Genomic DNA, 44,736 nt, shown 5'->3' on the forward strand with positions numbered 1-44,736 from the left:
CTGATGTGCGCGGCGATGTCCTTGTACGACCAGAGCTTTCTGTCCGTCATGCGTGGCACCTCTCCTGCGTGCTGCCCGGCGGCCGCGACGGCGGGGGGAGGCCGTCGCGGGGAAGGCCGCCGGGAGTCACCGGTGATCACGGGCGATCACCGAGCCTGTGCCCGGGGAACGGATCCTCACCTCGGGAGGACCGCGGCTGTCGGCTGTTTGTGACAGAAACACCGAGAAAGGGAGACATGTGTGACGAAGGCGGTACGGAGGCCGCCCGCGTGGCGAGGCGGGCCGGGGACCGGGGGCGGTCGAGGGCGGCGCGCGGGCGCGGACCCCGCGCGCTCCAGGGGTGGTCCGGCTCCCGGGATCAGACTCCGCAGGAGCGGAGGAAGCGGCGGGTGCGTTCGGCGATCGGGTACGGCCGGTCCGGCTCGCACGGGTACATGTCCTGTTCCACGATGGCGAACAGGTCGACGTCCAGGGCCCCGGCCGCGGCCAGCACCGGTTCGAGCGCCGGCACCCCGGCCGGCGGCTCGCACATCACGCCCCGCGCCACCGCCGGTCCGAACGGCAGCTCCTCGGCGACCACCTGGGCCAGCACCCCGGGGTCGACCTGCTTGAGGTGGAGGTAGCCGATCCGCTCGCCGTACGTCTCGATCAGCTTGACGCTGTCGCCGCCGCAGTACACGTAGTGCCCGGTGTCCAGGCACAGGGACACGTCACGGGAGTCGGTCGCGTCGAGGAAACGGGTCACGTTCTCCTCGGTGTCGAGATGGGTGTCGGCGTGCGGATGGACGACGATCCGCAGGCCGTAACTCTCCCGGACCTCGCGGCCGAGCCGCTCGGTCAGCCGGGTCAGCTGCCGCCACTGCTCGGCCGTGAGGGTGCGGTCCTCCAGGACCGCGCCGGTCCGGTCGTCGCGCCAGAACGACGGGATGACGACCAGGTGTTCGGCGCCCATCGCCTGGGCGAGCGCGGCGTTCTCGGCGACGTGCAGCCAGGTGCGGTCCCAGACGTCCGGGCCGTGGTGCAGCCCGGTGAACACGGTCGCCGCCGAGACCCGCAGCCCCCGGTGGGCGGTCTCCTCGGCGAGGACGGCGGGGTCGGTGGGCAGATAGCCGTACGGCCCGAGCTCGATCCACCGGTAGCCGGCGCCCGCCACCTCGTCGAGGAACCGCTGCCACGGCACCTGCCGCGGATCGTCCGGGAACCAGACACCCCAGGAGTCCGGGGCGGAGCCGACCCGGATGCGGGACGACGGCGTCTGGTTCGTCGGGTTCGTCATGAACGCCACCCTGGCGCCGCCCGCGACGGAGCGTCAAGCACCCCGGGGAAGCCGGGCGGTGCGGCACGCGGCCACAAGGGCGGGGAAGACGTTGACACGGCCCGGGGGCGTGGATAGATCTGGGGGCCTGGGCCCACAGGGGCGGACGGGGCCGTGGCGAGAGGTGGCGGACATGGCGTCGGAGCCGAACGAGCGGTCATATGCCCCGCTGGAGGGCAGGCCGTACGGGGCATATGACCGTCCTGAGGGGCAGCCAAGTGAGGCATATGCCCAGTCGCGCAACGGCCCGCACCACGGCCCGCGCGAGAGCCCGCGCGAGAGCCCGCGCGAGAGCCCGCACGGGACCGGCGCGTACGAGGGCCCGTACGAAGACCCGCACGAGGACCGGCAGGCGATCCCGCAGGCGATCCCGTACGGCGGCCCCTACGACCTGATCACCATGGGCCGGCTCGGCGTGGACCTCTATCCGCTGCGCGCCGGAGTGGGTCTGGACCGGGTCGAGACCTTCGGCCGGTTCCTCGGCGGATCCCCGGCGAACGTCGCCGTCGCGGCGGCACGGCTCGGGCGGAACACCGCGCTCGTGAGCCGGACCGGGGCCGACCCGTTCGGCACGTACCTCCGCCGCGAACTGCACGAGTCCGGGGTGGACGCGCGCTGGGTGACCGAGGTCGCGGACCAGCCCACGCCGATCACCTTCTGCGAGATCTTCCCGCCCGACCACTTCCCGATCCACTTCTACCGCCGCCCGAAGGCCCCGGATCTGGAGATCCACGCGCGCGAACTCGACCTGCCCGCCCTCCGGGCCGCCCGCGCCTTCTGGATGACCGGCACCGGACTGAGCGCCGAGCCCAGCCGGACGGCCACCCTGACCGCGCTCCGCGCCCGGGCCGAAGGGGCCGAAGGGGGTGGGGGAACCGTTCAGGACGACCAGGAGACGTTCACCGTCTTCGACCTGGACTGGCGCCCCGCCCTCTGGGACGACGGCGACACCCCCGCCGACCAGGCCCGGCCGCTCTACCGGGAGGCCCTGCGCCACGCCACGGTCGCCGTCGGCAACGCCGACGAGTGCGCCGTCGCGACCGGCGAGCACGAGCCGTACGCCGCCGCCCGCGCCCTGCTCGCCACGGGGGTGCGTCTCGCCGTCGTGAAGCTGGGCCCCAAGGGGGTCCTCGCGCTCGCCGCCGACGGCACCCGCGCCGAGGTCCCGCCGCTCCCGGTGGACGTGGTCAACGGCCTCGGCGCGGGCGACGCGTTCGGCGGCGCGCTCGTCCACGGTCTGCTGGCCGGCTGGGACCTGGAGCGGACACTGCGGTACGCGAACGCGGCCGGCGCGATCGTCGCGGGACGTCTCGCCTGCTCGGCCGCGATGCCGTCCGGGGACGAGATCGCCCGCGCCCTGGCCGCCGGCACCGGCTCGATCCCGGCCCCCGCAGGTCAGGGGCCCGTGGAACCGCCCCCGGCCTCCACCCGTCGGGCGCCCCTCGAACCGATCCCCGACCCCGCCCCCCCGGGAAGACCACCAGGAAGATCCCCGGGAAGCCCCTGACGCGCCCCGGGGCCCCGCCCCCGAGATCACCCGGAACCCGGCCCGCCGCCGGTGAGGGCGCCGGGACAACGGGTAGGCACACCACCATGAACGCCACGACCCGCCCGTCACACCTCCACCTCCCCGCCGGGAGCGCCGCCCGAGGCCCGTACGCCGTCGACATCGACCCCGCGCGGGCCGGCTGGACGTACAGCTCGCTGCGCGTGCTCGACCTGCCGCCGGGCGGAACGCACGAGTTCGAGACAGGTGTCCGTGAATGGGTGGTGCTTCCCCTGTCCGGGAGCGGTACGGTGCGCGCAGACGGGGAGGAATTTGAACTCGCGGGCCGTTTGGGCGTGTTCGACGGTGTCTCGGACTTCGCCTATGTGCCCGTGGACTCCCGCGTCCAGATCGCCTCCGGCGCGGGAGGCCGCTTCGCTTTGGCAGGAGCGAGGTGCGGGCGCAGACTCCCCGCCCGCTACGGCCCCGCGCCGGAGGTCCCCGTCGAGACGCGCGGCACCGGCGGCCAGGCCCGCGAGGTGCGCAACTTCGCGGCGGCGGGCGTCTTCCCCTGTGACCGGCTGATCGCCGTCGAGGTGATCACCCCGGGCGGCAATTGGTCCTCGTATCCGCCGCACAAGCACGACGAGCACCTTCCCGGCGAGGAGTCCGTCCTGGAGGAGATCTACTACTACGAGGTGGCCGGCCCGCCGCACGGCTACGCCTACCAGCGCGTCACCCCCTCCCGCCCGGGCGGCGCCGAGCTCCTCGCCGAGGTCCGCACCGGCGACGCCGTCCTCGTCCCCGACGGCTGGCACGGCCCGTCGGTCGCCCAGCCCGGACACGATCTCTACTACCTGAACGTCATGGCCGGCCCCGGCCCCGGGCGGGAGTGGCGGATCCGCTTTCACCCCGACCACACGGAGGGATACCAGTGACGCGCTCGCGCTCCACCGTCGCCCAGGCCCTGGTGCGTTTCCTCGCCGCGCAGTACACCGAACGCGACGGCGTCCGGCGCCGGCTGATCACCGCCACCTGGGGCATCTTCGGGCACGGCAACGTCGCCGGGATCGGCCAGGCGCTCGTCGAGTACCCCGGCCTCATGCCGTACCACCAGGGTCGCAACGAGCAGGCCATGGTGCACGCGGCCGTCGGCTACGCCCGCCAGTCGAACCGCCTCCAGACCCACGCCGTCACCACCTCCATCGGCCCCGGCGCCACCAATCTCGTCACCGGGGCGGCCCTCGCCACCGTCAACCGGCTGCCCGTCCTGCTGCTCCCCGGCGACACCTTCGCCACCCGCCCCGCCGACCCCGTCCTCCAGCAGCTCGAAGTCCCCTACGCGGGCGAGGTGTCCGTCAACGACTGTCTGCGCCCCGTCTCGAAGTACTTCGACCGTGTCACCCGCCCCGAGGCGCTGATCCCGGCCGCGCTCGCCGCGATGCGGGTCCTCACCGACCCGGCCGAGACCGGCGCCGTCACCCTCGCGCTGCCGCAGGACGTGCAGGCGGAGGCGCACGACTGGCCGGAGGAGTTCTTCGCCGAACGCACCTGGACCGTCCGCCGCCCGAGGCCCGACACCGCCGAACTCGACGCCGCCGTAAGGGCGGTGAGGTCGGCCCGGCGCCCGATGATCATCGCGGGCGGGGGAGTGAAGCACAGCGCTGCCGAGGACGCCCTGCGCACCCTCGCCGAGCGGGTCTGCCTGCCCGTCGCCACCACCCAGGCGGGCAAGGGCGTCCTGCCGTGGGACCACCGCTGCGACGCCGGCGGCATCGGTCACACCGGCACCGGAACCGCCAACGCGCTCGCCCGCACCAGCGACCTCGTCATCGGCGTCGGCACCCGCTACACCGACTTCACCACCGCCTCCGGCACCCTCTTCCGCCCCGGCACCCGTTTCCTCAACCTCAACATCACCGGCGTCGACGCCCACAAGCAGGCCGCGACGCTGCCGCTCGTCGCCGACGCCCGCGAGGGACTGACCGCGCTGACCGAGGCCCTTGGCGACCATCAGCAGCATGCCGTGCAGTGGATCTTCTCCAAGCAGGACTGGCAGGAGCGCACCGACGCCGTCTACGCCGCACCCGACCCGCGCGCCCGCCCCACCCAGATCCAGGTGCTCGGCGTTCTCGACAGCCTGGTCACCGCCGACGACATCCTGATCAACGCGGCGGGTTCGCTCCCCGGCGACCTGCACCGGCTGTGGCGCGCCCGGTCGTCCGACCAGTACCACGTCGAATACGGCTACTCCTGCATGGGCTACGAGATCCCCGCGGCCATCGGCGTCGCCCTCGCCGCACCCGGCCGGCCCGTCTGGGCGCTCGTCGGCGACGGCACGTACTTGATGAACCCCACCGAACTCGTCACCGCCGTCCAGGAGGAACTGCCGATCAAGGTCGTGATCCTGCAGAACCACGGCTACGCCTCCATCGGCGGCCTGTCCGAGGCGGTCGGCGCCGAGCGCTACGGCACCGACTACCGCCGGCGCGACGGCGGCGGCGGCTTCACCGGCCCGCCGCTCCCCGTCGACCTGGCCGCCAACGCCGCCTCCCTCGGGATGCGCGTCCTGCGCGCCCACACCGTGCGTGACCTGCGGGAAGCTCTCGCCGACGCCCGGGAGGCGACGGTTCCCACATGTGTCTACGCGGAGACCGAAACGGCAGACAGTGTGTCGGGCGCGCCCTCCGGCGGGGCATGGTGGGATGTGCCCGTGGCCGCGACGTCGACCCGCCCGTCGGCGGTCGGGGCCCGCGAGGAGTACGAACGGCACGTCACCGCCCGGCGCCGCCATCTCTGAAGGAGTAACTCGTCATGACGAAGACCGTCCACCACTGGATCGGTGGCAAGACCGTCGAGGGCACGTCGGGCAACTGGGGCCCGGTCACCGACCCGGCCACGGGCGCCGTCACCACGCAGGTGGCGCTGGCGTCCGCCGAGGAAGTCGACACCGCCGTCGCCGCGGCGAAGGCCGCCTTCGAGACCTGGGGCACCTCCTCGCTCGCCCAGCGCACCACGATCCTCTTCAAGTTCCGCGCGCTGCTCGACGCCAACCGCGACGCCATCGCCGAGCTGATCGTCGCCGAGCACGGCAAGGTCCACTCCGACGCGCTCGGCGAGGTCGCCCGCGGCCTGGAGATCGTCGAGCTGGCCTGCGGCATCACCACCCAGCTCAAGGGCGAGCTGTCCACCCAGGTGTCCAGCCGCGTCGACGTCGCCTCGATCCGCCAGCCGGTGGGCGTGGTGGCGGGCATCACGCCGTTCAACTTCCCGGCCATGGTGCCGATGTGGATGTTCCCGATCGCCATCGCGTGCGGCAACACCTTCGTGCTGAAGCCGAGCGAGAAGGACCCGTCGCCGGCCATGAAGATCGCCGAGCTGCTGGCCGAGGCCGGCCTGCCGGACGGTGTCTTCAACGTCGTCCACGGTGACAAGGTCGCCGTCGACCGCCTCCTGGAGCACCCGGACGTCACCGCGATCTCCTTCGTCGGCTCGACCCCGATCGCCCGCTACATCCACACCACCGCCTCGGCCAACGGCAAGCGCGTCCAGGCGCTCGGCGGCGCGAAGAACCACATGCTGGTCCTGCCCGACGCCGACCTCGACGCGGCGGCCGACGCCGCCGTCTCCGCCGCCTACGGCTCCGCCGGCGAGCGCTGCATGGCGATCTCCACGGTCGTCGCCGTCGGCTCGGTCGGCGACGAGCTGGTCCAGAAGATCCGCGAGCGCGCCGAGAAGATCAAGATCGGCCCCGGCAACGACCCGACCTCCGAGATGGGCCCGCTCATCACGGCCGTCCACCGCGACAAGGTCGCCTCCTACGTGCACGGCGCGGCGGCCGAGGGCTGCGAGGTCGTCCTCGACGGCACCGGGTACACCGTCGACGGCTACGAGAACGGCCACTGGATCGGCCTCTCCCTGCTCGACCACGTCCCGACCACGGCCAAGGCGTACCAGGACGAGATCTTCGGCCCGGTGCTGTGCGTCCTGCGCGCCGAGACGTACGAGGAGGGCCTGGCCCTCATCAACGCCTCCCCGTTCGGCAACGGCACCGCCATCTTCACCCGCGACGGCGGCGCCGCCCGCCGCTTCCAGCTGGAGGTCGAGGCGGGCATGGTCGGCGTCAACGTGCCGATCCCGGTCCCGGTGGGCTACCACTCCTTCGGCGGCTGGAAGGACTCGCTCTTCGGCGACCACCACATCTACGGCAACGACGGCGTCCACTTCTACACCCGCGGCAAGGTCGTCACCACCCGCTGGCCGGACCCGGCGGACGCCTCGACGGGCGTGGACCTCGGCTTCCCTCGCAACCACTGACACCCTCGGCGTCACCTTCGCGGACCCCTGCGGCCTCTGGCCGGCGGGGGTCCGCGCATTTCCGTTCGGGGGGCGGGAGTTGCTGCCCGGAGCCGGGGCGCCTTGACCGTGATCGCGAACGGACGGGAGCATCGTCCGGAACATGGACGACGCTGCCGACCATGACGAATCCGAGGGGAATCCATGACCGCTGATCCGCTGCGCACGCCCGGCCTGGTGGCCGGTGAGGACTTCGGGAAGCTCTTCGAACGCTTCGAGCGGACCGCGTTCCGCCTCGAAACTCTCGACACCTATGACGTCGAGGAAGAGCGGGACGAGATGGCCCGTTTCTTCGCGGGCGAGGACATGGGCCCGGAGTGGGACGACAATCCGTGGGTCCGCTCCATGACGGACCAGGGAAAGCGGGTGTCCCGCGTGCACGTCCTCTCGTCGCCGCTCACCGACTACCTGCGCTATGAACTCGCGGCCTATCCGGGCAATATCAAGGCCGGGGAGTCCATCGGCATCATCGACCGTGCCGAGCGGACCGTGGAGGGGCTGTCCGACCACGACTTCTGGCTGTTCGACGAGCGCGACGTCTATCGGATGCACTACACGGACTCCGGCGCGTTCGTCGGCGGTGAACTGCTCCCCGCCGATCGCCTGCCCGAATACCTCGCCTACCGGGACGCGGCCCTGTCGGCCGCCACACCGTTCGCGTCGTATTGGGAGCGCCGACGCTGAACGCGGCTGCTGGACGGGCCGCCACCGACGGGAATCGCGCACATGGCGAGTTCCGGCGCAGGCGCGTTTATGCGAACACGCGCATAGTCCCGTTCCGGCGTGGACGGCCGTCCGGACTCCCCATACGGTCGTGGTCATCCGGTCCGACCCGGACCTGTCACGGAGGGGGAAACCCATGGCGCGTGGGGAATTGACCCGGCTCACCGGAAGCGGTGAAGACGAGTGCGGGCAGGGCGACTGCCCGAACGTGTACCGGACGTCGTCGGGTTCGTTCGTCGTGCAGGGGGATGTGTCCGACGCCTTCACCCCGCCCGCGGGGGAGGGGCTCGTGGAGATTCCCGAGAACGTTCTGAAGGAGGCCGTTCGTGCTCTTGGATGGTGAGGACTGGGCCGCCACATTCCGGACGTTCGAGCGCGAGGCTTGGCGCCTGGAGGTCCTGCCCCAGTATCTCGTGCCGCAGGAGGCGGAGGAATTCGCCGCGTTCAAGGCCGGTGCCCGTTTTCCGGGGCCTTACGAGGACGCCTGGATGGACATGGTGCGCACCCGGCGAGTGGGCCGCGTACACCTGGTGACCCGTCCGCTCTCCGACTACCTGCGGTTCGAGTTCGAGCGCTACTACCGGCATCAGGCTCCGGCAGGGGAGGATATCCGCATCCTCGACATCACGGACCGGCGCAACCCCCTGCCCGATGTACGGGACTTCTGGATGTTCGACCAGTCCACGGTGGTGCTCATGCACTACCACCCCGACGGTCGGCAGATCAGCCGTGAACTGTACGAGGGCGACCCCGCACCGTTCATCGAATACCAGCGCATCGCGGTGGAAGCCTCCGTGCCGTTCCAGGAGTACATCCGTACGTGAGTCTTGAGCCCGAGGACCTGGGCCGTCCGGCAGAGGAGCTGGCGGCCCTGCTCAAAGATGTGCGCAAGCGATCCGGGCTCACCGGAGCCCGGATTGCCGCCCGTTGTGCCATGTCCCAGTCCAAGGTCAGCCGCATCGAGAACGGCCGGGTGCGTCCCTCTCTGGTGGACGTCGACCAGTTTCTGCGGGCCTGTGAAGCGCCTCCGACGCTGGCCGCCCAGGTCATGGCCCTGGCCAGGCTGGCGAACACGGAGTGGCAGGGCGCCCGGGGCATGCGCCGGAAGGGCTTGGACAAGAAGCAGATCGAGCTTGCGGGGCTGGAGGCCTCGTCCGGCGAGTTCCGATTCTTCCTGCTGTCGATGATCACAGGGCTGCTGTCGACACCCGAGTACATCCGGGCCAGCCTTGCCCACATCCCGGGCGACCACGAGAAGACGATCGCCAGGAAGCTGGATCGGCAGAAGGTCCTCCGCGACCCGTCCAAGCGGTTCACTTTTCTTCTCACCGAACTGGCCGTCCGCTGGCCTCTCGTCGGCCCCGATGCCCTCGCGGAGCAGATCGACCATCTGGCGTCGCTTACCCACCTGCCGAACGTCAGGATCGGCATCCTTCCGATGAGCGTTCCGGCCGGCCCCGCGCCGCTCAACACGTTCACCGTCTACGACGACCGGATCGCCACCGTCGAACTGTCCTGCGGAGTCATGGTGTTCCGCGACCCGCGTGACGTGGCGGGACACATCGACGAGTTCGCGCGGCTGGAGGAACGGGCCGTGTTCGGGCAGCAGGCACGGGATCTCCTCGGGGAGTGTGCGACCACCCTCAGATGATCTTTAGTCCAGAACATGCATAAATGGGCTGAAGGTCGTGGAAGTGGTGAAAGATGAGGTTCGAGCGCCCCAGCCGGCTCCGGAGGACCACACCCGGGCCCGGCCACCGGCGCAACGCACCCGCCCCCGCAGGGCGGGGCTCGCACGTGCCGATCACCCTCATGGAAGGAACTTCCGATGACGGTCGCACCCGAAAGGCCGGTCGCTCTGCGGCAGGGCCGGGACCTCGTGTCCACCGAACTGTTCGACAAGCTCACGGCGTTCTGCGCCGACGAGTACCGCCTCGACGCCGGCATGGCCGCACGGATCATGGACGAGGCGCTGGCGTTCCTCTACGTGGCCGGCACCACGGAGCGGGAGCACGTCATGGCGCCCAGCAAGGCCGTGGACCCCGCCTGGCACACCTTCATGCTCCACACCCAGGAGTACGCCGCCTGGTGCGAGGAGCACTTCGGCCGCTATCTGCACCACGCCCCGAACTCCAAGACCCGCACGCGGGGCCTGATGTACGACGTCACCGGCGCGATCACCGCCGCCGGGTTCGCGGTCGACCGGTCGCTGTGGGGCATCGCCGCGAACTGCAACGAGCCCGCCTGCTGCTCCGACGGCCCGTGCTGCTGACCTGACCCACTCGAACGAGGCGTGGCCCGGACGTGGAGAAGACGTCCGGGCCACACCCCTATCGGAGTCGACGATATGCACCACATCAGCGGCGCGGAAGGCCGCACCCGCACCTGCGTCTTCCTCATGTCCGGAATCGTCTTCGGCTACGCCACACACCACTGGGACGAACGGAATCTCGGCGAGGTCGGCGTCGTCGGCCCCCTGACGCCGGGCGTCGACTGGTCCCGGCTGTGGCAACTGGCGGCCGACATGAACAAGGAGACCGCCACCGAGACGGACAAGGGGAAATGGATCATGCTGCAGGCCCATCGGGCCTTCATCTGCGGGGCTCTTCTCGCCCGTTGGGACGAAGCGGGCTGGAAACTGGAGCCCGGCGGCCGGCGCGTGGACTTCGGTGGCGCCTACTTCAACCGGTACGAACTGTGGACCGGAAACCTGACCGTCGAAGGCACCACACCTGCCATGGTGGCGCCCAGGCCCACGGTCTGATGGGACGACATCCGCATCCTCGATGTGACCGACCGCCCCAACCCGCTCCAAGGCATCCCGGATTTCTGGATGTTCGACCGTAGGGAAGTCGTTCTTATGCATGACGAGGAGGACGGGACGCAGATCAGTCGGGAGGTCTTCGAAGGGGACGTGTCTCCCTTCATCGAGTACCAGCGGATCGCGGTGGCCGAGTCGGTGCCGTTCGCCGAGTACGTGAAGGACGTCCTTCGAGTCTGAGGCCCGTTCCCGATCGGCTTGAGTGGCCACGGGGGGAGGCCCCGGCCGTCCATCAGGAGGAAGGAGACGGAAGGCCGGGGCCGCTTGGGGTGATGGGGTCTTGGGGTGCGGGGTGCTCAGGAGAGTGGGGGAGTGCCGCTCGCCGGTTCACCGATCACGTGGGCCCAGACGAGTTTGCCCGGCCCCTGGCGGTCCGAGACGCCCCAGAGATCGGAGAGCGTGTCGACGAGGGGGAGTCCCCAGCCGCCGACGGCTCCGGTCTCGGGCAAGTCCATCAACGGCCGTTGCTCCGAGGAGTCGTGGACCTCGATCCGGAGCCCCTCGCGCATCGGGAGAAAGCGTGTCTCGATCTCCCGCCCAGGCACGTGCGCGTGCCGGACGGCGTTGGTCAGGAGTTCGGAGAGTACGAGGGAGGCGGCGTCCTCGATGCCGAGGAGCCCCCAGTCGGCCAGGGTCTTGCGCAGTTCGCGCCGGGCCAGGGGGACACTCTTCGATCCCTGCGTCCACCTCAGGACGATCGGGTCTCCGGCGCAGGGAGTGGGGGACGGTGACGTCACCAGGCCACCCCCATGCTGCTGATCAGGCAGGTCTCGACCTCGGCACCGCGTTCCTCATGGGCGAGGAGATAGGGGCGGACGAGTCGGCTGTCCTCACCTCGCAGCGGGGAGAAGCGGGGGCGGGCGGGCTGGCTGGTGGACTGACAGCGGATGGGGCGGGGCCCGAGGGGTGCCGTCGGCAGCAGGCCGTCGGCACCCCGGCGAGGCAACAGCCACCGCATGAGTAGTCCGATGAGGTGGGCGATAGAGTCGCTCATGTTGACGCTCCTTGAAAGCGTTGGCCACGCCCCCGGACCGGTGCAACGGTCGCGGGGGTCTTTGTTGGTGCGTGGCAGAGCGCACGCAGCCGAGGCTGAATGCGAGCCATATTCAGAGTGGCCACCTGCCACTGAGTTGGCAAGCAGAATCACTGAGTTGGCATATTTGCCAACCCGATCGAGTTCATGGCTGGACCAGCTGTGCGAGCATGGGTGCTCGCATCGAGACCCATGCATGTGAAGTGGTCGGCGGGCCAGAGGGGGAACGCGAATATGGCACCACCCACCGTGCGACGCCGCAGACTTGGGATGGAGCTGCGCCGACTCCGGGAACAGGCCAAGCTCACCCTTGAGGAAGTGGAAGCGCGCACCGGCCTCAGCGCTTCGAAGCTCTCCCGGCTGGAGAGCGCCACGCGAGGGGCGAGACCGGCCGATGTAGGGCTGCTCTTGGAGCTGTTCGAGGCGGAAGAAGCTCACTCGGAGTTCCTGCTGGCGCTCGCTAAGGATGGCGGAAAGCGAGGGTGGTGGCAGACCTACGACATCGCTCCGGCCTATGCCGACCTCATCAGTCTGGAAAGCGACGCTGTTTCGGTCAGCAACTACGAGACGCTCCTGATTCCTGGCCTGCTACAGACGGCGGCCTATGCCCGCGCCGCCATCGGAGCCGTGGGGATGACCCGGACGGCGGAGGAGGTGTCCCACCTCGTCGAAGTCCGCATGGCCCGTCAGTCCGTCCTGACGCGCCCCAATCCGTTGAAGCTGCGCGCGATCATCCACGAGGCCGCCCTCAGTGCCCGTGCGTCTGGACCTGGCGTCATGCGAGATCAGTTGCAGCGGCTTCTCGACGTGGCCGAGTATCCGAACGTGACGATTCAGGTGCTCCCCGCCGAGGCCGAGTTGCACCCCGGCGTCACCGGAGGCTTCGCTATTCTGGGCTTCGGACTGTCAGGTATTGACGTCGTACTGCTGGAACATCTGAACAGCACCCTCTACATCGAGGAACCCGTCGACGTGGGTGACTACGCGGAGGCGTTCGAGCGGTTGACCGCCTCGGCGCTCTCGTTCGGCCGGTCGCTGACCCTCATCGCAGACAAGAAGAAAGAGGTGGACCGTGAGCGTGATCACCCCGGACGCGTCGACTCTCTCCGTGGCATGGCGTAAGTCGAGCCGCAGCGGGGCCCACAGCAACTGCGTCGAAGCTGGTCGTCTTGAGGATGCGGCCGTCGTGCGCGACAGCAAGCGGCCCTCCGGGCCGGCTCTGCATTTCACCGCCGACGTCTGGGCACGCTTCACGGGCGGGCTCTGTGCCCGAAGCGGTTCTTGAACAACTCCGTCGGAGAGGCTGGTGTGGGGCGTGCGGCAGATTCCCGCCGCGCCGATGTGGCGCAGCAGCAGTTACAGCAGCGGAAACGGCCAGTGCGTCGAGGTCGCCGACCACCTGCCGGGCGTCGTGCCGGTGCGAGACAGCAAGCTGGACGCTGGACCTCAGCTGGCCTTCGGGGCGAGCGCTTGGGCGCTGTTCGTCGGAGGGCTGAAGGACCGGAGTCCGCGCTGACCGGGATCGCGCGGTGCGCTGATCGCCGGTAGGCGAAAACGACTGGCCCCGGGAGCGCGTCCCGACGCACCCTGGGGCCATGCACGTCTCTCCGCCGCCGTCCGCTCCCCAGGCTCCCACCGAGTCCGAGTCCGAGCCCGCACCCGAGTATTCGACCCCAGCCCCCATCCCCAAGCACCAGATCCGGGCCGTCCACACCGACACCACGGTGACCGTCTATCAGGCATACACGCCCGCGATCGGGCTGCCGGCGGCTCGGGACGGACGGTTTCCGGCGATGTGGAAGCGGGACCGGATGACGTGGATCAAGCCGTCGTTCCTGTGGATGGCCTACCGCTGCGGCTGGGGCCTGAAGGAGGGACAGGAGACCGTGCTCGCCGTCGAGATCACCCGCGACGGATTCGACTGGGCGCTGCGCAACGCCTGCCTGTCCCACTACGTACAGGGTCTGCACCAGGCACGGGCGACCTGGCAGCGGGAACTGAAGCGGGCGCCCGCGCGGGTGCAGTGGGACCCCGAGCGGGATCTGCACCTGCGGCCGCTGCCCCACCGTTCGCTCCAACTGGGGCTGGCCGGGGAGGCCTCGCGCCGGTACGCGGACGAGTGGACGGTCGCGATCCGCGACGTCACCCCTCTCGTCCACCGGATCCACGGCCTCGTCCGCGACGGCCGCACCGACGAGGCCGCGCGGCTACTGCCCGAGGAGCGCCCCTACCCGGCCGAAGACGGGCTGCTCGACCGGATCGTCGGCCCCGCCGCCGGGTAGCCGGAGGGATCGGAGCGATCGGAGAGGTCAGGCCGACCGGCCGCGCCCCTCAGACCCACCCCCACCCGGCCCGGCACCGCCAGACCCACCCCCACCCGGCTCGCCCCCCTCAGACCCACCCCCGCCGGGCCGCCTCCGCGCCCGCCCGGAAGCGGCTCGTGGTGCCGAGGGCGGCCATCAGTTCGCCGACCCGGCGGCTGTACGTGCGCGGCGACATGCCCAGGCGCGCCGCGGCGGTCTCGTCGGTCAGGCCGGCGAGGAGGGCTTCGAGGACCGGGCGCAGTTGGGGGGAGAGGTTGCGGGCGGGCGGGGCGAGTCCCACCAGTTCCTGGCCCGTGTCCCAGGAGGTGTGGTGGGCGCGGACCAGCGCCTGGACCACGATGGGGTCGCGGATGAGCAGCAGACCGTTGTAGAGGATCTCCAGATCCAGGGGGACGGCCGCGATCACGCGGTCGACGACGATCATCTTGAACGGGATGGTGTCGATGACCCGCGCCCGCCCCGGGATCCGCGCCGCGCCCGCCACATGGGGAACGGCGTGCCGGGGAACGATCCTGCGGACCTCCGCGGCCCGGTCCACCGCCGCGCGCATGCACGCTCCCGCCAGCTCCAGGAACGGCTCGGGGATCGCGCGGCTCATGGAGGCGACCGGGTCGTCGAAGGTCAGCAGCTCCTGCCGGACCGAGGCGGCGAGGCCCGCCAGCGCGGCGCTGACCCGGCGGGTGCCGCGGACCGGGCGCCCCGGCGGGCGCTGGGGTTCAGGGCCGCCGCGCCCCATCGCCGAACGGGCGAGAGTCACGGATCCCGCGGTATCTGTCACCGTCGACCACCCCCACCCTCCTGACTGTGCCACTCCATGTACGCACGCGACTTCACACGGTGACAACCCCTGCTGAAAAGGATGGCGAGTCCCTGCCACACCGGCGTGCCCTCGCCGCCAATGCCGCATTGACCCCTCCGAGTCCCATATATGCCCGCTTTCCTGGCCGCTTCCCCATGGGCCCCGCGGTCCGTTGCTCCGACCGCCGATTCGCCGGCCTCTCCGTCCGTCTGTCCGGCCACCATCCGCCGTCTCTCGGACTCCTGTTCGGGTCAACACCCGCCCCTGCCCCCGCCGACTCCGGCCGACCGCAGCCCACTTGCCGCCCGCCGCCCCGACCGGCCCCGACCGGTCCCGACCGCCCCCGACCCCGGTCGCGCCCCCGCTCTCCCCTGCCCCGCCGGCCCCTTGATCGGCATCATGGGGCCATGGCCGCCCTGTTGCTCTTCCTCGCCGTCGTGTCCACCGGTCTGTACGCCGGGATCCTGCTGATCTTCCGGACCGGGATCATGCCCGCGCTCGCCCGGCTCACGGACGAGGAGTTCGTCACCGTCATGCGGCGGATCAACGAGTACGTGCCCAGGCCGGTCTTCTTTCTGGTGTTCCTCGGGGTCGCGGTGTTCCCGGCGGCGGCCCTGCTCGTGCCCGTCGACGGCCGGAGCGACACCCAGAAGTGGCTCGTCGTCGCCGGACTCGTGACCGCCCTGGCCAACCACCTCGTCACCGTCACCGGCAACATCCCGCTCAACTCCGCCCTCGCCGCCTCCGAGTCGGCGGGAACACCTGCCGCCGCCGTGCGCGCCGCGTTCGAGGCCCGCTGGAACCGCTTCCACCTCCTGCGCACCCTGTCGATCCTCGCCTCCTTCACCCTGCTGACCGCCTCGGCCGTCCTCGCCGCCCCGGCGCCCGCGTGACCCCTGCGGCCTCCACGGCCTCCGCGACCACCACGCACGCCCCGCCTCCGCGATCACAGCGACACCCACCACCCCTTCCCGATTTTCTGTACGGGGCTGACGCCCGACGCGTCGGTTTTCCCGTCGCGCGGCGTGACAAGGGCGGGCGCCCGGACGTCCTCCGGGGGTGCGGACCTGACGTTCTGAAAGGCCGTCACGAGATCATCGGCCGTGGTCAGAGCGGTGTGTCGGGCGGGCGTCATGATCACGGGTTCACGGCGCACGTGGACTCGGGTATCTTCCAGCTGCCGGAAAACAGGTACCTGGCGGTCCGTTTCGAGGGCCCGGGGGACGCCGGCCCGCGCGAGGAGAGGGACGGGACTCCCCATGGCGAAGCAGGACCGGGCGATTCGTACCCGCAAGGCGATCCTGGAGGCGGCCGCCACCGTCTTCGATGAGCGCGGCTACGAGGCGGCCACGCTCTCCGAGATCCTCGCGCTCGCCCAAGTGACCAAAGGCGCCCTGTACTTCCACTTCGACTCCAAGGAAGACCTCGCGCACGCCGTGCTCGACGCCCAGACGGTGACCGTGCCCCCGGCGCCCCAACAGGCGTCCAAGGTCCAGGAGTTCGTGGACTCCGGCATGGTGTTCGCGCACCGGCTCACCCGTGACCGGGTGTTGAGCGGCAGTGTGCGGCTGACCCTCGAACAGAGCGGGCTCGAACTCGACCGCAGCGGCCCCTACCGCGAGTGGACCGACATCAACCGGCGCCTTCTCCGCGCGGCCAAGGAATCCGGCGAACTCCTGCCGCACACCGACCCGGAGGAGCTGGCCGGGCTGGTCGTCGGAGCCTTCGCCGGACTCAACTTGATGACCCGTGCGCTGGGGGGCGGCCAGTCCGCCATGGAGCGCTGGGCCTCCGTGCTCTACCAGCACGTACTGCCGAGCGTCGTGGTCCCCGCCGTGCTGGCCGTCCTCGACATGGACCCCACCCGCGGCGCCCGCGTCCTGGGCGTGGTCGGCGAACCGGAGCGCACCGTTCCCGAAAGCACCGTTCCCGGGAGCGCCATCCCCGAGAGCGCCGCCCCCGACGGCGCCATGCGGGACAAGGGCGCGTCGGAGTCCTGGGCGGGCCCCGGGGTGCCGGGCTCCGGAGCCGGTCTCCGCTGAATCGGTGCCGGACGGCCCCGCCGACGGTCCCTCTCCTTCGCCCTCCGCCTCCCGGTCTTCCGATACCGACCGTGAGACGGTCTGCGAAACCGACCGCGAAACGGACCGGGAAACCGAACATCCGTCATGGTCCCGACAGGTCCATGAGCGCGCGTTCCCCTGTCCGGAAGGCGCATGGATGGCGGCAAATCCCCCAAAGGGGGCAACGGCATCCCGGCGGGGAGGTGTCGTTTCCGTACCCCCGGGTTTCATTGACATGCCGGACGGTCTCTTTTCTAATCGACCAGGACATCCCATTGCGCAGACGCATGAGCTGAGGGGGGCAGGGTGGACGTCCGGATTCTGGGAGGACTCTCGGTACGGGAGAACGGGGTGTCGGTCACCCCGGCCGCCGCCGTGCCCCGGCAGATCCTCGCCCTGCTGGCCACCTTCGCGGGCCGGCTCGTCCCGGCGTCCGTCCTCACCGAGGAACTCTGGCCGGGCGGCGCCCCGCGCCGGGCCCGGTACGAACTCCAGGCCCACATCGCCGGGTTGCGCTCCCTGATCGCCGCCGCGCTGCCGCAGGAACGGGGCGCCGCCGACGGGCGCAGTGCCGAGACCGTGCTCGCCGCCGAGCCCGGCGGCTACCGGCTCGAAACCGGCAGCGGCTCCCACGACGTGGGGCAGTTCGCACGGGCGGCCGGCGCCGGATACCGCGCCATGGAGGCCGGTGATCTGCCGCGCGCCGCACTCCGGCTCGGCGAGGCCCTCGCGCTCTGGCGCGGCGAACCGTACGCGGGAGTCGCCGCCGGACCCCGGCTGCGCGCCGAGGCCGAACGCCTCGAAGCCTCCCGGCTCAGCGTCCTCGACCAATGGGCCGAGGCCCACCTGGGACTCGGCCGACACGCCGAACTGCTGCCCGAACTCGCCCCGCACACCGCCCGGTATCCGCTGAACGAGCCGCTCAACGCCCAGTTCATCGTCGCCCTGCTGCGCTCCGGCCGGGTCGAGGACGCCCTGGAGGTCCACCGGCGGCTGTGTGCGCTGCTCCAGCGCGACGGCGGCCGGGAACCCTCGGCCCGACTGCGCCGGCTGCACGATCTGCTCCTCGCCGCCCGCCACACGCCCCTGCGCAAGATCCCCGCGCAGCCGCGCGCCCTCCGTCCCGCACGCCGGCCGGCGGCGCAACTGCCCGCCCCGGTGGCCCCGGCGTTCTCGGCGTCCGCAGTGTCCGCAGTGTCCGCAGTGTCGGCGGCGTCGGGGGCCTTGGTCCCCCTCGCCCGGACGGCGGAACCGGCCCAAGTCCCCTTCAGGGAAACGATGTCGACATCGGTGTCGACATCGATGTCGCCGTCCGTCCCGGAGTCCGTCACGGCAGCAGTGCCGAACGCGCCCGCCGTCCCCGGTGCGAGAGCCAGGACCGGACGCCCGCCCCGGACGTCCGGCCGCCGGAACGCCCATCAGGGGTGGCGGCACCAGGCGGAAACGGCACAGCGTGGGGTGGCGGGCGAGCGGTAGGTCCGGGAATGAAGTGATCCGCACCGCCGTTGACCGTCATCCACGGCGGATACGGAATTCGGCCAGCGGTACGGGTCTGCCTCGCGGCAACCGGCCGCGCGGAGGCGGGAGTCGAGACATGAGCCACCACGGCACGGAGGGGCACGCGGACGCCGATCGCCGCGGTGACGCCACCGGCGGGGGCGCCGGCGCGCTCGCCGTACTGGAGCTTCTCTCCCGTCAGGCTCCCCCCGAGCGCTTCGCTGAACTGGTCGACCAGGCCCGTGAGTCCGGCATGCCGGAGGACGAACTCGCCGATCTGGACAGGGCCGTTCATCTCGCCATCGGGGTCGTGCACACCCTCGCCCGCCATGAGCGCCGCGAGGCGGGCCTCGACGCCCTCACCGACACCGCGCGCGACCTGACCCTGTCGTACGGCCTCGAAGACCTGCTGCGGTCCGTGGTCCGCCGGGCCCGGCGGCTGCTCGATCTCGATCTGGTCTGCCTCTCCCTGTCCGGCCCGGCCGCCCAGGGCGTCCGGGTGGTGCACGCCTCCGAGGGGGCGATCAGCCCACTCGACCCGGCGGGCCTCGCCGCCGCCCTCGACGAGGACGGACTGGGCGGCCTCGTCCACACCCACGGCGAACCCGTCTGGACCGAGGACTACCTCCAGGACCGGCGGTTCGCCCACACGGCGGCTCTCGACGCGTTCGTCCGCAACGAGGGCCTGCGGGCCGTCCTCGCCGTGCCACTGCGCCTGGGCGGCGCGGTCGTCGGGGTGCTGTACGGGGTCGACCGCTGCGCCCGCCGCTCCACCTCGGGCGAGATCGGTCTGCTCACCGCGCTCGCGGACCTGGCGGCCGTCGCCGCCGGGCGGGCCGGGCTGCTCGACCGGACCCGGGCCGAGGTCACCGAGCTCGAACGGGACAGCTCACGCGCGCGTACGGCGCTGACCCGCATGCGGTACATCGGCGAGGCCCACGGCCGGATCATGGACCTGATCCTGGCCGGCGGCGATCTGGGTCATGTGGCGAAGGCCGCCGGCGACGCCCTCGACGCGGGCGTCGAGATCCGCGACCCCGGGGGCCGGGTGCTCGCCGCCGCGGGGGAGATCGACGGGCTCGACGGATTCGACGAGGGCGCGGTGGCCAAGGCCGCACTCGACGCCCACGCGAGCCGCCGCCCCGCCCGCGCGCACACCCCCGGCGCGCCGGGGGACCCCTGCTTCCCCGGTTTCCCCAGCACCCCCGAGGGTTCCGAAGTCCCCGAAGCTCCTGACGCTCCCGGGAGTGAAGGCGAAGGAGCCGGGGAGGACTCCGGCGGGCATCGCACCTGGGTCGCCCCCGTCATCGCCGGTTCCGAGGACCTGGGCGTCCTCGTCGTACGCGCCGCGACCCCGCTCACCGGCGAGGACGTACGGCTCCTCGAACTCGCCGCGCAGTCCGTCGCGTTGCTCCTGCTGATGCAGCGCTCCACCGCCGTGGCCGAAGGCCCGGTGCGCGACGAACTCCTCGACGACCTCCTCGCCGAGCCGCGCCACGCCCCGGGGCAGATCGACCAGCGGGCCCGCCGGCTCGGCCTCGATCTGCGCCGGCCGCATGTCGTCGTGGTCGCCCGCCCCGAGGGCGGCGAGCCGGGCCGTGCCGTGGTGTGGGCGTCCTCGTACGCGTACCGCATGTCCGGCCTGAAGACCGTCCAGGGCGGCAGCGTCGTCCTGCTGCTGCCCGGCACGGACGCCTCGGCCGCCGCCCGGGCCGTCTCCGGCGAACTGGGGCCGCTGCTCGGCCATCCGGTGTCGGTGGGCGCGGCCGGTCCCGGTTGGAGCGTGGACAGCGTGCCCCGGCTCCACCAGGAGGCCCTGCGCTGTTTGGACGCGATGAGTGCGTTGGGCGGGACGGGGACGGCGGCCTCGGCGGACGACCTGGGCTTCCTGGGGCTGTTGCTCTCCGACGACCACGACGTGGACGGGTTCATCGAGTCGGCGATCGGTCCCGTACTGGAGTACGACGCCGAGCGGTTCACCGATCTCATCCGCACTCTGGAGGCGTACTTTGCCTCCGGCGGCAGCCCGACCAACGCGGCCGAGGAACTGCACGTCCACCCGAACACCGTCTCGCGCCGCCTCGAACGCATCGGCGAACTCCTGGGCGTGGAATGGCAGAAGCCCGGGCAGGTACTGGAAGTCCAGCTCGCGCTACGGCTCCAGCGCACCCGTGACATCCTCGCCCGCCGCCGTGCCACCACCGCCGACCCCCGCTCCCCGGCGCCTGTGGCCGGCGGCGCGGGCCCGCTCCCCGGCGTCTGAGCGACCCCTGAGCGGCACCCGATCTGCCCCCACCGCCCGCCCCGGGAGCCGGTGAGCACTCCCGGGCGGATGGACGGATGGGCGAGTGGGTGGACGGCGGGGTCAGCTTGCCGAGCGTGTCTGGAACTCGCCGTACGGAGCGATGTGTTCGGCCCCGAGCGCGGTCACCGCGTGCGCCGCCGAGGCCAGCGTGATGTGCCGGTGCCAGCCTCGGAACGACCGTCCCACGAAGTCCCGCAGTCCGGCTCCCTCGCCGATCTGCCGCAGGTCCCGTTCCACCCGCCGCGACAGCTTGGTGAGGCGCAGGAGCGGTCCGATCGCCGAGCCCGTCAGATCCGTGATCCACAGCCGGACCGGCGCGCGCCTCGGGTCGTCCCACTCGCCGAGGAGCAGGAGCGGCCGCTGCCGTTCGCCCGGCGGTACGGGCAGCGTGACCCGCACGGCGGTGGCCAGCGAGGTCCGCGAGGTGCGCGTCCCGGCCGCCGCGTCGATCCAACTCACTGGTCGGCGCAGGCCCTTGAGTGAGTCCAGGATCTGGAGCGCGGTGAGCGGTCCGGCACCGAAGCCGGGCAGCGAACGGTCCGCGACGGTCAGCCGGCAGGCCGGGTTGATCCGCGCGACCACGGGCACCCCCGCGAGCGTCAGCCGCTGGAGCGCGGCCCGCCCCGCGCCGCCCCGGATGTCGAGCAGCAACGGCTTGCGCGCCACCTCGGGCCAGAACGCCATGTCGAGCGCCGCGTTGACCGCGCACTCCTCCAGCGTCTCCTCGGCCGCGCCCTCCGGCACCTCGGCCCGGTCCGCGCGGGTCCGGTCCTTCACCCAGGGGTCGGGCAGGAAGAGCCGCCAGTGGACGGGAATGCTGGTCTCCTCCGAGGCGAACCACACCCCGAACGCCTGCTGCCCCCGGAAGACCTGCCCCTGCTCCGGGTCGAACCGCCGGTCCACGCCCACCGAGTGCTGACCGGCCTTCGGTATCGGCATCGGCCGGACCACCCACGCCTGCGGCGTGCCCCGCCGCTGCAGAAAACGGGCCAGCTCGGCCCGCATCGGCCGCCAGTCCCAGGTGGAACTGGAGATGAAGTGGTGCAGGCTCTGTTCGGCGGCCGGGCCGCCGAACTGCGCGGCGATGTTGCGGATCGACTTGCGCCCCTGCGCGGTCAGCAGACCGTGCAGATACTGCTCGGCCTTCAGCCGCTGATCGCGGCGCGGGAAGGCGGAGAAGAGGACGGCGCAGAGTTCGCCGTACAGGTCCTCTCCGATATCGCCCGCGTCGCCGATCTCGCCGAGCGGGTCCCGGTACGGGGTGGTGCTTCTGAATCTGGTGACGGATGTACTCACGGCACTCCTGACCTACGGATTTCGCAGCTCCCTCCAGCTGCGTCTCCACCCTCCCGTCTCCCGGCGGCGGGCACGAGGTGGACTCGGCACCCGTCTGGGCGCTCCGATGGTGGCCGGACCACCACATACCCCCGGGGGGAATGCGGAAGAGGTGCCGAACGGCCTTTCACCGACCCCCGTCCGCCCCTCGTCCGTCCCTCGCGCGCGCCGCGCGAGCCCCTGACGAGCGCCCCGGACGTCCCCCGGAGGACCGCCGGAAAGCAGCCCTGAGAACCACCCGGTCTCCGGCCCCGAAAACCACCCGGAAACCGGCCCGGATCTCCGTTCGGGAAGCCCCTCTCGGGGAGGTGACAGACTCATCGCACCGGCTTTGACCGCCGCGAGGCCCCGGCCGGACCATCGGGGCGAGGTCGCACGGGTCGTACTCCGGTTAATGCCCCAGGCCGGGGTCGGCCTGTGCGCCTTGCTTGCGGGGCGCACGCGACCGCGCGTTCCCGTTCGTCCGCGCCGCCAGTGGTGTCGTGCGGCCACGACATCCGTACGACCGCCGGTGAATCCGCCGCCGAATCCGTACGTCCAGCCCCAGCCCCTCGGCCGACCCGTCACCGCGCCTCCGCGCACCACACCCCGCCTCCCGCTTCGCGGCTCCCTCGCCCGTCGCGGTTCCGGCACCCGTCCGCCCGGCCCGCCCCGCCCTCCCCGTCCCCCCCGTCCTCCTCCGTTCGTACGGGTGTCCGGCGCGCGGCTAACCTGGCCTCATGGGATTCCGCGCGCAGCTGCCGGTCGTCGGGGTGGTCGCCGCGGGCGGCGCCCTCGGCGCCACCGCCCGCTACGCCGCGACGCTCGCCTGGCCCACCCCGGCCGGCGCCTTCCCCTGGACGATCTTCACCGTCAACGCGGCCGGCTGCGCCGCCCTCGGCGTGATCATGGTGCTGGCCACCGAGACCCTCACCCCGCCGCACCCGCTGCTGCGCCCCTTCCTGGGGACGGGCATCTGCGGCGGCTTCACCACCTTCTCGACCTACGCGCTCGATCTCCAGCGGCTGCTCGCCCGCGGCGATCTCGCGCGCGGGCTGCTCTACCTGGCCGGGACCACCGCGACCGCGCTCGCCGCCGTGGCCGCGGCCGTCGCGGCGACCCGGGCCGCCGTGCGGGCCGTACCGGCAAGGAGGCAGGGATGAACCCGTTCCCCCCGGACTTCCCCGAGCGGTCGACAGGCCGGCGGGCGCTGCGGCTGACGGTCCTCGTCAGCGAGAACGCCACCTGGCACCACCGGCCGCTCTACACCGAGATCGTCCACCGCGCGCACGCCGCCGGACTGGCCGGCGCCTCCGTCTTCCGAGGCATCGAGGGCTTCGGCGCCTCCTCGCATGTCCACACCACCCGGCTGCTCTCGCTCGGCCAGGACCTGCCGGTGGCCGTCCTCGTCGTGGACGCGGAGGAACGGATCCGCGCCTTCCTGTCCGAGCTCGACGAGCTGATGACGGACGGCCTGGTGCTGCTCGACCCCTGCGAGGCCATCCGGTACGGGGGCGGGGGCGGCCGGCCGGCGGGCGGGGATTCCGGTACGGGCAGGGGCTCCGGGCCCGGCCTCGGCCCCGGCCCCGTGGTGGAGCCGCCCGCGTGAACTGGCTCCTCGTCGTCGCCGGTGCCGCCGTCGGCGCGCCCCTGCGCTACCTCACCGACCGCGCCGTGCAGTCCCGCCACGATTCCGTCTTCCCGTGGGGCACCTTCCTCGTCAACGTCTCCGGCTCCTTCCTCCTCGGCCTGCTCACCGGCGTGGCCTCGACCGCCGTCGGGACGTTCCTCGGCGCGGGCCTGTGCGGCGCCCTGACCACGTACTCCACGTTCTCCTACGAGACGCTGAAGCTGTACGAGGGCGGGGCGCGCGCCTACGCCGCCGCGAACGTCGCCGGCAGCACCGCCGCCGGTCTCGGCGCCGTCTGGCTGGGCGTGGAACTCACCCACCTGTTCTGACGGCCGGCCCGGGCTTTCGCCGCTAAGGCGCCGGGGCGGGGGAGAGGGCGAAGCCGTTACGGGCGGCCAGCGAACGGATGTGATCCTCCGACAGGGACCCGGCCCGTTCCAGCGTCAGTACGGGCAGATCGGCCCGGCCGTGTCCCGCAGCGTGATGGAACGCGATCACGCTCACCGGCACCGGCGCGGGCGCGTGGAACGGATGCCGCAGCCGGGCCGCCTCGTCGTCCGCGTGCGCCAGGACCCGTACGTCGGGCTCGCCGCCGAAGCCCGCGCGGGCCATCTCGCCGTAGCCGTACGACGGTTCGCCGGGCCGGTGCGCGGAGGTGACGAAGAGGAAATCGGCCCCGGTCCGGGTCAGGGCCGCCGAGAGGAAGGTGTTCGAAGGACAGTGCCGGCCGGGCGCGACCACCCGGACCGTGCGCGGTACGCCGTCCGCCTCGGCCGTCAGATGCCCGGGGACCCGGTCCGCGGCCGGCCCTCGGAAACCGAACGGCCCCAGCTCGTACAGCTCTTCCATCAGCGACCAGAGCTGCCGTCGCGGCAGCGCGGCGGGCAGCCGGGACCAGTCGAACAGGCCGCGGATGGCGGACGGCACGGTGGTCACGGCACCGGTCCGGCCGGAGGGGCGGCCGGTGAGCCGGCCCGCCCGGGCGATCAGTTCGTGGTCGGGGCGGGTGGTCAGCGCGTAGCCGTGGGCGAAGCCGTGCACCACCGCGCAGCCGGCGGCCAGATCGGCCGCGGCCAGCCGTACGGCCGCCGGGTCGCCGAGGGTCGGCGGGTCGTTCGGGGCCGGCGGGCGGCGTACGGCCGTACTTCCGGAACCGGCTCCGCCGTAACCGGTTCCACTCGGACCGGCTCCACTCGGACCGGTTCCGCCGGGACCGGCCAGGCCAGGGACCCCGGCCGCCGCCGGGCTGCTCGCCGCCGCGCCGCTCACCATCGGGCCACTCGCCCCCGGGCCGGCCGCCTCGGGACCCGCCGCCTCGGGACCCGCCACCTCGGGGCCCGCCTCCGGCGGCCCCGCCGGCACCGGGCCCCCGGGGTCGATGCTCCCCGGAGCCGCTTCGGCCCCGGTCACCGTCGTCGCCACCGTCTGGGCCGGCACCGCCTGTTCGTCGCGCACTGTCGTGCCTCCGCTCTCCCCCGCTCTCCACCGGATCGGTTACGGCGTGCAACGAGCTTGGGGCGATCCGGTCACAACGGGTTGACCGTAGCGCCGGGGGCGACGGAGGCCCAGAGGCCCGCGCGTCACTGCTCGCGCATGCCCCACGGGGAGCCGTACGCGGTCAGCAGGTCGAGGAACGGGGTCGGGTCGAATGCCTCCGCGCCGCGCACGCCGGAACCGGTCCAGACGCCGGTGGCCAGCAGTTCGAGGGCGACGACCGGGTTGATGGCGGTCTGCCAGACGACGGCCTGCGAGCCGTACTCGCGCATCGACCACTGGTTGTCGACCACGTGGTACAGGTACACCTCGCGCGGCGCCCCGTCCTTCGTGCCCTTCACCCAGGTGCCCGCGCAGGTCTTGCCGTGCATGCGCTCGCCGAGCGTGGCCGGGTCGGGCAGGCAGGCGGCGACGACGTCGCGCGGCGACACGCGCGTCCCGCCGGGGAGCGTCACCTGCTCCGTGCGGTCGAGGCCGAGCTTGCGCAGCGTCTTCAGGGTCTCGATGAACTCGTCGCCGAGGCCGTACTTGAAGGTGACGCGGCGGGCGTCCACCCAGCGGGGGATGAGCAGGACTTCCTCGTGCTCGACGTTGACGCACTCGACCGGGCCGATGCCCTCGGGGAAGTCGAAGACCTCGGGCTCGCTGAACGGCGCCGTGGTGAACCAGCCGCGGTCCTTCTCCCAGACCACCGGCGGGTTGAGGCACTCCTCGATGGTGGTCCAGATGTTGAAGGAGGGCGCGAACTCGTAGCCGTCGACGGTGAGGTTCGCGCCGTCGCGGACGCCGATCTCCTCGATGTCGTCGAAGAGGCGCTCGGCGGCGTAGCGGGCGAAGACGTCGGACAGGCCCGGCTCCACGCCGATGCCGACGAGGGCGAGCCGCCCCGCCTCCTCCCACGCGCCGGCGCGCTCGAACTGCGCGTCGCCCAGCTTGACTCCGCACTCCTCGTACGGGCGGTCGGGGTGCGGGTACGACAGCGACATCGCCATGTCGAGGTAGTGCGCCCCGGCGGCCAGCGCCGCCTCGAACAGCGGCATCACGAAGCGCGGGTCAGTGGCGTTGAGCAGAACATCGCACCGCTCGGCGGTGAGCAGCGCGGTGACGGCGGCCTGGTCGGAGGCGTCGACACGGGCGGCGCTGAACCGGTTCTCCCCGTCGCCCAGGGCGGCGACGGCGGCCTCGGCCCGGGACAGGTCGTAGTCGGCGACCACGATGTGGTCGAAGAAGGTGCGGCGGGCCGCGATCCGGGTGATGGCGGTGCCCACACCGCCGGCGCCGACAAGCAGAACTCGCATGACAGAGACATACCTTTCATCCGCATTGGTCGGAGTGGTTCCCGGGTATGCCCATGAAAGTCTTTCCGGCCGAGATGGGTCAACGGTGTTGGCGTAACCTGGGAAACAGGCGCGAAAGGGGCAGTCATGCCTAAGGAAGTGGTGTCGGAGGCGGCCCGGCGTCGCAGAAAGCCCAACAAGGCAGGAGTCGTCCTCTCCGAGCGGCTCTATATCGAGACCGCGCTGAGGATGCTCCATGAACACGGCCGGGACGGACTGACCGTGCGCCGGCTCGGTGCGGCGCTCGGCGCCGACCCCAGTAGCCTCTACCGCTATTTCCGGGGCACCGACGACCTTCTCCTCGCCGTCGGCGACGAACTCGTCGGGCGCGCCCTGCGCGGCTGGGAGGCCACCGGCGACTGGCGCCACGATCTGCGCGACCTGGGGTTGCGGATCCACTCCGCCTATCTCGCGCACCCGCAGGCGGCGATCCTCACCGCGAGTCGGGTCAGCGGCCGGGCCAACGAGATCGCCGTCGACGAGGCGGTCATCGGCGTGCTCCGCACGGCCGGTCTGCCCGATCCCGAAGCGGTGCGGATCTACCAGGCGTTCATCGATCAGGCGCTCGCCTTCGCCGCCCTCGACGCGGCCGCCCTCGCCCTCCCGCACTCCGCGCGGGCCGCCGACGAGGCGGTCTGGCAGGCCACGTACGCCCGCCTGCCGGCCGGCACCCACCCCCACATCGCGGCCACCGCGCCCCGGTTGATCGCCCGGATGAAGAACAGCGCCTACCCGACCGCGCTCGACATGCTCCTGGACAGCGCGGCGGTGGCACTGGCCCGCGCGGACGCGGAAGGTGCCGGTTCGAGGGAAGGCGGGTCGTGAGCCGCCCTCGCGCGAGGGGCCGGGTCCAGTACGGTGACTCCTGGTCGGCAGCGGCGGTCCGAGAGGCGGTGGTCCATGACCGGGCGGAATGAGCCGGGCGGGGCGAGCGGTGCGGACGAGCCGGGTGGTGCGGGTGAGCCGGTCGGCGGGCCGGGTGGTGCGAGCGGTGCGGACGAGCCGGGTGGTGCGGGTGAGCCGGTCGGCGGGCCGGGTGGTACGAGCGGTGCGGACGCGCCCGGGCGTACGGAACGCCCTCTGGCGCCCGAGACCAGGAACAGCGTCTCCGGCGGCCATATCGAGGGGCCGGTGGCTCAAGTGGGCGTCGTCCAGGGCTCGATCACCTTCAACTACCACGCCGCCGCCGGGGGCACGGAGCCCGCGGCCGACCGCCGGCCCGACCAGGTGCCCCGGCCGCCCCGGGGCTTCGTCGACCGCCACGAGCCGCTGGCCGTACTCGACGAGGTGTTCGCGTACGCCCCCGGGGAGGACGCGCCGGGGCACTGCCCCATCGGGGTGTTCAGCGGCCTTCCCGGTATCGGCAAGACGGCCGCCGCCAGTCAGTGGGCCCACCGCAACCAGCGGTTGTTCCCGGGTGGGCAGCTCTTCGTCGACTTCGCGGCTCTGCGGGCCGACTCGGGGCGGGAGAGCGGGAGGAGCGGTGGTGGAGGAGCCGTTGGGGCAGTCGGGGCCGTCGGGGGCGCGGGCGGGGATGTGTCGGAGGCGCTGGCCGGCTGTCTGAGGGCCCTGGGGGTCCAGGACGCCTACCTTCCCGCCTCGTTCGTCGAACGTGCCGCGCTCTACCGGGAGTTGTCGGGCAAGCGCGGACGGCTGCTGGTGGTCCTGGACGATGTGACCAGCCCGGCCCAGGTCACCGCCCTCGTGCCGCAGGGGGACGGCAGCGCCCTGCTGGCGACGAGCACCTGGCAGCTCGGTGAACTCGTCCTCGATGGAGCCTCGTTGCTCCCGCTCGACGTTCTCGACGCCGACAGCGCCCTGGAGTTGCTGACGGCCCTGTGCGGCCCCCGGCGGATCGCGGACGATCCGGCCGCGGCGGCACGCCTGGTCGATCTGTGCGGAGGTCTTCCGCTGGCCGTACGGCTGTGCGCCGCACGGCTGTTGACCCGGCGGAACCTCACGCTCGCACGCCTCGCCGACGAACTCTCCGACGAACAGAGCCGCCTCGACCGCATCGCCGTGTCCGGGGCTCCCGCGCGGACCCCGACGTCAGCCCGTGAGGAGCGCACCGTGTCCGCCGCTCTCGACCTCGTCTACCGGGACCTCCCGGATTCCGCCGCCCGCCTGTACCGGGCCCTCGGCCGGCTTCCCCAGCTCAGCTTCGACACCGCCGTGGCGGCGGCAGCGGCGGGCTCGTGGCCACTGCCGGAGACGGCGGAGGCATTGGGCGCGCTGGAGGACGCCAGCCTGCTGTCCGCACTGGAGGACCAGCGCTACACCCTGCACGGTCTGGTACGGCTCCACGCCCGCCGGATGTCCGACGCCGAGGACCCGCCCGGCGCGGTGCGGGAGGCTGTCGGCCGGGTCGCCGGGCACTATCTGCGGCTGGTGGTACGGGCCGATCTCGCCGTCCGCGCCGACCGGTTGCGCATCACCGACCCGGCTGAGGTGTTGGGGGGCGCGTCGGCCCCGGCTCCGGCTCGGGACGGCGACGGGGCGGCTGCGGCGGGCGGGCCGACTCGTGAACGCACCCCCGATTCCGGGTCGTTGGCAGCCGCCGATCCGTTCGCCGGATCCGATGATCCCGGCCGGGACGCGCTTGCCTGGCTGGAGGCCGAGCGCGGCAACATCCTCGCCGTGCTCCGTACCGCCGCCGGGCTGGGATTCGACCGCGTGGTGTGGCAGACGGCGGAGTCGTTCACCGTACTCTTCCTGCACCACCGGCACCTCGCCGAGTGGCGCGAGTCGCTGGAGCTCGGGATCGCGGCGGCGGAGCGGGACCGGGCCGCCGGGGGAGGCGGGGCGGGCGCGGCCGAGGCCCGGCTGCGCAGTCTGCTGTCCCGGCCCCTGCTGGACCTGGGCCAGGACGAACGGGCCCGGGAACACCTGGCGGTCGCCGAACGGCTCGCGGTGGAATCCGGGCACGTCGTCCTCCAGGCGTCGGTCCAGGAGTTCGCCGGCCGCTACTGGGACCGGCACGACCCGGCCCGCGCGATCGACGCCTACCGCGCCTCGCTCGCCCTGAACGCCGAGGCCCGCGAAGCCCGGGGCGAGGCGCTGGCCCGCTACTTCCTCGGCTGCGCGCAGCACGCGGCGGGCGATCCGCGCACCGCCCTCGCCACCCTCGGCCGGGCCCGCGACGAACTCCTCGCGCTGCCCGACAAGCCCGACCGGCGCATGGCCGCCCGCGCCCTCGCGGACACCGGCCGGGCCCGGGCCGCGCTCGGCGACCTCGCGGGCGCCACCGCCGACCTGACGGAGGCCGCCGAAGTCCTGCGCCAGGAACAGGCGTTCCACTACGAAGCGCGGATCATGGAGGACCTCGCCGGCCTGGCGGAGCGGTCCGGCGACCCCGAACGGGCCCGGCAATGCCTGCGCCGCGCCCTCGCCGTCTACGAGGAGGGCGGCAGCCCCCGGGCCGCCACGGTCCTGGAACGGCTCACCCGAGGCTGACGTCCGGCGTCGGCGTCCCCGGGGCGCAGCTCCAGCCGTCGGCCGCGGTGCGGCCCGAGGTGGAGCACCAGCGTGATCCCGTGCGTCGTCCCGTGCGGCGGGATGCCGGCCCGCAGACACGCGTAGACGACGGCGGCGGCCAGACCGGGGTCGACGGGCGCGAGGCTGTCGGGGGCGGGCGGGGTGAGCGAGGGGGCTGGGGTGCGCGGGGCGCCCGGGGCGTCCTGAGGGGCAGGGGCAGAGGCCGGGGAGTCGGCTGCGGAGACCCGTACCGTACGCCCGTCGCGCAGACCCACCAGACAGTCGGCCTCCCGGGAGACCGCCGCGATCCGCGCGCCCGGGAAGTCGGCGAGGAGACGGGCGACGCCCTCGGCCGCCGCTCCCGGGGCGAACACCCCGGACCCGGCGGACACGACGGAGGCGCTCTCCGTCAGCCGGGTGTCCGGCTCGTCGATGTCACAGGCCAGATGCCAGAACGACGTGCTGTCCTCCACCGGCTCCGCGGCGAGCCCGGCGGGCAGTCGGCTTACGTGGACGTGGAGTTCGCCCATGGCGGTGGCGTCGTCCCGTACCCCGTCGTCCCGTACGACGGTCGTCTGGACGAGGAACGACCGGGCGCGGGCGGTGTGCTGGGACGGCGGGAGGGGGAAGGCACGGGGACCTCGGGGGCCCTGGGAACCGCGGGCGGGCATATGCCGGGGCTGGGGGAGGCGAAGGAGGTCATATGCCAGTTCGCGCAGGCGGGGCAGTGCCCCGCCCGGTTCGACGAAGGCGCGCGCCGTCACCTCGGTGAACCGGTCCGGGTGGTCGCCGTGCACGGACAGGGCCGCGTCCAGCCGAGGGCGCAGCGGTGCGCCGTCGTCGTCCAGCCACCCGGCGGCCGTGCGGAGCGCGTACCCCGCCGTCCCCGGCACGGACTCGGACCCGAACGCCCCGAGCAGGACCGGGTGTCCGGTCGCCGCCCCGTACAGCGTCACCGAACCGTGGTCGCCGATCACGAGGTCGGACGCGACCAGGGCCTGCTGCCAGCCGTCCGTGGGATCGACCACGATCAGCCCGGCCTCGACGGCCGACCGCTGCATGACCCGGATCTGCCAGGCGCCGTGCGCGGACCAGACGTTCGGGTGCAGGACGAGCGCCACCCGGAACTCGTCGGCGGGCAGCTCGGCGAGCAGTTCGGCCGGCAGCCCGGGCCGGGTCCCGGCCAGCGACTCCCCACCCCAGGTCGAACTCACCAGGACCAGCCGCTGACCGGGCAGCACCCCGAGCGCGGCGCGGTAGCGCTCCCGCTGCCGGGCGCTGACCAGGAGCCGGTCGAGCACGGGATCGCCGACGAGGACGGTCCGTCCCACCGTGCCGGGATGGGCGGCGGCCAGCTGCGCCGTCTGATCGGGGTGCGAGACGGCGAGCCACGCCCGGCGGGCCGCCAGCAGATCCTCCGGGACCAGGCCCGACAGGCGGGTGCCGGGGCCGTCGGAGTCCGGCACCCGCTTGTGGAAGCCGACCCCGTGCGGCAGCACGAGCACCGGGTAACCGCCGGGCGGGACCTTGATGTTCTCGGAGGCGGAGATCAGCAGATCAGGCGCGATCTCCGCGAGCTGGGGCCAGGGGAGCGTACGGCAGCCCAGGTTCCGCAGGAGATCGAGGACGCCGTTGTTGAACGCGGACGTCGGGTCGTAGGCGAACACGACGGTGATCCGCGGATCGTCATGCACGAGTTCGGGGACGACTTCCAGAACCCGTACGAGTGAGGTGACCGTCCGCGCCGCGACGACGAGCGTCCGCTCGCCGTCGAAGGTCCGCCAGCGTGCCGCGTCGGGGCCGACGGGAGCGAGGACGGGCGCGACGGGGTTGACGGGGTTGACGGAATTCACGGGGCTCGTGGTGCTCGTGGGGTTCGCGGGATTCGCCGGAGGCTGCGGAATCACCGGCTCCATCGCGCACCTCCGCCCGACGACGGCATCGCCGTGCCCGCCGCCCTCAGGGCCTCAACAGCCTTCCGGCTTCCGGCTTCCGGCTTCCGGCTTCCGGCTTCCGGCTTCCGGCTGGTTAGCATAATCAGGGATGCTGGGCAACCGACCATCGCTTTCTCTCAAGGGAAGGCTACTCGGTGCGGTTCCCCGTTCGGGTGGCGTGCCCCGGGAGCCGTAGGGCGAGGCGGCGCGGGTCTGCTTGGCTTCCCTCCATGCGTACGACGAGAGCGTTCCTCGCCGCCCTTCCCCTGATCGTCACGATCACCGTCCTCGGGACGGGCCCTGCCGCCGCGCGGGCGGTGACGGTCCGGGACGACTGCGGGGGCGGCGGCACGGAGATCATGTCCAACGAGGAGTACGAGCTGCGGTACGGCACTGGCACCGATGCGGCGTTCCCGCCCGCTTTGCCGGGCGGAGTCCGGGGCCGCTGAGCCCCGTCGGCCGGGCCCGCGCGAGGTCCGACACCGGATGACGGGGCTCCGAGGGCCCGGGACCCCGGGGACTCGGGATCCCCGGCCCCCGAGGCTTCCCGGACCCCGGGACCGTCGGTGGGCCCCGGGGCCGTCATGCCCGGAGCCGGGCGGCGACGGGACGGTGGTCGCTGCCGGTGGCCGGGAGGGTCCAGGCGTCGGTGGGGGTGAGACCCCGGGTGAGGATGTGGTCGAGGCGGGCCAGCGGGAAGGACGCGGGCCAGCTGAAGCCGAAGCCCGCGCCGGACGCGTCCGACGCGGGTGTCAGCCGTGATGTCAGGGGCGCGAACGCGCGGTCGGCGGTGGTGCCGTTGAGGTCTCCCAGCAGGAGGATCTTCCGCTGCCGTTCGTGATCGAGGGCCGAGGCGAGCGCGGTGAGGTGGTCGTCGCGCCGGCCCGTGGTGAAGCCGGACGCGCCGACGCGGACCGAGGGCAGATGCACGACGTAGACGGCGACGGGGCCCTTCGGCCCCCGGACCAGCGCGCGAAGCGAGCGGCTCCAGCCGGGGTCGAGGGTGACGCGCCGGGATTCGTCGATCGGGAAGCGGCTCCACAGGGCGACGGTGCCGACGCGCGCCGAGTGGGGAAGCCTTCGGTCCAGCGTCTTCCGATAGGCGGGCAGCGTCTCGTCGGTGATCTCCTCCAGGGCCACCAGATCGGGGTCCGCCGCGAGGAGTGACCGGGCGGTCCCGGCGGGGTCGGGGTTGGCGGCGCCGACGTTGTGGGTGACCACGGTCAGGTTCGGGTCCGGTCCCGAGCCGCCGTGATCGGCGAGGAACAAGGGCGCGAACGAGGCGGACCACACGGCCCCGAGCACAAGCGCGGCAATGCCTCCTGGCACGGATCCACGGACCAGGGCGATGAGAAGAAGCACCGGTACGGCCAGTCCGGTCCAGGGCAGCACGGTGTCGAGCAGACTGCCCAGGTTGCCTGGCGTGTTCGGTACGGCGGAGTGGCAGAGCAGGACGAGTCCCGTCACCACGGCGGCGGCGACCCCGCCCGGGACCCGATACCTGCGACCGGAGCCGGAGCCGGAGCCGGAGCCGGAGCCGGAGCCGGAGCTCGGCTCGTGATCGAGATCGGCGTCGGGATCGGGGGAGTCGGGATCGGTGTCGAGGCCGGGGGCGTCGGAGGGGTGCTCGCCGGGGCCACGGTCGCCGGGGCCACGGTGATCGAGGTCACGGTTATCGGGGCCACGGTCGTCGGGGTCGGAGAATCCGCCTCCTATGTACACATCCGGGTGGGGGTCCTGGTACGGGTGGCGCATGGCACGTCCTGGGGAAGGGGAGAGTGGCGCGTCGACCCATGGACCGGACGCGGTGAACGCGGTGAACGCGATGAACGCGATGAACGAGGCGCGGTGGTGAGCGCTGCGGCGGGTCAGCCGGCCGCGTCGGTCAGAAGGCTCGGACAGGTTCCGCCGGGGGTGGTGAGCAGTTCGAAGTGCCACATCTCGTTGTCGTAGACCTGGCACAGGCCGTAGGCGGAGCCCTTGCGGATCAGCCAGTCGTCCGCGTCGGTGGGGCCGATGTCGACGGCCTTGCCCGACACATGGGCCGACTTCCGCGGCGTACTCACGAACCGTCTCGCCTGCTCGACGCTTCCGTACCGCTGGACGGCCTCGTCCAGCAGACGCTGCTGGTGTTCCCTGGTGCGCCACCCCGAGGTGATCCGGAACTCCACGCCGTCGGCGCGGGCGTCCCGGGCCGCGGCCTGTACGGCCTTCAGCAGGTGTGCGTCCAGGCGTCCGACGGCCGGGTGGTGGGTGTCGAAGGGGGTGAGGGGGCGGTCCTCCGGCCGGGTGTCGCTGTCGGCGTCCTCCGGGCCGGAGCCCGTGGTCGCGGACCCGCCGGACCCGCCGGACCCGCCGGATCGGCCGGACGCGGTGGACGCGGCGGCCGGTGTGCTTCCCGGTGCCGTGCCCCACACCGTCACGGCCACCCCCAGCCCCGCCACCACGACGGCGGCCAGCGCACCGGCGCCCAACGCGGTCCGGTGGGGGAGACGCCGTGCGCGTCGTGTTTCTTGTTTTCCTTGTTTTCCTTGGGTTCCTCGTGTTCCAGCGGGGTCGTCGTACATGGTCGCCTCCGGGGGTCCGGGCGGGCGGCGGGCGCCGCGGGCCGTTACCCCGAGTGAACGGGGGGACGGGTTGCCGGGACGTCTCGAATTCCCGATATGTTCTCGGTATCCCCGTTCCGCTTGGATGGCCCCGAGCCCCTCGCGGACGGAGCGGGCCGGGCAGCGCGGAATCGTGGGCACGCGGATCACACGGATCACACGGACCGCGCCGACCACACGGACCGTGCGTAGTCGCCGAACGGGCGGAGATCAGGAGAGACCGGATGCGGGTGCTGATAGTCGAGGACGAGCTGTATCTCGCCGAGGCGGTGCAGGCCGGCCTGAGGCTCGAAGCCATCGCCTCGGACATCGCCGGGGACGGGGACACCGCCCTGGAACGCCTCGCCGTACACACGTACGACGTCGTCGTGCTCGACCGCGACATCCCCGGCACGCACGGCGACGACGTGTGCCGGAGCATCGTGGAGCGGGGGCTCGGCTGCCGGGTGCTCATGCTGACGGCGGCGGGACTGATCGACCAGAAGGTCGCCGGGTTCGAGATCGGCGCCGACGACTACCTGACGAAGCCCTTCGACCTGAAGGAACTGGTCGTACGGCTGCGCTCGTTGGCCCGCCGGCCCAAGGACGGGACGCCTCCCGTCGTCGACCACGCGGGGATCCGCCTTGACCCGTTCCGGCGGGAGGTCTTCCGCGACGGGAGGTATGTGGCGCTCACCCGCAAGCAGTTCGCGGTCCTGGAGGTCCTGATGACCGCGCGGGGCGGGGTCGTCAGTGCGGAGACGCTGCTGGAGCGGGCCTGGGACGAGCACGCCGACCCGTTCACCAATGCGGTCCGCATTATCATGTCGACGCTCCGCAAACGGCTCGGCGAACCGGCGGTCATCCACACCGTGTCCGGTGTCGGATACCGTCTCGGCGAGCCGGCCGGCGGGAACGCAAGACAGGGCGGCGAGCGATGAGGCGCGGCCCCGAACCCCGTGCCGATGCCGCGAGGACGTCAACTCCGCACGTAGCGGCGCCCATTGATCTACGGCAGCCCGTACCGCGGCCCAGGCGGCTGACCGCCCGGATGAAACTCACCCTCACCTACGCCCTGTTCGTCTTCGTCGCCGGAGCGCTCAGCCTGGTCGTGGTCTACCTGGCCATGCGCTTCGTGCCCGACTACCCCCTGAGCGCGGTGAATCCGCAGGCCGCCGCCGTCGCCACCCGTCCGGACATCCTCCAGGCCCTGATCAAGGCATCCGCCGTCGCCCTGCTCCTCCTCGCGCTGGTGGGGCTCGGCGCCGGCTGGCTCATCGCGGGCCGGGTCCTGCGCCCGCTCCAGGACATCACCCGGGCGGCCCGCCGGGCCGCCGGAGGTTCCCTGGACCATCGCGTCGGACTCACCGGCCCCCGCGACGAGTTCACCGAACTCTCCGACACCTTCGACGACATGCTCGCCCGCCTCCAGCGGTCCTTCGACGCCCAGCAGCGCTTCGCGGCCAACGCCTCGCACGAACTGCGCACCCCCCTCGCCGTCAGCCGCACGATGCTCGACGTGGCCGTCGCCGACCCCGACGGCCAGGACTACGGCCGGCTCGTCTCCCGGCTCCGCGAGACCAACCAGCGCGGCATCGACATCACCGACGCGCTGCTCCAGCTCGCCGCCCTCGACCACACCCCGCCCGCCACCGAACGGCTCGACCTCGCCGACCCCGCCCGGGGCGCCGTGGCGGCCGTCCGCGAGGAGGCCGGCGCGCGAGGGGTGGCCCTCACCGCCGACCTCGGCCCGGCCCCGGTCACCGGCAACGGCGTCCTGCTGCGCCAGCTCGCGCTGAACCTGCTCCACAACGCCGTACGGCACAACCTGCCCACCGGCGGATCGCTCTCCCTCGCCACCGGCGCCGATCCGCTCCGCCCCGGTCATGTCCTGCTGACGGTCACCAACACCGGGCCACGGCTGCCCGCCACCGGCGCCGCCGCCGTCGACCGGCTCACCGAACCGTTCCTGCGCGGCGGCGGCCGGGTCGCCGACAAGGACCCCGCCCGCCGAGGCCACGGCCTCGGCCTCGCGATCGTCGAGGGCATCGTCCGCGCCCACCGCGGAGAGCTGACTCTGGCCCCCAACCCCGGCGGCGGGCTCACCGTCCGGGTCTCGCTGCCCGCCGCCGGGTAGCGGCGGGGCGGCGGGCAGCGGGGCGGCAGGGGCGGGTAGCGGGCGGTGGGGCGGCGGTGTGGCAGGGGCGGCCGTTCGGCGGAAGAGGCGTCGCCCGTTCGGGAACGACGCCGTTTCCACGGAAGGCCGGGGCGGTGGGGGCGGGATGATCGCGGTGCCCCGCCCCCCCGTCCAGCCCCTTCCCGTCCCTTCCCGCTCGTGGCAAGGGGCTGTCGCCCGTCCCCGGAGGTGACCGTCCATGGTCCTCGTCATCGTCCTCGCCGCGCTGGCACTGATCGCGGGCATCGCCGCGAACAAGTGGCTGCGGCCGATCCTCCTCAAGGAGGACGACGGCAAGGGCATGGCCGTCAAGGACCTCGTCGGCCCGCTGCTGACGATGACCGTGCTGCTGCTGAGCTTCGTCCTGGTCACCGCCAACGGTTCCTACGGCAAGGCCGAGACCGCCGCGAACAGCGAGGCCCGTGCCGTGGACCAACTGGTGGAGACCGCCGGATACCTTCCCGCGAACTCGCCGCAGCGGGCCCGGATCCAGGCCGACGCCGTCTGCTACGCCCGCGCCGTACGTACCCAGGAATGGCCCCTCATGGACCAGGGGAACGGCGACGGCTCCCCGGCGCCCAGCGTGTGGTCCACCGACTTCCGGACGGTCTTCGGTCAGCTCCAGGACAAGCCGGTCTTCGGCATGCTCGTCTCGGCCGACAACGACCGCTCCGTCGCGCGCGACGAACGCCTGGCCCAGGCCACCCCGAGCATCGCCAGCGCCATCTTCTGGTTCCTGCTCGCGACCCTGGTCGTCACCGTGACGGCGCTCGGTTTCTGTCTGCCGCGCAAGAACAACCGCGGCCAGATCGTCACCCTGACGGTGATCACCGCGCTCCTGACCACGACGCTGATCATCATCAAGGACGTCGACCGGCCCTTCGGCGGCATCGTCGACGTACCGCCGCACGCGATCGCCGAGGTGGAACGGCAGGCCACCCGCGACTTCGTCGCCCACCACCCGGCGTCTCAGATCCCCTGCGACGACAAGGGCAACCGCCGGGCCGTCTGACGGCCTGTCCCCGGCCCCGGCCCCTGGTCCCGGGCGACGCCGAGGACCCGGCCGTCGGTCCCGTCCGGCACCGCGGCGTCGGAGAGCCGGCCGGGCAGGGCGTCGAGGGCATCCGGGGGTACGAGATCAGCGTCCGCGCCCGCAGCCTCAAGCAGTCCGTGTCCCTCATCCACCACGGACGGCTGGTCCACCTCGCGCCGAGGTGAGGCGAGCCGGCCGCGCCCCTCGAAGCCCCGGGCCGGGCCGGGCTGGGCCGGCCCGGGCCGGGACGTACGCGCCGGTGGTGGGGCAAGGTCAGGGGCCGAAGCCGTCATCGCGTGGGGCCGCATCCCCCTGGGGGGGGCCGAGTGATCATTCGGCAAGCAGCCGTTCCAGCATGAACTGCGACGTCGGGTCGGGGGCGATGGTCAGCGACTGGACGCGGTAGCGACGCGGCGGCAGTTCGACGCGTATCGCCTCCGCCGGCCCGTCCGCGTCCCGTAGCGCGGCCGCGATCCTGTCCGCCTCGTAGGCGGCATCGGTCAGGACGTACCGCCCGCCGAGTTCGAGAGTGAGGACGTCCTCCCAGCCGTCGGCCGTCATGGCGGCGCGGACGGCGGGCAGCAGCCCCGTGTCGTCGTCGGCCTCGTACCAGCGCGCGAACGTGCGGGGCTCGGCGAGCCAGGTGACGGGCAGGGGCTCCCCGCCGAGCGTCAGGATGTCGTGGCCCGCCAGCCGGAAGGACGCGACGTACGCGCCGATCACGTCCTCCGCCTCGATGCCTTCCCAGGCTGGCAGGAGCTCCTCCGGGATGAGCGCGTAGCGGGCGAAGTCGGTGTGGTCGAGCCAGGTAGCCATGGGGCGGATCATCACACCGGCCGCTGACACGCGCCGAGGCCGGCTCGACGGTCGGAAGAGGGGCAAGAGGGGCATTGAGCCGCCGGGGAACTCCCGGACCCCGCCGGACGGATCCAGCCGGCGCCGCCTGGTTCCCGCCTCGCCCTCATCTTGCCGCGTCCTATTCCATCAAAGGCGCGAACCGGTAAATCCTGATATCTCATCATAGCTATGACGTCTCGTTACCCGAGAATGATCGCGCCCTGTGGCCCGCCCCCTGGGTGAGCATCTGACGCCAGGTCATGTGGGCCGCATCTTCCAGTAGTTGGTGCGAAGCCACGGGACTCCGCCGGTGTGGCCCTATCAGAGGCATCCGGATGTCGACCCGAATCGCAGCAAACAAAAATCGCCTGAATGCCGACATTTGAAGGAAAGGCGTAAGTGTCGGAGACCCTTAGCATTCGCCTGAATCGGCATCGATTTCCACATCGGAGGCGATTCTCCCTCGCGCTAATCATGGGTAGCTCCGGAGGTGGACATGGGCAAGGCGGGTATGGGCCGTGCCGGCGGTAAGGCGCCGGGCGGCCGGTTGTGGAAGTGGGGGAGGTGGCGGGGTCCCGGGCGCTCGGCCGGGTGCCCGCCGAGACCGCCGACCTGGCTGCACTTCTGGCGGGTCGCCATGGTGGCCGCGTTGATGGTGTGCGCCACCGGGCCGGCCGTCGTCGCGCACGCGCAAACGCTGCTCACGGTCGCGTTGTCGCCGGTGACGACCCCGGTGAACTCCGGCGACGTACTGATCTACGCGCTCAATGTGCAGTGCTCCAACCCGACCGGCTGCGGGACGGTCACGGCCACGATGCCCGCGCCGGCCGGCTGGACCAGCGCCGCCGGCACGCCCAGTGCGTCGCTGAGCCCCGCCCAAATCGCGGCCGGGATCACCCAGTCGGCCGATTCGGCAGGCACGCTCACGCTTACGTGGCCGAACGCGACCGCCGGCAATTCGCAGCAGATCCAGGTCAACTGGCCGACCCAGAACTACCTGACGGCGCCCGGACCGCAGACGGTCACCGTGACCGCCACCGACACGGCCGGCGACACCGTCGAGCCCTCGACCGCCACTGTCCAACTCAACGCCGTGCCCAACCCGGAGCTTTTCAAGAGCGGTCCCAGCATCGCGGTCGCCGGCGGCACGGTCTCCTACCTGATCTTCGCGCGCAACATTCAGACGAACCCGACGACGGCGGAGGGCGGGCTCGCCCTCGACAACGTGGTCATCTCCGATGTGCTGCCGCCTGGAGTCACGTTCGTGAGCTGCAGCGACGACTGCACGTACGATTCCGGCACTCACACCGCGACCTGGCCGGCCATCCCGCGGATGGCCGGCGACCAGGCCGGGCGCACCATCACGTACACGCTCCCGGCTACGGCGCAGCCGGACGACACCTTCACGAACACGGCGAGGCTGGAGGCGACGCCCTTCGGCTCGACCACGCCGATCCCTCCGCTCACCGCCACGGCGGTCACGACGATCCCCAGCGGTCCGCCGGTGGTCGAGGCGTATACGTACAAGGGCACCGACTACAGCGTGGCGGCCGTCAACGGGCCCGCGAACTGGTATATCAACGTGGGCAATCGCGGTAACGTCGACGCGTCGCTCGTCATGCGCGACGACCTGCCGGCAGGGTTCAACGCGACGGCCATCGGCTCGTTCCAGAACAACAGCACGGGGGCCCCGCCGCCCAGCGGCACGACGATCCTGGTGACCTACAGCGACTCGTCGCAGGAGACACTCACCTGGCCGGGCTCGCGGCTCGACATCACCAAGCCCGGTGTGCGGGTCACCAACATCACCGTGACCATCCCGAACGTCTCGCCGTCGACGACCTACGGCATCGTCGTCAACGGCACGATCGACGCGTCCGCGACGCCCGGATCGACGATCACGAACTGCCAGAGCACGACCGTCTCGGCGCCTGGCGTGGCCGACGACACCGCCACGGACTGCTCGTCGCTGAGGATCAAGGAGTACCTCACCAGCGGGTACCTCAGGAAGGACCTGGTCGGCCCCACCCCGGCCGCGCCGGGAGCGACGCAGACCTGGGGCTTGAACATCGGCTGGGACCCGAGCCTGGCGACCACGGACCTCCAGCCCGAGATCATCGACCTGATCCCGCCCCAGCTGACCTACGTGCCGGGATCCTTCACCCTCGCCGCCGGCCAGGCGGCAGGGTGTCCGGTGGGGTCCGACTTCGAGGTGTCACTGACGCCGAACTACCTCAACGGCCGCACAGCCTTGATCGCGACCACGGCCGGCTCCGGCGCCACCGTTCCGTTGAGCGACAGTTGCCGGTACGCGTTCCAGACGACCGTCAATCCGTACACGCCTGCCGGCACGTACGGGGGCACTGCCGGTGGCGCGGACCCGACGGACCCGACCTACCCCGTCCAGCCGGCCTACGAGGGCAACGTCGCGTACCTGTTCGATGCGCGCGGCTACCTGCTCGCCGGCAGCTTCGGCAAGGTCGCGGACGCCGCCGATGTGAACAAGAACGGCGACACCCAGGAAGGCGTCTCGGCGACCACCGCCGACTTCGCCGTGGCCCGGTCGGCGGCGTTGGGCGTCACCAAGGAGGTGAAGGGTGACAGGGACACCGATTTCTTCGGATCGGCGGAACAGGACCCCACCCAGGTGGGTACCTCCACCGCGGGCGGCACCGTCACCTACCGTGTGACTCTCACTGACAACGGCAACGAGCCCATGACCCACTTCGTCGCCTACGACCTGCTTCCGTACCCCGACAACACCGGTGTGACGGCCTCCCGGTACGCCGATCACAGCGACGTCAACGAATGGGTGCCGACGCTGACCGGGCCGATCGACACCGGCTCCGATCCGGTGACGGTCTACTACTCCACCAACACCGACCCCTGCCGGCCCGAGATGGACAACACCGGCACCCAGCCGTTCTACTGCGGCGGCGATGTCAACGCCCACTCCGACTGGGTCACGGCGGGCGGGGTGACCAACTGGTCGGCGGTGCGCGCGATCCGCTTCGACTACGGCGACACGATCATCGCGCCCGGAACGACCTACACCTACACGTGGACCATGAACGTGCCCACCACCAAGGCCGGTGGCACCGCGTTCGTCGGCGGCGAACGGACCTGGAACAAGATCGCCGCGCAGGCGGCCAGTGACGTGTCCGGCGCGCTGACCGACCTCCTTCCCACCGAGGCGCCGTGGGTCGTCGACCAGGTCGTCCCCAGCCAGGAACCGGCCGGTCTCGGCATCGTCAAGGAGGCCGACACTCCCGGTCCGTTCCGCGTCGGTGACACCGTTCCCTACACCTACACCGTCAGCAACACCGGCCCGACCCAGATCACCAACCTCACTGTCACGGACGACCGGGTCACCGGCATCACCTGCGAGTCCACCACCCTCGCCCCCCACGGCAGCCCCGGAGACAGCACCCGGTGCCACGGCAGTTACGTCATCACGGCCGCCGATGCGGCGGCCGGCCATGTGACCAACACGGCCTTCGCCGGCGGCACCGACCCTGAGGGGCAGCCGGTGGAGAGCCCGCCGGCCGAGGAGACGGTTCCGGTCGTCTCGGGCCAGTCGTCGCTGTCGATCACAAAGCAGTCCGACGTGCAGGGCACTGCCGATCCGGGCGACGAGGTGACGTACACCTACACGGTGACGAACACCGGGCAGACGGCGCTGACGGACCTGGCTGTCCATGACGACCACGTGGCGTCGGTGACCTGTGACGCGACGACCCTCGACCCCGGTCAGAGCACGACGTGCCGCGGGACGTACACCGTCACCGAAGCCGACGCGGTGTGCGGCACGCGCGGCAGCGGAAACGGCGGGTACGGCGACCACGGCGGCGCCTGCCCGGTCACCAACACCGCTCAGGCCACCGCGACCGATACCCAAGGCGACACGATCACCAGCAACACCGCCACCGCCACCATCCAGGTGACCTCGGGCGGAGGCGGAGGCGGCGGCTACGGCTCCGGCGGCTCCGACTACGGCAACGGAAGGGGAAACTCCTAAGCAGATCCTCTGAGGGGGCTGTACGACGACGAGTCGGACAGCCCCCTCTGGGCTGTCCGGAGCACGGTCAGGCCTGAGAGGTCGTTTTCGATCTGCTGGCGCATGCCGGCGTGGATGTTGTGTGGGACGAGGCCGGCGGGCTGGACGAAGCGGACCAAGCGCGTCTTGAACGTCCTCTTCGAGTGCGCGATCAAGAAGAAGGTCCTGAAGGTGAACCCCTTCCGAAGGGCAAGAGTGCGAACACCTCGGCGTTCAAGACCTCGTCCGCAGTCGACAAGCGGTCGCTACTCGACCAGGTGCGGGCCGCCGCACTGCTCGGCTGGGTCTACGGGCGACCGAGGGGCGGCCGGCGGCTGCACGCCTTCTTCGCCACCATGTACTACGCCGGGGCGCGGCCCGAGGAGGTCGTGGCTCTGGATGTCGGGGACGTGCGGCTGCCCGCCCGGGACGCCGAGGAGCGGCGCATCGGGCCGGCGGGGGAACTTCCGGGCCCCGTCGCCCCGACCAGTGCCTGAGAACTTCACCGCGTATTCTCCGCAGCCACCCGCAGGAAGCCGGTGACAGCCGGACTCCGCCGGACGGATCCAGCCAGCGCCGCCCGGTTCCCGCCCGGTCCGACATCGACCGAAAAACTCCCCCGACCAGCAGAAAGACCCTCCCGAAGGAGGGTCTTCCGTCACGCGCCCCCGGCAGGACTCGAACCTGCGGCCAAGTGCTTAGAAGGCACCTGCTCTATCCGCTGAGCTACGGGGGCCGGCGGTGATCGGGTCAAGGATAGGGGTCCGGTGACCCTGGCCCGGCTGCTTCACCTGCGTGGCACGATGTGGAGGTTCGGTGAAGCGGTCCGATAATCGCAGCCAGGTGCGATTCGCGCAGCGCTTTTTGCGCCACGCAGGCCGGGTGTTGTGCAGTCGTTATGCCTGACGTTCTCGGCTACATCCGTTCGGTCGGCGCGCAGGGCCCCCATACGCTTCAAAATGACTCCTAAATTGGGCATTCTTCGCATGTGGTGACCTTGGACGAACGGCCCCAGCTCATCGACGCACTCTCCGCCCTGCGCGACCGTGTCGCCGCCGTGCGTCTTCCCCTTCCGCTCCCCGGCGCGCCCCGGGCCCGGCAGACCCGGGCCGAGTTGCTCGCACAGCTCGACGACTACCTGGTGCCCCGTCTGAAAGATCCCGACGCGCCGTTGCTCGCGGTCGTCGGCGGATCCACCGGAGCCGGGAAGTCGACGCTGGTCAACTCGCTCGTCGGGCGGCGCGTCAGCGAGGCAGGGGTGCTCCGGCCCACCACCCGGACCCCCGTGCTCGTCTGCCACCCCGAGGATCACCACTGGTTCGCCGGCATGCGCGTCCTGCCCCAGCTCACCCGCGTCTGGCTGCCCCAGCAGGACGACGACCACCCCGAGGAGCCCCCGGAGGACAACTCCCTGCGCGTCGAGACCTCCGCCACCCTGCCGCGCGGGCTCGCGCTCCTCGACGCGCCCGACATCGACTCGCTCGTCGTCGAGAACTGCCTGCTCGCCGCCGAGCTGATCTGCGCCGCCGACATCTGGGTCATGGTCACCACCGCGAGCCGGTACGCCGACGCCGTCCCCTGGCACCTGCTGCGGACCGCCAAGGAGTACGACGCGACCCTCGTCACCGTCCTCGACCGCGTCCCGCACCAGGTCATCGGCGAGGTCTCCCGGCAGTACGAGGCGCTGCTTCTCAAGGCCGGATTCGGCGACCTGCCCCGGTTCACCATCCCCGAGCTGCCCGAGTCCACCGGCGGCGGCAGCGGACTGCTGCCCGACAACGCCGTCGCCCCGCTGCGCGGCTGGCTCGCCCACTGCGCCCAGGACCCGGCCGCCCGCCAGCAGGTCGTCGGCCGGACCGCCGCCGGGGTGCTCGACTCACTCGACAGCCGGATGCCGGAGCTGGCGGGGGCCGTGGCGGCGCAGTACGCGGCGGCCGTACGGCTCGGGGGCGCCGTCGAGGCGGCGTACGAGGAGCAGGGGCGGCGGCTGCGCGAGCAGGTGCGCCGGGGCGCCGTCCTCGCCGGGGACGCGCGGACGCGCTGGCGCGGCTACCCCCGGGACAGCTCCGCCGGCGAACTCCTCGACGCGCTCGTGGAGTCCCTCGCCGCGCTCGCGCAGTGCGCCGTCGCCGCCGCCGACGAGCGCGTCCGCGACGCCTGGCGC

At 72.1% G+C, this 44,736-nt stretch carries 42 protein-coding genes, 1 tRNA gene and 1 pseudogene (1 of these 44 running past the window's edge); 31 read left to right on the forward strand and 13 right to left on the reverse strand.

The annotated features are described in order from the left end of the window. Window positions 1–50 carry the 5' portion of a MarR family transcriptional regulator gene (locus ABZ990_RS17550; RefSeq protein ID WP_361231774.1) on the reverse strand. 151 nt of this gene lie to the left of the window's left edge, so the window shows 50 of its 201 coding nt (coding positions 1–50); it begins with the start codon at window positions 48–50; its stop codon lies beyond the left edge, outside the window. A gap of 308 nt (window positions 51–358) precedes the next feature. After that, on the reverse strand, window positions 359–1,276 hold the full coding sequence (locus ABZ990_RS17555; protein WP_361231776.1) for a sugar phosphate isomerase/epimerase: 918 nt from the start codon (window positions 1,274–1,276) through the stop codon (window positions 359–361). Window positions 1,277–1,715: 439 nt separating this feature from the next. Here ABZ990_RS17555 and iolC point away from each other — a divergent pair, with 439 nt between their 5' ends. From iolC to ABZ990_RS17610, 11 genes and pseudogenes are all read left to right on the forward strand, one after another. Continuing rightward, a complete protein-coding gene (gene iolC / locus ABZ990_RS17560) occupies window positions 1,716–2,822 on the forward strand; it encodes a 5-dehydro-2-deoxygluconokinase (protein WP_361231856.1) in 1,107 nt (368 codons plus the stop codon). A gap of 86 nt (window positions 2,823–2,908) precedes the next feature. Beyond that, a complete protein-coding gene (gene iolB, locus ABZ990_RS17565; RefSeq protein WP_361231778.1) occupies window positions 2,909–3,739 on the forward strand; it encodes a 5-deoxy-glucuronate isomerase in 831 nt (276 codons plus the stop codon). Then, entirely contained in the window at window positions 3,736–5,601 is a 1,866-nt protein-coding gene (gene iolD / locus ABZ990_RS17570) for a 3D-(3,5/4)-trihydroxycyclohexane-1,2-dione acylhydrolase (decyclizing) (protein ID WP_361231780.1), read from the forward strand. The genes iolB and iolD overlap by 4 nt, the downstream gene beginning before the upstream one ends. A 14-nt stretch (window positions 5,602–5,615) precedes the next feature. Next, window positions 5,616–7,118 (forward strand): CoA-acylating methylmalonate-semialdehyde dehydrogenase, encoded by a 1,503-nt coding sequence (gene mmsA, locus ABZ990_RS17575; RefSeq protein ID WP_361231782.1) that lies wholly within the window; start codon window positions 5,616–5,618, stop codon window positions 7,116–7,118. 183 nt (window positions 7,119–7,301) lie between these two features. Continuing rightward, a complete protein-coding gene (locus ABZ990_RS17580; RefSeq protein ID WP_361231784.1) occupies window positions 7,302–7,841 on the forward strand; it encodes a DUF6879 family protein in 540 nt (179 codons plus the stop codon). Between the two features lie 175 nt (window positions 7,842–8,016). Further along, window positions 8,017–8,223: a hypothetical protein gene (locus ABZ990_RS17585; RefSeq protein WP_361231786.1), complete on the forward strand. Its 207-nt coding sequence runs from the start codon at window positions 8,017–8,019 to the stop codon at window positions 8,221–8,223. Next, window positions 8,207–8,704 (forward strand): DUF6879 family protein, encoded by a 498-nt coding sequence (locus ABZ990_RS17590; RefSeq protein WP_361231788.1) that lies wholly within the window; start codon window positions 8,207–8,209, stop codon window positions 8,702–8,704. Before ABZ990_RS17585 ends, ABZ990_RS17590 begins: the two co-directional genes overlap by 17 nt. Further along, window positions 8,701–9,531 (forward strand): helix-turn-helix transcriptional regulator, encoded by an 831-nt coding sequence (locus ABZ990_RS17595; protein ID WP_361231790.1) that lies wholly within the window; start codon window positions 8,701–8,703, stop codon window positions 9,529–9,531. The genes ABZ990_RS17590 and ABZ990_RS17595 overlap by 4 nt, the downstream gene beginning before the upstream one ends. A gap of 177 nt (window positions 9,532–9,708) precedes the next feature. Continuing rightward, window positions 9,709–10,152, forward strand: a complete 444-nt coding sequence (locus ABZ990_RS17600) for a hypothetical protein (RefSeq protein ID WP_361231792.1) — start codon at window positions 9,709–9,711, stop codon at window positions 10,150–10,152. A gap of 75 nt (window positions 10,153–10,227) precedes the next feature. Then, window positions 10,228–10,644 carry a hypothetical protein gene (locus ABZ990_RS17605; RefSeq protein ID WP_361231794.1) on the forward strand — a complete coding sequence of 139 codons (417 nt, stop codon included), beginning with the start codon at window positions 10,228–10,230 and terminating at the stop codon, window positions 10,642–10,644. 3 nt (window positions 10,645–10,647) lie between these two features. After that, window positions 10,648–10,881: pseudogene (locus ABZ990_RS17610) on the forward strand (DUF6879 family protein); the annotation flags it as partial. 116 nt (window positions 10,882–10,997) lie between these two features. On the opposite strand, the gene ABZ990_RS17615 reads toward ABZ990_RS17610, so the two are convergent. Next, a complete protein-coding gene (locus ABZ990_RS17615) occupies window positions 10,998–11,438 on the reverse strand; it encodes an ATP-binding protein (RefSeq protein WP_361231796.1) in 441 nt (146 codons plus the stop codon). Beyond that, a complete protein-coding gene (locus ABZ990_RS17620; protein ID WP_361231798.1) occupies window positions 11,435–11,695 on the reverse strand; it encodes a hypothetical protein in 261 nt (86 codons plus the stop codon). The genes ABZ990_RS17615 and ABZ990_RS17620 overlap by 4 nt, the downstream gene beginning before the upstream one ends. A gap of 309 nt (window positions 11,696–12,004) precedes the next feature. On the opposite strand from ABZ990_RS17620, the gene ABZ990_RS17625 reads away from it, so the two are divergent. The 4 genes from ABZ990_RS17625 (at window position 12,005) to ABZ990_RS17640 (ending at window position 14,016) form a co-directional block, all read left to right on the forward strand. After that, window positions 12,005–12,856 carry a helix-turn-helix transcriptional regulator gene (locus ABZ990_RS17625; RefSeq protein WP_361231800.1) on the forward strand — a complete coding sequence of 284 codons (852 nt, stop codon included), beginning with the start codon at window positions 12,005–12,007 and terminating at the stop codon, window positions 12,854–12,856. After that, entirely contained in the window at window positions 12,843–13,019 is a 177-nt protein-coding gene (locus tag ABZ990_RS17630) for a DUF397 domain-containing protein (RefSeq protein ID WP_361231858.1), read from the forward strand. The genes ABZ990_RS17625 and ABZ990_RS17630 overlap by 14 nt, the downstream gene beginning before the upstream one ends. Before the next feature lie 30 nt (window positions 13,020–13,049). Next, the gene (locus ABZ990_RS17635; RefSeq protein WP_361231802.1) at window positions 13,050–13,250 is read left to right on the forward strand and encodes a DUF397 domain-containing protein; all 201 of its coding nucleotides are present in this window, start codon (window positions 13,050–13,052) and stop codon (window positions 13,248–13,250) included. Between the two features lie 79 nt (window positions 13,251–13,329). Beyond that, window positions 13,330–14,016, forward strand: a complete 687-nt coding sequence (locus ABZ990_RS17640) for a DUF4291 domain-containing protein (RefSeq protein WP_361231804.1) — start codon at window positions 13,330–13,332, stop codon at window positions 14,014–14,016. A gap of 109 nt (window positions 14,017–14,125) precedes the next feature. On the opposite strand, the gene ABZ990_RS17645 is transcribed toward ABZ990_RS17640, so the two are convergent. Continuing rightward, complete coding sequence (locus ABZ990_RS17645) at window positions 14,126–14,815, reverse strand: DNA-binding response regulator (protein ID WP_361231806.1); 690 nt, start codon at window positions 14,813–14,815, stop codon at window positions 14,126–14,128. Window positions 14,816–15,264: 449 nt separating this feature from the next. On the opposite strand from ABZ990_RS17645, the gene ABZ990_RS17650 reads away from it, so the two are divergent. The 4 genes from ABZ990_RS17650 (at window position 15,265) to ABZ990_RS17665 (ending at window position 20,680) form a co-directional block, all read left to right on the forward strand. Then, window positions 15,265–15,750: an anthrone oxygenase family protein gene (locus tag ABZ990_RS17650; protein WP_361231808.1), complete on the forward strand. Its 486-nt coding sequence runs from the start codon at window positions 15,265–15,267 to the stop codon at window positions 15,748–15,750. 366 nt (window positions 15,751–16,116) lie between these two features. Next, on the forward strand, window positions 16,117–16,899 hold the full coding sequence (locus tag ABZ990_RS17655) for a ScbR family autoregulator-binding transcription factor (RefSeq protein ID WP_361231810.1): 783 nt from the start codon (window positions 16,117–16,119) through the stop codon (window positions 16,897–16,899). Window positions 16,900–17,226: 327 nt separating this feature from the next. After that, on the forward strand, window positions 17,227–18,396 hold the full coding sequence (locus ABZ990_RS17660; protein ID WP_361231812.1) for an AfsR/SARP family transcriptional regulator: 1,170 nt from the start codon (window positions 17,227–17,229) through the stop codon (window positions 18,394–18,396). A gap of 118 nt (window positions 18,397–18,514) precedes the next feature. Then, window positions 18,515–20,680, forward strand: coding sequence for a GAF domain-containing protein (locus ABZ990_RS17665; RefSeq protein WP_361231814.1), 2,166 nt, complete (start codon window positions 18,515–18,517; stop codon window positions 20,678–20,680). 102 nt (window positions 20,681–20,782) lie between these two features. Here ABZ990_RS17665 and ABZ990_RS17670 read toward each other — a convergent pair whose 3' ends face one another. Further along, complete coding sequence (locus tag ABZ990_RS17670; protein ID WP_361231816.1) at window positions 20,783–22,018, reverse strand: transposase; 1,236 nt, start codon at window positions 22,016–22,018, stop codon at window positions 20,783–20,785. 758 nt (window positions 22,019–22,776) lie between these two features. On the opposite strand from ABZ990_RS17670, the gene ABZ990_RS17675 reads away from it, so the two are divergent. Genes ABZ990_RS17675 through ABZ990_RS17685 form a run of 3 tightly spaced genes read left to right on the forward strand, consistent with a single transcriptional unit; the run spans window position 22,777 to window position 23,995 of the window. Further along, window positions 22,777–23,199, forward strand: coding sequence for a CrcB family protein (locus ABZ990_RS17675; protein ID WP_361231818.1), 423 nt, complete (start codon window positions 22,777–22,779; stop codon window positions 23,197–23,199). Further along, complete coding sequence (locus tag ABZ990_RS17680; protein ID WP_361231820.1) at window positions 23,196–23,645, forward strand: DUF190 domain-containing protein; 450 nt, start codon at window positions 23,196–23,198, stop codon at window positions 23,643–23,645. Before ABZ990_RS17675 ends, ABZ990_RS17680 begins: the two co-directional genes overlap by 4 nt. Beyond that, complete coding sequence (locus tag ABZ990_RS17685; protein ID WP_361231821.1) at window positions 23,642–23,995, forward strand: CrcB family protein; 354 nt, start codon at window positions 23,642–23,644, stop codon at window positions 23,993–23,995. The genes ABZ990_RS17680 and ABZ990_RS17685 overlap by 4 nt, the downstream gene beginning before the upstream one ends. A gap of 22 nt (window positions 23,996–24,017) precedes the next feature. Here ABZ990_RS17685 and ABZ990_RS17690 read toward each other — a convergent pair whose 3' ends face one another. Both ABZ990_RS17690 and ABZ990_RS17695 read right to left on the reverse strand, forming a co-directional pair. Further along, window positions 24,018–25,121 carry a hypothetical protein gene (locus ABZ990_RS17690; RefSeq protein WP_361231823.1) on the reverse strand — a complete coding sequence of 368 codons (1,104 nt, stop codon included), beginning with the start codon at window positions 25,119–25,121 and terminating at the stop codon, window positions 24,018–24,020. 125 nt (window positions 25,122–25,246) lie between these two features. Continuing rightward, the gene (locus ABZ990_RS17695) at window positions 25,247–26,458 is read right to left on the reverse strand and encodes a saccharopine dehydrogenase C-terminal domain-containing protein (protein WP_361231825.1); all 1,212 of its coding nucleotides are present in this window, start codon (window positions 26,456–26,458) and stop codon (window positions 25,247–25,249) included. Window positions 26,459–26,584: 126 nt separating this feature from the next. Between ABZ990_RS17695 and ABZ990_RS17700 the strand changes: the two genes are divergently transcribed. Both ABZ990_RS17700 and ABZ990_RS17705 read left to right on the forward strand, forming a co-directional pair. Beyond that, window positions 26,585–27,322: a TetR/AcrR family transcriptional regulator gene (locus ABZ990_RS17700; RefSeq protein WP_361231827.1), complete on the forward strand. Its 738-nt coding sequence runs from the start codon at window positions 26,585–26,587 to the stop codon at window positions 27,320–27,322. A gap of 75 nt (window positions 27,323–27,397) precedes the next feature. Beyond that, window positions 27,398–29,950, forward strand: coding sequence for an NB-ARC domain-containing protein (locus tag ABZ990_RS17705; RefSeq protein WP_361231829.1), 2,553 nt, complete (start codon window positions 27,398–27,400; stop codon window positions 29,948–29,950). On the opposite strand, the gene ABZ990_RS17710 is transcribed toward ABZ990_RS17705, so the two are convergent. Next, on the reverse strand, window positions 29,890–31,824 hold the full coding sequence (locus tag ABZ990_RS17710; RefSeq protein WP_361231831.1) for a hypothetical protein: 1,935 nt from the start codon (window positions 31,822–31,824) through the stop codon (window positions 29,890–29,892). The two genes, ABZ990_RS17705 and ABZ990_RS17710, sit on opposite strands and share 61 nt — an antisense overlap. Before the next feature lie 311 nt (window positions 31,825–32,135). On the opposite strand from ABZ990_RS17710, the gene ABZ990_RS17715 reads away from it, so the two are divergent. Then, window positions 32,136–32,354 (forward strand): hypothetical protein, encoded by a 219-nt coding sequence (locus ABZ990_RS17715; RefSeq protein ID WP_361231833.1) that lies wholly within the window; start codon window positions 32,136–32,138, stop codon window positions 32,352–32,354. A 133-nt stretch (window positions 32,355–32,487) separates the two neighbouring features. On the opposite strand, the gene ABZ990_RS17720 is transcribed toward ABZ990_RS17715, so the two are convergent. Both ABZ990_RS17720 and ABZ990_RS17725 read right to left on the reverse strand, forming a co-directional pair. Beyond that, window positions 32,488–33,660 (reverse strand): endonuclease/exonuclease/phosphatase family protein, encoded by a 1,173-nt coding sequence (locus ABZ990_RS17720; protein ID WP_361231835.1) that lies wholly within the window; start codon window positions 33,658–33,660, stop codon window positions 32,488–32,490. Window positions 33,661–33,773: 113 nt separating this feature from the next. Continuing rightward, window positions 33,774–34,379, reverse strand: a complete 606-nt coding sequence (locus ABZ990_RS17725; protein ID WP_361231837.1) for a M15 family metallopeptidase — start codon at window positions 34,377–34,379, stop codon at window positions 33,774–33,776. Between the two features lie 356 nt (window positions 34,380–34,735). Here ABZ990_RS17725 and ABZ990_RS17730 point away from each other — a divergent pair, with 356 nt between their 5' ends. From ABZ990_RS17730 to ABZ990_RS17740, 3 genes are all read left to right on the forward strand, one after another. After that, entirely contained in the window at window positions 34,736–35,431 is a 696-nt protein-coding gene (locus tag ABZ990_RS17730) for a response regulator transcription factor (RefSeq protein WP_361231839.1), read from the forward strand. Window positions 35,432–35,541: 110 nt separating this feature from the next. Continuing rightward, the gene (locus ABZ990_RS17735) at window positions 35,542–36,627 is read left to right on the forward strand and encodes a HAMP domain-containing sensor histidine kinase (RefSeq protein ID WP_361231841.1); all 1,086 of its coding nucleotides are present in this window, start codon (window positions 35,542–35,544) and stop codon (window positions 36,625–36,627) included. Between the two features lie 238 nt (window positions 36,628–36,865). Beyond that, window positions 36,866–37,678, forward strand: coding sequence for a hypothetical protein (locus ABZ990_RS17740; RefSeq protein WP_361231843.1), 813 nt, complete (start codon window positions 36,866–36,868; stop codon window positions 37,676–37,678). Between the two features lie 351 nt (window positions 37,679–38,029). On the opposite strand, the gene ABZ990_RS17745 is transcribed toward ABZ990_RS17740, so the two are convergent. Continuing rightward, a complete protein-coding gene (locus ABZ990_RS17745) occupies window positions 38,030–38,515 on the reverse strand; it encodes an Imm21 family immunity protein (RefSeq protein WP_361231845.1) in 486 nt (161 codons plus the stop codon). 658 nt (window positions 38,516–39,173) lie between these two features. On the opposite strand from ABZ990_RS17745, the gene ABZ990_RS17750 reads away from it, so the two are divergent. Then, window positions 39,174–42,554: a hypothetical protein gene (locus ABZ990_RS17750; protein WP_361231847.1), complete on the forward strand. Its 3,381-nt coding sequence runs from the start codon at window positions 39,174–39,176 to the stop codon at window positions 42,552–42,554. 182 nt (window positions 42,555–42,736) lie between these two features. After that, window positions 42,737–43,069, forward strand: a complete 333-nt coding sequence (locus ABZ990_RS17755) for a hypothetical protein (protein ID WP_361231849.1) — start codon at window positions 42,737–42,739, stop codon at window positions 43,067–43,069. A gap of 166 nt (window positions 43,070–43,235) precedes the next feature. On the opposite strand, the gene ABZ990_RS17760 is transcribed toward ABZ990_RS17755, so the two are convergent. Beyond that, window positions 43,236–43,308 (reverse strand) — tRNA-Arg (locus ABZ990_RS17760). 261 nt (window positions 43,309–43,569) lie between these two features. Between ABZ990_RS17760 and ABZ990_RS17765 the strand changes: the two genes are divergently transcribed. Continuing rightward, window positions 43,570–44,736 (forward strand): dynamin family protein (locus ABZ990_RS17765; protein ID WP_361231860.1); only part of this gene is annotated, 1,167 nt, incomplete at its 3' end.

It is taken from the genome of Streptomyces sp. NPDC046203 (assembly GCF_040646255.1).
Taxonomy (GTDB): Bacteria; Actinomycetota; Actinomycetes; order Streptomycetales; family Streptomycetaceae; genus Streptomyces.

Coding starts and splice junctions, on each gene's coding strand:
- ABZ990_RS17555 (WP_361231776.1), bottom strand. CDS start 1,276: ATGACGAACCCGACGAACCAGACGCCGTCGTCCCGCATCCGGGTCGGC.
- iolC (WP_361231856.1), top strand. CDS start 1,716: ATGGGCCGGCTCGGCGTGGACCTCTATCCGCTGCGCGCCGGAGTGGGT.
- iolB (WP_361231778.1), top strand. CDS start 2,909: ATGAACGCCACGACCCGCCCGTCACACCTCCACCTCCCCGCCGGGAGC.
- mmsA (WP_361231782.1), top strand. CDS start 5,616: ATGACGAAGACCGTCCACCACTGGATCGGTGGCAAGACCGTCGAGGGC.
- ABZ990_RS17580 (WP_361231784.1), top strand. CDS start 7,302: ATGACCGCTGATCCGCTGCGCACGCCCGGCCTGGTGGCCGGTGAGGAC.
- ABZ990_RS17585 (WP_361231786.1), top strand. CDS start 8,017: ATGGCGCGTGGGGAATTGACCCGGCTCACCGGAAGCGGTGAAGACGAG.
- ABZ990_RS17600 (WP_361231792.1), top strand. CDS start 9,709: ATGACGGTCGCACCCGAAAGGCCGGTCGCTCTGCGGCAGGGCCGGGAC.
- ABZ990_RS17605 (WP_361231794.1), top strand. CDS start 10,228: ATGCACCACATCAGCGGCGCGGAAGGCCGCACCCGCACCTGCGTCTTC.
- ABZ990_RS17620 (WP_361231798.1), bottom strand. CDS start 11,695: ATGAGCGACTCTATCGCCCACCTCATCGGACTACTCATGCGGTGGCTG.
- ABZ990_RS17625 (WP_361231800.1), top strand. CDS start 12,005: ATGGAGCTGCGCCGACTCCGGGAACAGGCCAAGCTCACCCTTGAGGAA.
- ABZ990_RS17640 (WP_361231804.1), top strand. CDS start 13,330: ATGCACGTCTCTCCGCCGCCGTCCGCTCCCCAGGCTCCCACCGAGTCC.
- ABZ990_RS17650 (WP_361231808.1), top strand. CDS start 15,265: ATGGCCGCCCTGTTGCTCTTCCTCGCCGTCGTGTCCACCGGTCTGTAC.
- ABZ990_RS17655 (WP_361231810.1), top strand. CDS start 16,117: ATGGCGAAGCAGGACCGGGCGATTCGTACCCGCAAGGCGATCCTGGAG.
- ABZ990_RS17665 (WP_361231814.1), top strand. CDS start 18,515: ATGAGCCACCACGGCACGGAGGGGCACGCGGACGCCGATCGCCGCGGT.
- ABZ990_RS17675 (WP_361231818.1), top strand. CDS start 22,777: ATGGGATTCCGCGCGCAGCTGCCGGTCGTCGGGGTGGTCGCCGCGGGC.
- ABZ990_RS17680 (WP_361231820.1), top strand. CDS start 23,196: ATGAACCCGTTCCCCCCGGACTTCCCCGAGCGGTCGACAGGCCGGCGG.
- ABZ990_RS17695 (WP_361231825.1), bottom strand. CDS start 26,458: ATGCGAGTTCTGCTTGTCGGCGCCGGCGGTGTGGGCACCGCCATCACC.
- ABZ990_RS17700 (WP_361231827.1), top strand. CDS start 26,585: ATGCCTAAGGAAGTGGTGTCGGAGGCGGCCCGGCGTCGCAGAAAGCCC.
- ABZ990_RS17705 (WP_361231829.1), top strand. CDS start 27,398: ATGACCGGGCGGAATGAGCCGGGCGGGGCGAGCGGTGCGGACGAGCCG.
- ABZ990_RS17715 (WP_361231833.1), top strand. CDS start 32,136: ATGCGTACGACGAGAGCGTTCCTCGCCGCCCTTCCCCTGATCGTCACG.
- ABZ990_RS17720 (WP_361231835.1), bottom strand. CDS start 33,660: ATGCGCCACCCGTACCAGGACCCCCACCCGGATGTGTACATAGGAGGC.
- ABZ990_RS17730 (WP_361231839.1), top strand. CDS start 34,736: ATGCGGGTGCTGATAGTCGAGGACGAGCTGTATCTCGCCGAGGCGGTG.
- ABZ990_RS17735 (WP_361231841.1), top strand. CDS start 35,542: ATGAAACTCACCCTCACCTACGCCCTGTTCGTCTTCGTCGCCGGAGCG.
- ABZ990_RS17740 (WP_361231843.1), top strand. CDS start 36,866: ATGGTCCTCGTCATCGTCCTCGCCGCGCTGGCACTGATCGCGGGCATC.
- ABZ990_RS17745 (WP_361231845.1), bottom strand. CDS start 38,515: ATGGCTACCTGGCTCGACCACACCGACTTCGCCCGCTACGCGCTCATC.
- ABZ990_RS17750 (WP_361231847.1), top strand. CDS start 39,174: ATGGTGGCCGCGTTGATGGTGTGCGCCACCGGGCCGGCCGTCGTCGCG.